Here is a 54,990-nt window from a genome sequence, read left to right as displayed (position 1 = left end):
CTCTCGGGGACGGCCTCGTGTACGAGCCTGATTTATCGCGTTTCGCGGTGCGCGGTGTGCGCGTTGCAACGCGGGCAGTGCTTCTTCATCTCCAGTCGGTCCGGGTTGTTACGCCGGTTCTTCTTGGTGATGTAGTTCCGCTCCTTGCACTCCACGCAGGCCAGCGTGATCTTCGGGCGGACGTCGGTGGCAGCCACAGGAGTGCTCCTTGACGAACGGATGGGACGATTAACGCATAGAAGAGTAGCCGATCGAAGGACCGACCCCACAATCGGCTACTGTCTGTAGCGGTGACCGGACTTGAACCGGTGACACAGCGATTATGAGCCGCTTGCTCTACCGACTGAGCTACACCGCTGTGATGCGGTTGGTCCCCGCCTCGCGACGGGAACCTTCCACACCAGAGCCCCAATACGGAATCGAACCGTAGACCTTCTCCTTACCATGGAGACGCTCTACCGACTGAGCTATTGGGGCGAGCGATGAAGACATTACACGCTCCGCCGCCGTTCGCCCAAATCCGTTTCGTGGCGCCTCGCATGCCTTGATCCACGGGCTTCCCTGAGGCCTCAAGTGCCTCTCCCGTACGGCGGACCACACCGGTACGACTATTGCGCTCCTCCCCGTGACGAGCGGATCACCGCCCTAGGCTCGACTCACTCTGCGTGATCTTGCGTCCCCTTGCGCGGTTCCGGCGGCTCCGGGCCCCGCACCCCCGAGCCCCCGAGCCCCCGAGCCCCTGGAGCGCGATGCCCGACAGCCAGCCGCAGCCGCCCCACTCCTCGTCCCCGTCGGGTGCCTCGTCGGCGGGCCGGCACGAGGGCGCGGATCTCCTGTTGTGCGGTGCTCGGCTCACCGACGGCAGAACCGTGGACGTACGGCTGGCCGGCGGGCGCATCGAGGCGGTCGGTACGGCCGGAAGCCTGGCCGCGGGCGGCACGCGCGCGTGCGGCGCGCGCGTGGACCTCGGCGGCTACCTGCTGCTGCCGGCCCCCGCCGAGCCGCACGCCCACGGCGACACCGCGCTGTCGGCCGACGCCGACGGGCCGCTCCCCTACGACCCGCGGGACGTCCAGCGCCGGGCCACGGAGGCCGCCCTGCTGCAGCTCGGACACGGGGCGACCGCGCTCCGGGCACACGTGCGCGTGGGTGACGTCCAGGGGCTGGGCGCGCTGGCCGCCGTACTGCAGGCGCGGCGGTCGCTGTGCGGGCTCACCGAGTTGACCACCGTGGCGATGCCCAGGGTGCTGACCGGGGTGGCGGGGGCGGAGGGGCTCGCCCTGTTGCGGGACGCGCTGAAGATGGGCGCCTCGGTGGTGGGTGGCTGTCCGGATCTCGACCCCGATCCGACCGGCTACGCGGAAGCGGTCCTGGAGGTCGCCTCGGAGCACGGCTGCCCCGTCGACCTGCACACCGACGCCACCGACCCGGCCCGGCTCGCCCGCCTCGCCGCCATGGCCGGGGGGCTGCGGCCCGGCGTCACCCTCGGCCCCTGCGCGGGCCTCGGCCGCCTCCCCGCCGAGGTGGTCTCCCGCACCGCCGACCAGCTCGCGGCGGCCGGAGTCGCGGTGGTGTGCCTGCCGCAGGGCGGCTGCGCGGGCGTGGACCGGAAGGGCACGGCGCCCGTACGACTGCTGCGCGCGGCCGGGGTCCGGGTCGCCGCCGGCAGCGGTGCGCTCAGGGACGCCTCCAACCCGGTGGGCCGCGGGGACCCGCTGGAGGCCGCGTATCTGCTCGCCTCCCGGTACGGGCTGCGGCCCGAGGACGCCTACGACACGGTCAGCGCCTCGGCTCGGGCCGTACTCGGACTGCCCGAAGTCCGCGTGGAGGCGGGTTTCCCCGCCGAGTTGCTCGCGGTACGCGGCGACCGCCTGGCCGGCGCGCTCTCCCTGGCGTACAGCCGGATCGTGGTGCACGGGGGGCGCGTGGTGGCACGGACCAGCGCGGTGCGCGAGTACTGCAACTCGGCCGCGGCGGAGGAGTTGGGGCTGCCTCGGCAGGGGCGGGGGAAGGTGCCGTAGGGGCGGGGTGTCGGCAGGGGGCTTGTGCCCTGCGTGGGCCCTGGGTGTTCCCTGCGTGTGCCCTGTGTTCCCTGCGCACTCCCCTGACGCGGCGTTCGCCGATGTTCCGGCGTACGGTCGAAGGCATGCGCATTGTCATCGCTGGTGGTCATGGTCAGATCGCGCTGCGGCTCGAGCGGCTGCTCGCCGCGCGCGGGGACGAGGTGGCGGGGATCATCCGCCGCGCGGAACAGGGCGACGACCTACGGGACGCCGGTGCCGAACCGGTCGTGCTGGACCTGGAGTCGGCCCCGGTCGAGGAGGTCGCGTCGGCTCTGCGGGGCGCGGACGCGGCCGTCTTCGCGGCGGGCGCGGGCCCCGGCAGCGGCGCGGCCCGGAAGGACACCGTGGACAAGGCGGCCGCGGTGCTGTTCGCGGACGCGGCGGTCCTGGCGGGCGCACGGCGCTTCGTGATCGTGTCGTCCATGGGCGCGGACCCACGGCACGAGGGCGACGAGGTCTTCGACGTGTACCTGCGCGCCAAGGGCGAGGCCGACGCCTACGTCAGCGGCCTGGACGCCCTGGAGTGGACGGTTCTGCGTCCCGGCGCCCTCACGGACGACGCCGGCAAGGGTCTCGTACGGCTGGAGGCGCACACCGGCCGCGGCCCGGTCCCGCGCGACGACGTGGCCGCCGTACTGGCGGAGTTGCTGGACACACCCGCGACGGCCGGGCTGACGCTGGAGCTGGTGAGCGGTTCCACGCCGGTGTCGGTGGCGGTGAAGTCGGTGGCGGGCAACTGAGAATGGCCACCGAGGGGGTGCCGGCCGCGCGGGAGGCCCTGCTGCGGCGGATGTACGAGGTCTTCGCGACGGACGAGCGGGACGCCTTCGTACCGCACTGTCTGGCCCCGGACGTGGACTGGCCGAACATGCTGGACGGCGGCCGGCTGCACGGACGTGAGCCGGTACGGGCGTACTGGGCACGGCAGTTCGCGGCGGGGCACCCCCTCGTACGGCTGGAGGGGCTGCGGTCGGGCGGGTCCGCCGAGGCGGTGGTGACCGTACGGCTCGGGGTGCGGGACGCGTCGGGTGAGCGGTGGGCCGAGGAGACGGTCGAGCACGTGTACCGGTTCGGGGAGGGCGGGCTGGTCGCGCGGATGGATGTGCAGGCTGGGCCCGCGGGCGCGTAGGTGCGTACGGGCGTACGGGCGTCAGAACAGGGGCAGCTGGCCGGACACGACGGGGACTGCGTACCCGTCCAACGACGGCTGGGCCGCTCCGAGTTCCGCCTGCCTGCGGGAACCCGGGCACGAGACGAGCTGGCCTCGCTCGCGCGCGCCGGGCGGGTCGTGCCGGGCGAAGCGGCCGGCGACGACGGCGATCTCGCGACGGCATTCCGGGCAGAGCCTGCGACGACTGGACATGCAGTCAGTGTGCCCCGAGCGGACGGGGTTTGTGTTGGTGGTTCGTGTTGGTGGCCCTCTGCACGGGCTGCGGCCGGCTGCTGTCGCGTTCCCGGCCGATAGGCGGCTCTGGTCTTTCTTCTGGTTGTGGGGGTCAACGCCTTGTTCCGTCAGTTCAGGCATCCGGTCCTGTGGGTGATTCAGGGGGCCTTCTACACCGCCATCAGCGTCGCGGTCCTGGCGGCGCAGCGTCGCCGGGCGAGTCGCGCGGCAGGCACCGACCCGCGCGGTCTCGCCGAGCTCAGCCGCAAGATCCGCCATCGCGAGGTGCCGAGCGATCCCGGGGAACGGGCGTCCATGCGAGCCCTGGTGGACGACCAGCTGGGCCGGCTGGAACGCAAGAGCCGTTGGCTGCCGTACTCGCTGGGGTTCATGGGCCTGGTCGCGGCCGCCCTGGTCGTCCTGGGGGCAGCCGCCGGATCACTGGCCCTCCCTCTCGTCATCGCGGCCGCCCTCATCGGCTTCTGCTGCTCGGCCGTCTGGATGCGAGGTCACGCCCTGGACCGCTACCGCTACATGCGGGCAGCACTGCAGGAGGAACGCGAACGCGTGTCCCGAACCCGCCGCGCCCACCGGCGTCCCGCATCACCCTGCACCGTCGCGTACCCCGGCCTCACGGCACACCAAGAGACCCCCTCTGAGCCGGCAGATTTGCAGCGGGCTCCGTTCACTCTCCTCATCAGAACGTGAGCTGCCAACCTGCGTCCGATACGCATACGAGATCACCGTGAGGTCTTCGTCTTCCACGCAACATCCAGTTCCACCAGTACCAATTGGAGGACGTGGACCGCTTCCGCATCCCAACGGTTTACGAGCTGGGGGACCGAGAGGTGACCCAGTCGGAGATCGGCAAAGGCTACGAGTACGCCCGGGACCTGGTCGTCGCCATCACCGACGCCGAACTGAACAACCTGCCACCGTCCGCAGTGCGAGTGCGTCTAATACTGCAATGCTAGTTTGGGGCCGGATCTCGTCCGTCCGCAGGAAAGTCCACGGTCAGGGCATCGGACGACGCTATTTGAGTCCGCGCCGGAGTGGTGGCATCGAACCACTCGAAGTCAAGGCGGAACTCGTACCGGTAGGGCTCTCGCGACACCAGTTTGACGATGAACGCCTCGGTCTCCCCCTGAGCGTAGGACAGCGGTTCTGCGGAGCGGCCGAACATGCGGGAGCGTATGTCGTACTCGTCCCGGTCAGGGCACAGCTCGACGCGATGCTTGTGCACGACTACTGGCGCGGCCGGCTCGGTCTGCCGCAGCGTCCGGCTCGGTTCACGGCTGAGCACGACAAGCCGGACAGCCCGGAGAACGACCGTGTTCTTGCCACTGTTGGACACCATGAACCGGAGCTCGCAGAACCGCGACCACGTCGCTACGTCGGTGAGCCACGGCTCGGAGAACACGAGCGCCGCCCGCAACTCGCGGCGGGCCCGGCGATCGGACAGGGTTGGTCGGACGACGCCCACCGTGGCCGCCACGAGTCCGACCAGGACGACCAGCGCCGAGACGACACCTGTCTTGTTCGTAAGGAAGTCGAGCACGTCAGCCACGGACTATCATCCTCTGTCCGATTTCGTTCTCGCCACCTAGGGCTTCGCCGTACTCCAGCAGGGTCCGGGCCACGGCTCTGTAGACGTCGTCGTCGATGATGTCAGTCGACACGGCGTCAGAGCCGTTCCCCTGCTCCATGCTTTGCCGCAGATTCTCGGCCAGCAAGGGTCCCGTTTCCACATGCGGCAGGGCCTGATAAGCGATTACCTCTTCCGGTGCGAGCTCACGCATAAACCCCTTGGTGAAATCGATGAGGAGTCCGCCGCCCGTAGTGTTGAACCGGACAAGGTTGAACACGTGGTCCTCGCCGATGGTCTCGCCGAAGTGGATCGCATAGAGGAACTCCGACCAACTCCACGCGATCAGCTCGCTGGCCTCCTCGAACCGCTTGGCGTCCTCGGTCGGCAGCCGGGCGAGGTAGCTCTCCTGCGACGCCGTGACGAACGACCCGAAAGTGGCGAGTGCGTCGTCTTCGGTCATGCCGCCCCACCTGGGAACGAAGTAGACGACCTGGGACCTCGACGGTGAGTAAAACAGCGCCGGTGAATTCAGAATCGCGCGATAGCCGCAGAACAGGCACGACTCCGTGTTCAGCCCCGCACGCACAAGGACCATCTTGGAGCCGAAGCTGCCAACGAAGTCGCAAGACTCATCTATGCAGGTCACGACGCGCGACGCGAAACTCATGGCGCACCTGGCACACGGACCGACCCCGGTCAACCAGTCACCCTCGTACTTGTCCAATGAACGATCTCGCGCCGCGAGCAGCGCCAACGCGTGGTCTGTGAGCCGCGCCAGTGGTTCAAGCTCTTCGTTGAGGGCTAGGTTCCGGATCTGGGCCAACCCGCTGGCCCAGTCGTTGCCGGGCGGGCTCTCCTCTGCTGGCGGGCGCCGGATCTCCAGGAGATACGCCTCCCCGCCGAGCCCACGCCAGCGCTGCGCGAAACGCCGAGCGGCTCGCCGGGTGGCCGGGTCGTCGAGCAGCACGAGCAGGGCGTTGGTCAGGTGCATGCCGACGAAGCGGAGGAGGGCGGCGGCATCGCAAGCCGACCGCACGGTCTGCGTCAGCGCTTCAACGATGGCCACCAGCCGGTCGGCTGTCCTGGGCGTCGCGCAATGGCGTTCCGCGACCAGGGCGTCCAGGTGGTCACCAAGTGCGAGGATCGTGTCCCGCTGGTTCACGGGTGTCCTCTGCGTGATCCAGTCGAACTCCGACAGCACGCTGCGATGGAACCACTCGACGACCTGGCCACTGGCCGCGTCGAAGGACACTTGGTCGTGGGCCTGGAACATGGCGTCCAGAAGGGCAATGTTCTGCTGCCGCGCTCGCGGTGGGTATTGCTCCGGTTCGTACACTATCTACTCCCCGATCTAGCGCCGCCTCACCGTGGGAGTGGCACGGTCTACAGGAGCCGGGCGCCGAACCGGCGCGGCTGCCGCACTAGGGTTCCGGCCAGTCAGGGCCATTCGCCCGCCTCATCCATTTATTGGACCGGAGCGTGGTAGGAGGCTGGGTGGCTGCTATGGCTGTGGTAGCACCTGCGGAAATGAGAAGCGCGCTACTGAGACAGTAAGCGCAGATAGATAGCCGAGGGAATCCGCTCCCAGGCCGTGGTAGTAATGATGACTGCATGAACGTGTGAACGTTGCCCTGAGGCGCGAATACGCATGACCCCTTAGGGACTCGGGTGCCGATCCTGCCGGGATTACAGCCCCAAGCCTTATGCCGCCTATTCTCCTCGTTTAATTTGATTCCCGCCACTTGACCGCCATGCCCCACTGCCGTGGGACGGCATCGCGGTCGGAGGGCGACTAGTGTGGTGCGCGGTGTGCCCTTGGCGCGTTGGAGCTGCTGTGGTGGGGGGGGGGGGGGGGGGGGCCCCCCCCCCCCCCCCCCCCCCACACCCCCCCCCCCCCCCCCGCCCCCCCCCCCCCCCCCCCACCCCCCCCCACCCCCCCCCCCCCACCCACCACGTNNGTACGGGGGGGGGGGGGGGGGGGGGGGGGGGGGGGGGGGGGGTGGGGGGGGGGGGGGGGGGGGGGGGGGCCCCCCCCCCCCCCCCCCCCCCACGGATCTGTCCTGCCTGCCTCGCCCGGTGCCCCCGGCACGGCTACTCCAGTCCGACGCCTGCGCCAGGTTCCGCCACCGCATCGCGCCACGACGCCGCAACTTGGATCTTGCTGTCGATCAACATTCCCCGGAAATTTATACGCGTCGGCGCGCTAGGCGCTGGTGTGAAAACTACTTCTGCCCCCTGCACACCGGGACCGTGATCCCGATCGACAACTGGCCGACTGAGCAGTCTTACTGCGGGTTCCGCTCACGATCGGTGACCTGCGGTTCTTCCCCCGCAGGCCGCTGCTGGGGGACGCCTGGGGGAACCAGGGGCGAATTCCTGACTTCCTCAGCAGGCTGTTGGCTGTCAACCCGCGTCCGGTACACGTACGAGATCACCGTGAGCTCTTCGTCTTCAACCACCCACGGTGAGGTGCAGTGGAGGACACCTCCAGATGCGGCAGGATCCTCTTGCGTGCGATCCAAGCCGATCGAATGCACGACGACCAACGCGTTGTCCGGGGTAGTACCTGCGCTGCTTCTCGACCTCAGCGCGCGTGAGAATCACTTCCTGCCCTCCCGAAGTCGTTCCCTTGACCTCAACGTGCAGCCGTCGTTCGCCCTGTGTGAGCAGAAGTTCAAAGGATTCCTTGTCGCCGACGTCCTTGACCTTCCCCCCTGTGCCACAAAGTGCTCAGTGGCCATGCGGACGCTGTGGCGCTCGATGGCTCGCCGCTCGCCCGCCGTAAGCAGAAAACCCTGCCCCGACCTACTCGGCCGGCGAACCGCTGCGGGTGCGCCGGCCAGCGGTCTTCGCCACGCTCTGCTCGGCCTCCACCACCTCCGGGGCGGGATCTCCGGGGATGTAGGGAGACAACCGCTCAGCCTTGTACAGGGCGCCGAGGAGCCCCGCCATGAAGTGCAGGTCGTCCAGCAGGGTCTCCTGCGCGGGCAGTTGATCGCGCTCGTACGCGATGGCCAGCGCGTTCCCTGGCTCGTAACCGCGGCCCAGCGGGGTCCTGGCTTCCAATTCGATCGTCCTGCGCAGGTCTGGTCGCCCGGTGGTGGCTTCTGCCAGCAGTGGCAGCGCCCAATCGACACGAGCCCGAAGATCTGCCAGCTTGCGCGGTTTGAACACCCCGCCCGTCCAGATCGTCGTCCCCTGGTTCAGAGACAGATACACGTGTCGGCCGGAGGCGCTGAACAGGTAGACGACGTACCACCCGATGGTCGAACTCGGAGACTCCTCGCGCCCGAACACGCGAACCCACGGGACCTCCGACTTGACCGTCACGGCCCTCGACAGCGAAGTCAGCGAGCGGAACGCCGAGCTCAGTCGACAGAGGGACCTCCTCTGCCCGCAAGAGGTCGGGGATCAACTGCCGGATGATGACGCCGCGTTCCTGCATCTCTTCCGTGTTGGCGGCCGTCCAGGACAATTGGAGCTCCAGGACCTTACCCAGGAGATCATTCACGCTCGCACGGTAGCGCCACGTACTGACAACGCCCGTAGTGTTAGCGGGTATCGGACATTTGGGTAGCACTCAGCAGTGGACTGGATATCACCGATCAGCAGTCTGGCAGGGGCCGTTGTGGGCGTCGGGGCGGCGTTGGGTGCCGAGCGCCTCCGCTGGAACCGCGAGCGAGAGCGTGAGGCTGTGCAGACGAGAAGGGTCGTGTACTCGGAGTTTCTGATGGCCCTGAGCCGCGGGCACTCCGACATGCGAGGCATCGTTCTACGGCCCGATCGCCCGTCAGGCGACGCGCTCTATGGCGAGCTTCACCGGGCCCTTGACGGTGCCGGTATCTGGCGCTTGAGACAGAGCCTGTCACTCGCTGCCTCAGCCGAGATCATTCGCCTGGCCGAGGCTGCGTGTGATGCCTTGGCTGCGATGCGTGACCGGCTCATAGAGGAACCGACCATCCGGGGCAACTCCTATGTGGTCTGTCGCGCGGATCTTTGGCGGGAGAACGCGCATCTGCGAGAAGCCATGCGGCGAGACCTCGGGATGGAGGGCCCTCAGGACCCGGAAGTGGGCCAGTACCGCCTCGCTGACACCCGCAGATCCGGCGCAGGCAGTTGACCGATATCTGGCTGAGCAGCCGCCACCTTGCGCCCCGATGGCCGGCTGCACAACGGATTTCAAGAGCGTCGTGATGTCGCGTTCGATTCCTGTTCTGACCTGCACCGATGCGTCAGCTGGTCCGATCTCCCGGCGCGTTGGCCCACACATGGCCCACAGACATCGCACTGCACTCGGCTCGAACGCGGTGACCTCCGAGCGGTGCTCCGCCCGCCAGCCGGGGCCTGTCCACAGATAATCCGCGGTGTGCTGACCACAGCATTAGGAGATCATCTGGCCGATCTGATGGCCAGGGATAAGGCCTCCCCGTCTGCTCGGACTGGTGCGAGGCTGGCTGTCCTGGTACGGCAACGTCGGCTGCCGTTGCCGTCAAAGAACGCCGTCAAAGCCGAGGCCTCGGAGCTGCGTTTTCGTCCGACACCTCGCACGCCCCACACCGCCTGATGGCTAACGCCTCACGGAGGGTTCGCTCGCGATTAGGGGACGGCGCCAGTCGTGAAGGGGCAGCGGCCAACGGTGCTGCGCCTGCTGACGTGGCCAGTCCAGGCAGACTTCACGGCCGGCCCTTGCGCACCGGATCTGCACCCTCGCGCCGAAGCGCGGTGATCAGCTTGCCGGACTGACGCGGGCTCAGTCCGCTGAACGGGGCTATCCAGGAAGAATCCGGCGCCGTGATCACACCAGTCACTGCGTGATCATTCCACTGCTTCAGGTTCTCCCTGCTCGAAGGCGATGCGGCAGCGTTCAACCTGCTCGGCCACGTGCTCCATGAACCAGCGCATGATCTCGTAGGGGATGACGTGCTCGTCGTGACTGTGGATGTGGACGGTCGGTTCCAGGTCCGGATCCTCGTCGGGTATCACCGCCACCAGGAAGGCCACTCCAGGCAAATGCGTTTCGGCGTGGGGGATCTCAGCCCATGCGGCCGGCGCCGGGACGGCCTCGCTCAGCTCCACACACCATGCGTCGTCCGGCAAGGCGTGGTGGAACTGGATGGTGTAGGGACGGCCCGCATGAACGCGCAGCTCTGGCATGTCGGCAGGCTGCCACAGCCTCGTGTCGGAGTCTCGCGAGTATCCCGCTCAGCACCTGGCGCGGGCGCCAGCCAGCCCTTGCGGGACAGCCTTAGGTAGTATCACTGGAGCGCGTCATTCGTCGTCCAGGCGTCCAACCGAATCCACCGGGCCCCTCCGCGCTTCGCCCGATCGCCCGCCCAGTCGAGCAATCGACCGCCGAGATTCTGCCCGGCGTACTCGCGGGCGACGGTGAGTTTGTTAATGAACATCGACGGTTCGGTCAGTTCGTCGTCACTCCAGAGGCCGTCTTCGGCGTCTGCGGTGAGCGTGATGGTGCCGGCGGTTGTGTGCCCGTCGCGAAGCATGAACACCGTGCCTGCTTCGATCGTCGCAAGGAGCTTGTCGGCCGGGTACGGACGGCTCCACTGGTCCGAGCCGAGACCGCGCAGCCAAGCGGCGGCGTCCTCGCGGAAGGCCAACAGCTTGGCTACATCAGGCGCACGTGGCGAGCACCTCGAAGGTTTCTTCGGGTGCCTGTACTACGCCGCCATGCGTCCCGCCGAAGCGGTTGGGCTGACGGCGTCCCAGTGCCATTTGCCGGAGACCGGGTAGGGCAAGCTCACACTTCGCGGCGGGATCGTCCACGCCGGGCGGAACTGGACGGACGACGGTCGGGCCCATCAGAACCGGCATCTCAAGGCGCGAGCAGAAAGGGAATCGCGCGTGGTCCCCATCCCTCCGCACTTCGTCGCGATGCTGCGTGGGCACCTCCAGCGCTACGGGACGGCTCCCGACGGCCGGCTGTTCCGTACGAGCCGCGGCGGTGTGATTCAAGACACGGGATATGGCGAGGTGTGGGAGTCAGCCCGAGAGAAGGTGCTGACGCCGGAGGAAGCGGCGTCACCGCTCGCGCGGCGGCCGTACGACCTCCGGTGCGCCGGGGTCTCGTTCTGGCTCTACAGCGGGGTTGACCCGATGGAGGTTGCGCGTCGAGCTGGCCACTCCGTGGCGGTGCTGTTGCGCGTGTACGCCAAGGTGTTGGCGCAGGCGCAGGAGCGAGCGAACCGCCAGATCGAAGCTGGCCTGCGGGAATGGGACGGAGCAGGCCCGTTCCCCGGGGGACATCTGGGGGACGCACGCTGATCAGGCTTCGGACTCGCCCGAGATACGGTGAGACAAGCACCTCGTTTCGATTCACGTTCGACTGATCGTGTTCGAATACGAAGAGACCCCCTCCGCTCTGCGTTTCCGCAGTTCGGAGGGGGTCTTTCTCAGCGTGGCGGCGCCAGGATTCGAACCTGGGAAGGCTGAGCCGGCAGATTTACAGTCTGCTCCCTTTGGCCGCTCGGGCACACCGCCGGGTTTTGCTGCCCTTCGAACCGTCTTTCGGCGGTGCTCCGTGGCAACGACGTAAACAATACCCGATGCCGAGGGGTGCTTCGCCACCCGATTGATCTGCGCCCGGAGCGCGGGGGGTGACTAGTCTTGGGCGGATGCGGGCCGGGTTCACGACGGGCTCGGCGCCCGCCCCCACGTACGCCGATACGCATCCGTACGCACGCCGATACGCACCCCGATACAAGGAGCCACAGGACATGGCCGACTCCAGTTTCGACATCGTCTCGAAGGTCGAGCGGCAGGAGGTCGACAACGCCCTCAACCAGGCCGCCAAGGAGATCTCCCAGCGCTACGACTTCAAGGGCGTGGGTGCCTCGATCTCGTGGTCCGGTGACAAGATCCTCATGGAGGCGAACTCCGAGGACCGGGTCAACGCCGTCCTCGACGTCTTCCAGTCCAAGCTGATCAAGCGTGGGATCTCGCTGAAGGCTCTCGACGCGGGCGAGCCGCAGCTCTCCGGCAAGGAGTACAAGATCTTCGCGTCGATCGAGGAGGGCATCTCCCAGGACAACGCCAAGAAGGTCGCGAAGATCATCCGTGACGAGGGTCCGAAGGGCGTGAAGGCCCAGGTCCAGGGGGACGAGCTGCGCGTCAGCTCGAAGAGCCGTGACGACCTGCAGTCCGTCATCGCCCTGCTGAAGGGCAAGGACTTCGACTTCGCGATCCAGTTCGTGAACTACCGGTGAGGCGCTGAATCACCGATCCACGAGGCCACGAGGCCGAGGAAGGGTGGGTACCTGGCCGGTGCCCACCCTTCTCGCCTGCTGGCTGCGGTTCGGGGGTCAGTCGCGCGAGTTGCCGAACAGGAGACGGTAGGCGATCAGGAGCACGAGGGAACCGCCGATCGCGGCGGCCCAGGTAGCCCCGTCGTAGAAGCTCTTGGTGACCGGGTGGTCCAGCCAGCGGGCCGATATCCAGCCGCCGATGAACGCGCCCGCGACACCGATGAGGGTCGTCCCGACGAAGCCGCCCGGGTCACGGCCCGGCAGCAGCAACTTGGCGATGGCTCCGGCCAACAGTCCCAGGATGATCCAGCCGATGATGCTCATGCCCTGAACCTGCCCTTCCGCACTGACGGGTCGTGCGTCGTGCTCGTGCGGCTCGTGTCTCGCGTTCGTCGAGCGCCTGTTCGCGTCTTGTTGCTGAAGAGGACGTCAGGGCCGCATCCCGCGGTTGCACGGGATCAGTAGGGTGCGGCCCATGACGCAATCCGGTGCCGAGCTGCGGCGCACGCTGGGAATAGGGGACGCCGTCGTCATCGGGCTCGGCTCGATGATCGGCGCGGGTATCTTCGCCGCCCTCGGACCGGCGGCGCGCGCGGCCGGATCCGGGCTGCTGCTCGGGCTCGCGGTCGCAGCCGTGGTCGCCTACTGCAACGCCACGTCCTCGGCGCGGCTGGCCGCCCTGTACCCGGCCTCCGGCGGCACCTATGTGTACGGGCGGGAACGGCTCGGACCGTTCTGGGGTTACCTCGCGGGCTGGTCGTTCGTGGTGGGCAAGACGGCCTCCTGTGCGGCGATGGCGCTGACGGTGGGGGCGTACGTCTGGCCGGGGCAGGCCCATGCCGTGGCCGTCGGGGCCGTGGTGGCGCTGACCGCGGTGAACTACGGCGGCATCCAGAAGTCGGCCTGGCTGACCCGGGCGATCGTGGCGGTGGTCCTGGCTGTCCTCGCTTCCGTGGTGGTCGTGTGTCTGGGGTCCGGGGCGTCGGAGGCCGGACGGCTGGATGCCGGGGTCTCCGGGGGCGTGGCCGGGGTGCTGCAGGCGGCCGGACTGCTGTTCTTCGCGTTCGCGGGGTACGCGCGTGTCGCGACCCTCGGTGAGGAGGTACGGGATCCCGCCCGCACCATCCCTCGCGCGATCCCCCTCGCGCTGGGCATCACGCTGGTGGTGTACGCGGGTGTGGCGGTGGCTGTCCTTTCCGTGCTGGGTGCCGATGCTCTGGGCCGTGCCGACGCACCGCTGGCCGAGGCGGTACGGGCGGCCGGGGTGCCGGGAATGGTGCCGGTCGTGCGGGTGGGCGCCGCCGTGGCCGCGCTGGGCTCGCTGCTCGCCCTGATTCTGGGTGTCTCACGGACGACGCTGGCCATGGCCCGGGACCGGCATCTGCCGGGCGCGCTGTCCGCGGTGCATCCCCGTTTCCAGGTGCCGCACCGGGCCGAGCTGGCCGTGGGCGCGGTGGTCGCGGTCCTCGCCGCCACGGTGGACGTACGGGGCGCGATCGGTTTCTCCTCCTTCGGTGTGCTCGCGTACTACGCGGTGGCCAACGCGTCGGCCTGGACGCTCGGTTCGGCCCCGGCCGCCCGGGTGGTGCCGGTGGTGGGACTGCTCGGGTGTGTGGTGCTGGCGTTCGCGCTGCCCGGGGTCTCGGTGGTGGTGGGCGCGGGGGTGCTGGCGGTCGGGGCGGTGGCGTACGGCGTACGGAAGCGGTGGGCAGGGCGGTAGTCGTGGTCGGGCGCCCCTGACGGGAGCGTCAGGTCGCGTGGGCCGGCGGTGCCGTGCGTATCCGGAACTCGGCCCAAGGAGTCATCTCCAGGTCCTCGTTCATCTCCTCGTACCAGCCCGTGCCGTCGACCCAGGCCTGCAACCAGTCCGCGAGGGTGGGGGCGTCGACGAACCAGGAGTGGTCGCGGTCTCCGCCGTTCGGCTCGAAGAGGAGGACGGGGGCCGCCGGGCTGTGGCAGTCCACGCACGCGTACATCGCACAGCCCCAGTGGGACATCGGCAGGACGCCCTCGGGCCAGGGCCAGTCGGGGTCCTTGCGGCCGCTCTTGCGGTTGGCCAGGTATTGGAGGACGGCTGCGGGTTCGCCGGCCGGAGCGCTGTCGAGCAGGGGCAACAGGCCGTATTCCGGGCCGAATCCGCCGTCCCCTATCTGCCGGTAGAGGTCGGCGAGCAGGGGAGGCAGGCGAAAGCCCAACGCGGCCTCGGCGCGGGCCAGGGTGGCCGCGTCCACCGGCTCGGGGAGGGAAGCCCAGCCCCACGGGCGGGTGTTGCGGGCCTTGTCCGCCACCCGTGCCAGCAACTGCTCGCTCTCGGTCATGCATTCATGATGCAGGGCGGCACCGACAGCCGGGCAGGCCTGTGGACAACCTCCGGGTTGTGGAAAACTTCGGGCCGGTCTCGGCGCCCCCACTCCCCTGCCTGTCCTTCAGGGGGCAGTACCTGTCCGTCAGCGGGCGGCGAACGGCTCGTTCGTGGGGACGATCTCGCGACCCAGGGGGAACAGGGACACGGGGATCAGCTTGAAGTTGGCGATGCCGAACGGGATGCCGATGATCGTGACGCAGAGGACGAGGCCCGTGGCGATGTGGCCCAGGGCCAGCCACCAGCCGGCGAGGACCAGCCACAGGACGTTGCCGACGCAGGAGGGCGCGCCCGCGTCGCGGCGCTCGACCGTGGTGTACCCGAAGGGCCACAGGGCGTAGACGCCGATACGGAATGCCGCTACGCCGAACGGGATGCCGATGATGGTGACGCAGAGCAGCGCGCCCGCGGCCAGATAGGCGAGGAAGAGCCAGAAGCCGCTCAGGACGAGCCAGATGACGTTCAGGATGGTTTTCACTGGGGGCGACCTGCCATTTTCTCGAGCCGGGCGATGCGGTCCGCCATCGGCGGGTGTGTCGAGAACACCTTGGACAGTCCCTGGCCAGGGCGGAACGGGTTCGCGATCATCATGTGGCTCGCGGTCTCGATGCGTGGCTCGGGGGGCAACGGCAGCTGCTTGGTGCCCGTCTCGAGCTTGCGCAGGGCGCTGGCGAGGGCGAGGGGATCGCCTGTGAGCTGGGCGCCGGACGCGTCCGCCTCGTACTCCCTGGAGCGGCTGATGGCCAGCTGGATGAGGCTGGCCGCCAGCGGTCCGAGGATCATGATCATCAGCATGCCGAGGAGGCCCGGGCCGTCATCGTCGTCGGAGCGGCCGATGGGGATCAGCCAGGCGAAGTTGACCAGGAACATGATCACGGAGGCGAGGGCGCCGGCGACCGACGAGATCAGGATGTCGCGGTTGTAGACATGGCTGAGTTCGTGGCCGATGACGCCGCGCAGTTCGCGCTCGTCCAGCATGCGCAGGATGCCGTCGGTGCAGCACACGGCGGCGTTGCGCGGGTTGCGGCCGGTCGCGAAGGCGTTGGGGGCCTCGGTCGGCGAGATGTACAGGCGCGGCATGGGCTGACGGGCCTGCGTGGAGAGTTCACGGACCATGCGGTACAGCGCCGGTGCCTCGAACTCGCTCACCGGGCGGGCACGCATCGCGCGTAGAGCCAGCTTGTCGCTGTTCCAGTACGCGTACGCGTTGGTGCCCAGCGCGATCAGGACGGCCACGACCAGCCCCATGCGGCCGAAGAAGCTGCCGATGACGATGATGAGTGCGGACAGTCCCCCGAGGAGGACTGCGGTCCTGAGCCCGTTGTGCCGGCGGTGCACGGTACTCCCTCCAAGTGGTGCAGCAGGGGAACCCTTTGCTTGCTGGTCTCCGATGTCGTCCGGGCCACCGTCCGTGGTGTCACGTCCAGTGGACCTTCCCGTCTTGCTCAACGCCAGGCGGCGGCCACTAGTTCCCTTGTGCGTACGGAGGCCCAGGTGGGCCGTCCGGGTGACGGTCCTGGAGCGGGCGTTCAGGTCCGGGCCGACGGGTTCAGAAGAGTCCGGTGTCGGTGAAGCGCAGCACCAGTTGGGGTGCGCCCGAGAGGGCGAGGCCGAGGACGCCGGTCAGGGCGAGCGCGGCGGTGAGGGGGGCCGGGACGCGGTGCGCGGCGGTTTCGCCTTCCGGGGCCTGGAACAGCAGGGTCGTCCACTGGAGGTAGTAGAACAGCGCGATCACGACGTTGACGGCCATGACCACGGCGAGCCAGCCGAGTCCGGCGTCCACGGCTGCCGAGAAGACGGTGACCTTGGCGAACAGGCCGATGATGCCTGGCGGCAGTCCTGCCAGGCAGAGCAGGAAGAAGGCCAGCAGGAGAGCGGCGAGAGGGTTGGCCGCGTAGAGGCCGCGGTAGTCGGCGATGCGGTTCGCGGCCTTCGTACGGCCCACCAGTGCGGCCACCGTGAAGGCGCCGAGGTTCACGCCGGCGTACATAAGGGCGTAGGCGACGGTGGAGCCCACGGACCGCTCGGCGTCGCCGGAGTACGCGGCGGCGGCGATCGGGACGAGGAGGTAGCCGGCCTGGCCGACGGAGGACCAGGCGAGCAGCCGAACGGCGCTGTACGCGCGCGTGGCCTGCTGTCGCAGGGCGCCGACGTTGCCGACGGTCATGGTGAGGGCGGCCAGAGCGGCGAGTGCCGGACCCCAGACGTCGGCGTACGAGGGCAGGGCGACGACGGTGATGAGGATCAGGCCGGAGAAGCCGACCGCCTTGCCGACGACGGACAGGTAGGCGGCGATCGGGAGGGGCGCGCCCACGTAGGTGTCGGGCACCCAGAAGTGGAAGGGGACGGCGGCGGTCTTGAAGGCGAAGCCGACGAGGGTGAGGACGACACCCGTCTGGGCGAGGGTGTGGAGCTGTCCGTCGACGTGCTGGATGCGGTCGGCGACCTGGGTGAGGTAGAGGGTGCCCGTGGAGGCGTACACGAAGCTGATGCCCATGAGGCTGACCGCGGTGGCGGTGACGGAGGAAAGGAAGAACTTCAGGGCCGCTTCGGAGGACTTCCGGTCGCCGTGCCGGATGCCGACGAGGGCGAAGGCGGGCAGGGAGGCGACTTCCAGGGCGACGATCAGGGTTGCCAGGTCGCGGGAGGCCGGCAGGAGTGCGGCGCCGGCTGCTGAGGAGAGCAGCAGGAACCAGTACTCCCCTTCGGGGAGTTTCCTGTCGGCGTCCTTGAGGGTGGTGACCGACAGGAGGGCCGCCAGGAGGGCGCCGCCGAGGACGAGGAACTGGATGACGAGTGTGAAGCGGTCGGCCGTGTAGCTGCAGATGTCGGCGTCGCCGGTCAGGCAGAAGGTGCTGCGGTCGCCGTCCAGGAGAGGCAGCAGGAGGAGCGCGGAGGCGGCCAGACCCGCGACGGAGACCCACCCGAGCAGGGCCTTCTTGTGCTCGCCGACGAACAGATCGGCGACGAGGACGACGAGTCCGAGGACCGCCGTGATGGTGGGCGGCGCGATGGCGAGCCAGTCGACGGACTGGACGAGGTTCGCGGCCGTCGTGGTGAGCGGCTGGGCCGAAGTGGCCAATGGCTGGGCCATGGCGGCCAGGGTGCTCATCGGTTGCCTCCTGCGAGGAGCTGCTGGACGGCCGGGTCGGTGAGGCCGAGAATGGCTTTCGGCCACAGGCCCGCCACGACGGTGAGGGCGACGAGCGGCGTCCAGGCCGCGAACTCGTATGTGTGGACGTCGGCGAGTCGGGGGGCGTCCTGGGGTACGGCGCCCATGCAGACGCGGCGGACCACGACGAGCATGTAGGCGGCTGTCAGGAGGGTGCCGAACGCGCCGATCGCCATGAAGGTGAGGAAGGCGGGGCGGCTGAGGTCGTCGGCCGGCTTGAAGGCTCCGAAGAGTGCCAGCATCTCGCCCCAGAATCCGGCGAGGCCGGGCAGGCCGAGCGAGGCGACCGCGCCGAAGGCCAGCAGGCCGCCGAGGCGCGGGGCCTTGCCGTACAGGGCGGCGCCGGTCTCCTCGGCCAGGCTGTCGAGGTCGGTGGTGCCGGTGCGGTCCTTCAGGGCGCCGACCAGGAAGAACAGCAGGCCGGTGATGAGGCCGTGGGCGATGTTGGCGAACAGGGCGCCGTTGACGCCGGTCGGGGTCATGGTGGCGATGCCGAGGAGGACGAAGCCCATGTGGCCGACGGAGGAGTAGGCGATGAGGCGCTTGAGGTCGCCCTTCGCGCCCCGCTTGGCGAGGGCGAGGCAGGCCAGGGATCCGTAGATGATCCCGACCACCGCGAAGGCGGCGAGGTAGGGCGCGAAGTCGCGGAAGCCGTCGGGGGCGATCGGCAGCAGAATCCGGACGAACCCGTACGTACCCATCTTCAGCAGGACGCCGGCCAGCAGGACCGAGCCGACGGTCGGCGCGGCGGTGTGGGCGTCGGGCAGCCAGCTGTGCAGGGGCCACATCGGAGTCTTGACCGCGAGCCCGATCCCGATCGCCAGAACGGCGATGACCTGCACGGATGTGGTCAGTGACCGGCCGTTGTCAGTGGCGAGTGCCACCATGTCGAATGTGCCCGCCTTGATCCCGATCAGGAGCAGGCCGAGCAGCATGACGACCGAACCGAGCAGGGTGTAGAGGATGAAGCGCCAGGCGGCGGCCTGGCGGTCCGCGCCGCCCCAGCGGGCGATGAGGAAGTACATCGGGATGAGCACCGTCTCGAACGCGAGGAAGAACAGCAGCAGATCGAGGACGGCGAAGGTCGCGAGGGTGCCGGACTCGAGGACGAGCAGCAGCGCGACGAAGGCCTTCGGGGACGGGCCCGAAGGCATCTTGAAGTAGGAGTAGAGCGCGCAGAGGAAGGTCAGCAGCGCGGTCAGGACCAGAAGGGGGAGGGAGATGCCGTCGATGCCGAGGTGGATGCGCACGTCGAGTGCGGGGATCCAGCTGATGTCGGTCGTGGCCTGCATCTTCGACGGGTGGTCGTGGTCGAAGCCGAGCGCGAGGACGATCGCGGCGATGAGGATCACGCCGGTGACGGTCACGCCGTGCCGCAGTACGGCCTGGTCGGGCGACTTCCCCTTCAGTCCGGGCGGGGCGGGCAGCAGAGCCGTGACGGCGCCGAGGAGCGGGCCGGCCACGACGAACGCCAGAAGGAACTGCATCACGGACTCGTTGATATCGATCACGCCTGCTCACGCTCCCGTGGCGACGAGGACGACGGCGACCGCGAGGACGACGGTGCCGGCGAGCAGCGCGCTCACATAGGTCTGGAGATTTCCGGTCTGGGCGCGCCGTACGGCGGTGCCGAGCCAGCGGGGCAGTGCTCCCGCGCCGCGTACGTAGGTCTCGACGACCTCGCGGTCCAGGAACCGGACGAGGCCGGCTCCGGCCTGGACCGGGCGGACGAACAGGGCGGTGTACAGGGCGTCCAGGTGGAAGCCGGCGGCCGCGTGGCGGTGCAGCGGGCCGAGCAGCAGCCGTCCGGGGTCGGCGGGGTCGGGCGCGTGGGCCACGTCTCCGTAGGCGGGCTCGTGGGTGGCGATGGCCTCGGCCTCGACGAGTCCGGCGTCGCCCCCGGGGTGGGCGGCGACCGCACCGAGGGGGACGCGGGCCGCGACCGCGCTGGTGTACCGCCAGGCGGCATAGGTGACGATGGCGCCGATCAGGGCCACGCCGGTGCCGACGACGGACGTGGTGAGGGTCGGGGTGAGGTCGCGGCCGTCGAACCAGTCGGGCAGCACACGGTAGGCGAACGCGCCGAGGGCGAGGGAGGGGGCCGCGAGGACCCACAGCACCACGGTCATCGTCAGCGGCTGGCGGCCGTGGTCGGGGGCCTCGGCGCCCCGCCCGTAGAAGGCCAGCAGCCACAGGCGGGTCGCGTACGCGGCGGTGAGCAGGGCGGTGAGCAGGCCTGCGACCAGGGTGATCCAGCCCGCGGCGCCGGGTGCGTGCTCGGTGTGGCCGGTGGCGACGTGCTCGGCGGCGCCGAGGACGGACTCCTTGGAGAAGAAGCCGCTGAAGGGCGGGATCGCGGCGAGCGCGAGGAGCGCCACGGTCATGGTCCAGTAGGCGTCGGGGATACGGGCGCGCAGGTCCTTCATACGGGACATGGCGGCCAGCGAGTTGGTGCCGGCGGCGTGGATGATCACACCCGCCGCGAGGAACAGCAGTGCCTTGAAGGCGCCGTGGGACAGGAGGTGGAAGACGGCGGCGCCGCGGTCGCCGACGGCGAGGGCACCGGTCATGTAGCCGAGCTGGCCGATCGTCGAGTAGGCGAGGACGCGCTTGATGTCGTCCTGGGCGAGCGCGGCTACACCGGAACCGAGCATCGTGACGGCGGCCATGACGGCGAGGACCACCATCGCGGCCTGGGAGGCCTCGAAGACCGGGAGGAGACGGGCGATGAAGTAGACACCGGCGGCGACCATCGTCGCGGCGTGGATCAGCGCGGAGACGGGTGTGGGGCCCGCCATCGCGTCGGGGAGCCAGGTGTGCAGCGGGAACTGCGCCGACTTGCCCGCCACGCCCGCGAGGAGGAGCAGGGCGATCAGGGTCGGGTGGTCGAGTCCGCCGTGCGCGACGGCGTCGAGGACCTTCGTGATCCGGAAGGAGCCGGCGTCGGTGGCCAGCGCGAACAGGCCGATCAGGAAGGGGACGTCACCGAGCTTGGTCACCAGGAAGGCCTTGAGGGAGGCGGCGCGGGCCTCCGGGGTCTCCCAGTAGTGGCCGACCAGGAAGTACGAGCAGATGCCCATGATCTCCCAGCCGACCAGCAGCACGATCAGGTCGCCTGAGTAGACGACGAGCAGCATCGCGGAGGTGAAGAGGGAGACGAGGGCGGCGTACGAGGCATAGCGCGGGTCGTCGCGCAGATAGCCCGTCGAGTAGATCTGCACGCAGGTGGCGACGAAGGCGACCAGGACGGCGACGAGGGCGGCGAAGCCGTCGATGTGCAGGGCGAGTTCGATCGGGACCGAGCCGGTCGGGGTGAGTTCCGTGGCGGCGTTCACCGCCTCGTCGCCGCCCTGGCGTACGGCGACCACCGCGGCGAGCGCGAGGGCGGCCAGAGGCGGAAGGACGGCGAGCGGGCGGGCGAAGCCGGGGGCCGTGCGGCCCAGGAGCAGGCCCGCCGCAGCGCCCAGGAAGGGAAGGAGGGGGACAAGGACGGCGAGGGTGGTCGTGGTCACGCGGTGGCCTCAGCCTTCCCGGTCCGCCCGGACCGTGCGTCCTCGTCGTCCGTGGGGACGTCGCCGGCGAAGTCGTCGGAGTCGTGGCCCTCGGCCGTGTCGCGGAGCTTGTCGATGTCGGCCGTGCCGCGGTTGCGGTGGACGGCGAGGACGATCGCCAGGCCGATACCGATCTCGGCGGCGGCGATGGCGATGGTGAACAGGGTCAGGGCCTGGCCGGAGTGCAGGGTCTCCTCGGCGGTCCTGCTGAGCCAGACGTCGAAGGCGACCAGGTTCAGGTTGACGGCGTTGAGCATCAGCTCGACCGACATCAGGACGAGGATCGCGTTGCGGCGGGCGAGGACGCCGTAGAGGCCGGTGCAGAAGAGGAGCGCGGAGAGCACCGCGGGATAGGCGAGGTGCATCAGCGGGCGCCTTCCTGCTCGGCGGACTCGGTTTCCCCTGCCGGCTCGGACTTGTCGGTTCCCTTGGCCGAGTCGCTCCCGTCGGTTCCCTTGGCCGGATCGGTTCCCGCAATCGGCTCATTTCGCCTGATCGGGTGATTACGGGAATTCGGGGCGGATGGGGAACTGCCGGTCGCGGCTCGGGAGTTCACAGGGGGAGAGCTCGACTCCGCCTTCGCCTTGCGGGACAGGACGATCGCGCCGACCAGTGCCGCGAGGAGCAGGACGGAGAGGGCCTCGAAGGGCAGGACCCAGTTCTGGAAGAGGCTCGCGCCGGTGGCCTCGGTGGAGCCGGCGGCGGGGCCGTCCAGGTCGACCCAGGTGGTGCGGAAGGCATCGGCGACCACCCAGACCAGAGCGGCCGCTGCGGCGAGGGCCACGACAAGGGCGGCCCACCGGTTGCCGGAGTCGGCGTCCGGGGAGCGGCCGATGGGAGCCCTGGTGAGCATCAGACCGAACAGAAGGAGGACGACGACGGAGCCCACATAGATGAGGACCTGCACCCACGCGATGAACTCGGCGGTGAGCAGGAGGTATTCGACGGCGAGGCCGCCGAGGGCCACCACCAGCCACAGGGCGGCGTGCACCAGCTGCTTGGTGGTGACAGTGATGATCGCTGCTCCGAAGGTGACCAGGCCGACGAGCAGGAAGGCGATCTCGACGCCGGTCGGGGAGAGGAAGCCGTGCGCCTCCTGAGCGAGGGTCACGACTCCTCCCCCTGAGGATCGGCCGGCGTGACCGGCTCCGCCTGGGCCGCCGCCAGCTTCTCGGCGGACTTGCGGGCGGCGGCGATCTCCTTCGGTTCCTCCGCGCCGGGGTCGAGGGCCGGTGGGGCCGGGACGGTCCACATCCACTCGCGGAGCTTGTCCCGCTCGTGGGTGAGGTCGCGGATGTCGGTCTCGGCGTACTCGAACTCAGGGGACCAGAACAGCGCGTCGAAAGGACACACCTCGATGCAGATACCGCAGTACATGCAGAGGGAGAAGTCGATGGCGAAGCGGTCGAGGACGTTACGGCTGCGTTCGCGGCCACCGGGGGCCGCGGCCGGGACCGTCTCCTTGTGGGAGTCGATGTAGATGCACCAGTCGGGGCACTCACGGGCGCACAGCATGCAGACCGTGCAGTTCTCCTCGAACAGGCCGATCACCCCGCGGGTGCGGGGCGGGAGGTCGGGCTGGGCGTCGGGGTACTGCTCGGTGACGGTCTTCTTCGTCATCGTGCGCAGGGTGACGGCCAGGCCCTTGGCCAGGCCCGAGCCAGGAAAGCGGGGTCGGGCGGACGGAAGAGGCTCAGCCATGGTTACTGGATCACCACCTTGACGATGCCGGTGAGGGCGATCTGGGCGAGGGAGAGGGGGACGAGGAGGGTCCAGGAGAGCTTCTGGAGCTGGTCCTCGCGCAGGCGGGGGTAGGTCACGCGGAGCCAGATGACGACGAAGGCGAGCAGGGCCGTCTTGAGCAGGGTCCAGACCCAGCCGAGACCGTCGGCGCCCCAGGGGCCGTGCCAGCCGCCCAGGAAGAGGACGGTGGTCAGACCGCACAGGACGACGATTCCGGCGTACTCGGCGAGGAGGAACAGGGCGAAGCGGAGGCCGGTGTACTCGGTGTAGGCGCCGAAGATGATCTCCGAGTCGGCGACCGGCATGTCGAAGGGGGGTCGCTGGAGTTCGGCGAGGCCGGCGACGAAGAAGACGATCGCACCGACGATCTGCCAGGGCAGCCACCACCACTGGAAGGCGTCGAGGATGCCGGGGAGGGAGACGGTTCCGGCAGCCATCGCCACCGAGGCGGCGGTGAGGAGCATCGGGAGTTCGTAGGCGAGGAGCTGAGCGGCGGTGCGCAGGCCGCCGAGGAGGGAGAACTTGTTGGCGGAGGCCCAGCCGGCCATGAGGGAGCCGAGGACGCCCACGCCCATCACGGCGAGCACGAAGAACACGCCGGCGTCGACGACCTCGCCGACGGCGCCGTCGCCGGGGCCGATGGGGATGGCGAGGAGGACGATGAGGTAGGGCAGGAGGGCTACGGCGGGGGCGAGTTGGAAGACACGGCGGTCCGCGCCCGCCGGTACGACGTCTTCCTTCTGGGCGAACTTCACGCCGTCCGCGACGAGTTGGGCCCAGCCGTGGAAACCGCCGGCGTACATGGGGCCCAGGCGGCCCTGCATGTGGGCCATCACCTTGTGCTCGGTCTGACCGATGATCAGGGGGAAGGTGAGGAAGACGACGAAGACGATCAGGAGTCGCAGGGCGACGTCGAGAGCGTCGTTCACTGCGGGCCTCCTGCGGGCTTGTCGGGGGTGGGGGTGTCGGGGGTTTCGGGGGTGTCGGGGGAGGACTCGGCCGGGTGCGCCCTGGACTCCTCACGGGCCGGGGCGTCTTCGGAGGTCGCGGAGTCCTCGGAGGGCGTGGGCTCCTCGGGCTCCTCAGGGCGTTCGGAGACTTCGGTGTCCTCGGTTGTCGGCGGCCGCTTCGGTTCCGGGTCGTCGAAGGCCGGGCGGGCGTGGTGCCACGGCGCGTCCGGGCTGCGAGGGGTGGTGGGGGGCTTCGGCGGCGCGGGGCTCGCGTTCGCGTCGCTGGTCGACGGCTCGGAGTCGGCCGGGGTGCCACGCTGACTCGCGGAACCGCCGGAAGCGGTACGTGCCCGACGAGGTTCCTTCGGGGCACCGCTCGCCACCCCACCCGGACGCTGAGGCGCGGGCGCATCCGAGGCCGGGGTGTCCGACTCGGGTGCGGACGATCCCGTCAACGGGGCATCCGACGCGGGTGCGGGTGCTTCCGAGGCCCGGGCCTCCGACTCGGGTGCGGGCGATCCCGTGACCGGGGCATCCGACGCGGGTGTTAGCGCATCCGAGGCCCGGGCCTTCGACTCAGGTGCGGGCGATCCCGTCAGCGGGGCATCCGACGCGGGTGCGGGTGCTTCCGAGGCCCGGGCCTCCGACTCGGGTGCGGACGATCCCGTGACCGGGGCATCCGACGCCGACGGAGCTGAGCTCGTCCCCGGAGCCTCCGACTCGGGCGCGCCGTCGGCCGGGGCCGCCGAACCGGCTCCGGTGCCGTCGGCTCCCGATGCCGTCTCCGGTGCCGTCTGGCTGGCCGAGCCCTGTGCAGCAGTACGGGCACGCCGGGGCACGCCCGCCGGCGGGGCAGCGGGAGCCCCCTCTGCCGCCCCGGGGACGGCCTGGCTCGCCGAGCCCTCCGCCGCCGAACGCGCACGACGCGGACCAACCCCCGCCGCACCCGCAGCCCCGGATGCACCCGAGCCCCCAGATACCTCCGCACCCGCAGCCCCAAGCGCACCCGAGCCCCCAGATGCCCCCGCACCCGCAGCCCCAAGCGCACCCGAGCCCCCAGATGCCCCCGCACCCGCAGCCCCAGCCGCACCCGAGCGTCCAGGCGCCCCCGACTGACTGGCCGACCCCTCCCCCGCCGAACGCGCGCGACGAACGGGGCGGTCGGCTGCGGCTCGCGCCGGCCGTTCTCCTGGTGTGCGGGAGGGGCGGGCAGGGGCCGGGGGGAGTTGGCCCTTCAGGGGGCCCCATTCGTTGGGGTCGGGGACTCCGGGGGGAAGCATCTGGCGGCGTTTGGGGCCGCCGTGTTCGGACTCGCCCGGTTCCTTCGCGCCGGGCCAGGCCTTGGCGACGCGGGCGGCCAGGACGAAGTCCTTGCGGAGGGGGTGGCCCTCGAAGGTTTCCGGCAGGAGGAGGTGGTCCAGGGAGGGGTGGCCCTCGAAGGTGACGCCGAACATCTCGTGGGTCTCGCGCTCGTGCCAGGCGGCGCCGGCGTAGATGTCGACGGCGGTGGGCAGCACCGGGGTCTCGTGGGAGACCGTCGTGCGCAGGAGCAGGCGCCGGACCGGGGAGAGGGCTGCGACGTGGGCGGCCACGCGGAAGCCGGTGCCGGGTTCGTCGACGGCGCTGAGCCAGTCGAAGTAGGTGCAGCCCAGTTCGTCGCGGGCGACCCGCAGTGCGGCGAGCCAGGTCTGGGGCGGGACGTCGACCGTCAGGATCTGGTAGGACTCCTCGGCGGTGGCCTCGGGGCCGAAGAGTTCGCCTGCGGGGGCGGGGAGCCAGCCGACGGCGGTCACCGTGCGTCCCCCTCGCCCGAAGCCGAAGCCGAAGCCGAGGTCGAGGTCGAGGTCGAGGTCGGCGCCGGAACCGGCGGGTTCACCAGCCCGCTCTGGAGTGCGGCCGCCGACGGGCGTGCCGCGGATGTCCCGTACCGCTCCCCCAGCGACTCCCGCGCGATCTTCTCCTGGAGTTTCAGGATGCCCTGGAGGAGCGCCTCGGGGCGGGGCGGGCAGCCGGGGACGTACACGTCGACGGGGATGATCTGGTCGACGCCCTTGGTGACGGAGTACGAGTCCCAGTACGGGCCTCCGCAGTTGCTGCACGCGCCGAAGGAGATGACGTACTTCGGCTCCGGCATCTGTTCGTACAGGCGCTTCACGGCCGGTGCCATCTTGTCGGTGACCGTGCCGGAGACGACCATCAGGTCGGCCTGGCGCGGGCCCGGGGCGAAGGGGATGACGCCGAGGCGGATGAAGTCGTGGCGGGCCATGGAGGCGGCGATGAACTCGATGGCGCAGCAGGCGAGACCGAAGTTGAAGACCCAGAGGGAGTACCGGCGGCCCCAGTTGAGGATCACCTTCATCGGCTCGGGGGCGAGGCGGGCGAGGGCGCCCAGCCGTTTCGGCTCCGGGAGCAGCACGGGCTCCTGGGCAGCGGAACTCGCACCGAGACCCGGAGCGGAATGCGCAGCGGAGTCGGCACCGGGGCCGGCCGTGGCGTTCACGTCCATGCCAGGACACCCTTCTTGTACGCGTACAGCAACCCCACGGCGAGGAAGCCGAGGAAGATGAACATCTCGACGAGAGTCGTCGCGCCGTAGCCGGGGGCGGCGAAGATCGTTGCCCAGGGGAACAGGAAGATCGAGTCGACGGCGAAGATGACGTACAGGAAGGCGTAGACGTAGTAGCGGACCTGGGTGTGGGCCCAGCCCTCGCCGACGGGGTCGACTCCGCACTCGTACGTCAGGAGCTTCTCGGGCGTGGGGACCACGGGTCGCAGCAGCCGTCCGGCGCCGAAGGCGACCGCGACGAACAGCACGCCGACGACGGCGAGCAGTCCGACGACCGAGTACGACTGGAAGTAGTCCGCCGCGACGACGGTCGGATCGACGACGGTTGCATCGACGACGGTCGGTTCCGGCACGTCCGCCCCTCGCTCCCTGTGAAGACGCTGAACATGTTGAAGACGCTGAACACCATGGCCACGCTGAACATCGCTGTTCGACGATCTGTACGCACGGGAGTCTAGGCCCTGATAAAGGGACGGTAAGCAGCCCGTCACCCGGGGAAAGCCATCCGGGAGCGCGGGGTGGGGTTTTCCCCAGCAAGCCGCGGCGGTCCGCCTCATGGCGCGCGGCCGTTTCGCGCGGCACGCTGGCCCATATGACCGAACGCCACTCGTCCCCGAGCCGTGCCGTGATCATCGGCAGAGACGGCGGAACCGACGACGGCCGGCCGCCGCCGGCGCGTTTCGCCTACGACGCGCACACCTGGAAGGAGATCGCGCATCTCCTGGCGAATCTCCCCATGTCGATCATCGGCTTCACCTACGTCGTGACGGTGCTGTTCACCGGCTTCTGGCTGACCGTCACGGTGATCGGGTTGCCGTTGCTCGCCGCGGGTCTGCTGGGCGCGCGACAACTGGGGAAACTGGAGCGGGCGCGGGCCCGGGCGCTGCTCGGGGTGCGGGTGGACGAACCGAGCCGCCTGCCGTGGCGCACCAGGAACGGCGGCAACGGCTTCTTCGCCCAGCTGTGGATGGGGGTGAAGGACCCCGTGGGCTGGCGGACGGTGCTGTACGACTTCATCCGGCTGCCCTGGGGTGTGCTCACCTTCACCATCACGCTGACCTCGTTGTTCGTGCTGTGGCCGGTGTTGCCGTTCATCGCGCGGGGCCTCGCCAACGTCGACCGGGCGATGGTGCGCGGTCTGCTGTCGCCCTCCGACGAGCTGGAACGCCGTATCGCCGAACTGGAGTCGGACCGGGGGGTCGTGGTGGACGCGGCCGCGTCCGACCTGCGGCGCATCGAGCGGGATCTGCACGACGGGGCGCAGGCCCGGCTCGTCAACCTGGCCATGGGGCTCGGCCTCGCGAAGGAGAAGCTCCTGGAGGACCCGGAGTACGCGCAGGCGATGGTCGCGGAGGCGCACGGCGAGGTGAAGCTGGCGCTCCAGGAGCTGCGGGATCTGGCGCGGGGCATCCATCCCGCCGTGCTGACCGACCGCGGGCTCGACGCCGCCCTCTCCTCGGTGGCCTCGCGGTGCACGGTGCCGGTGAAGGTGACCGCCGACCTGGACGCGCGGCCGGTCGCGGCGATCGAGGGGATCGCGTACTTCACCGTCTCCGAGCTGCTCCAGAACATCAGCAAGCACAGTGGGGCCCGGTCGGCGTCGGTCGACGTGTGGCGTTCGGAGAACCGGCTGCTCATCCAGGTGTGGGACGACGGCCGCGGCGGCGCCCGGCTCGACGGCGGCACGGGTATGCGCGGGCTCGCGGAGCGGCTCGACGCCGTGGACGGACTGTTCGTCATCGACTCGCCGCCGGGCGGCCCGACGGTCGTCACGGCGGAGCTGCCGTGGCGGGACCGGGTTCCGGGAAGGCCGTAGCGACAGGGAAGAGGGTGGGGAAAACCCCCCTTCCAAGACGCCGACGGCCTCCATGGTCCGTGGACCTGCGGCGCAGCAGGGTGGAGGTACGACACGACACCGGTACGACATCACAGGCGCGGGACGAGAGAAGAAGGACGACGTCGATGGCCACGGACTACGGGTACGACAGTGGGCTCGGGTTCCCCGGGACGGTACGGCGGCACCGGGTGCCGGCCGGGCTGCGGGCGCCGTTCGAGGGGCGGACCTGGCGGGAGTTCGGCTATGTGCTGCTGAGCCTGCCGATCAGCATCGTGATGTTCACGTACGCCGTCACGATGATCTCGCTCGGCGCGGGCCTCCTCGTCACCTTCCTCGGCATCCCGGTCTTCGCGGCCGGGCTCGCCGGGTGCCGTGGCCTCGGGGCGCTGGAGCGGGCGCGGGCCCGAGGACTGCTGGGTCTCGAGGTCGGCGATCCGGAGCCGCTGAGCGGGCGCGGGTCCGGGTTCATGGCGTGGATGGGGGCGGTCCTCAAGAGCGGGACGTCGTGGCGGACCCTGCTGTACTCGGTGATCCAGCTGCCGTGGGCGACGTTCTCGTTCGTCGTCGCGGTGAACTTCTGGGTGTACGGCTGGGCGCTGCTGACGTATCCGCTGTGGTTCTGGGTCTTCCCGGCGTACGTCGGTCAGGACGGGCTTCAGCTCTACGGCGACCAGGGCCACCACATCTATCTGGACAACCCGTTCGAGATCGGCGTGACGGCACTGGTGGGGCTGTTGTTCACGCTGGCCACGCCGTGGATCGTGCGGGCGCTGACGACGGTGGACCGGGTCATGGTGCACGGCCTGCTGGGGCCGACCCGGCTGTCGGCGCGGGTGGTGGAGCTGGAGTCGGACCGGGGGGTCGTGGTGGACACGGCGGCGGCGGATCTGCGCCGGATCGAGCGGGATCTGCACGACGGGGCGCAGGCCCGGCTGGTGGCGCTGGCCATGGATCTGGGGCTGGCGAAGGAGAAGCTGACGGAGGATCCCGCCGCGGCGGCGCGGATGGTGGACGAGGCGCACGGTGAGGTGAAGACGGCGCTTCAGGAGCTGCGGGATCTGGCGCGCGGGATTCATCCGGCGGTGCTGACGGACCGGGGACTGGACGCGGCGCTGTCCTCCGTCGCCTCGCGCTGCACGGTGCCGGTGCAGGTCGAGGTGGATCTGGCGGAGCGGCCGGCGCCGGCGATCGAGGGGATCGCGTACTTCACGGTGTCGGAGCTGCTCCAGAACATCAGCAAGCACTCCCGGGCGACATTCGCCGCGGTGGATGTGTGGCGGGTGGAGAACCGGCTCATGCTCCAGGTCGTGGACAACGGGGTGGGCGGCGCCGACGTGTCCTCCGGGTCCGGGCTCACGGGGCTGGCGGAACGGCTGGACGCGGTCGACGGGATTCTGGTGGTGGATTCGCCGGCGGGGGGACCTACCCGGGTGACCGCGGAGCTGCCGTGGCGGGGGGATCGGGTGTGACGGGGCCCGGGTGACGGGGCGGTGGGGGTTTCGCCCCCGCCGCCCTCACCCGTCCCCAGCCCGTGGCCGGATTCCGCACCTGACCCCCCGTTCTCGGGCCTTTGTTCGTATCTACGGCCCCCTAATCCCGTTGCCCGCACCCCTCAGCATCCGAATGCTGGAATGCTGGACTTGTCCAGCAAGTGGGCAGGCAGTGGGCTGGGGGGCCGAGAGTCGTGGAGGACAGGGTGCGGGTGGTCATCGCCGAGGATTCAGTGCTGCTGAGGGAGGGCCTGACCCGGTTGCTGACCGACCGCGGGCACGACGTCGTGGCCGGTGTGGGCGACGGGGAGGCACTGGTCAAGACCATCGGGGAGCTGGACGCGCAGGGCGAGCTGCCCGACGTCGTCGTGGCCGACGTACGGATGCCTCCGACGCACACGGACGAGGGCGTGCGAGCCGCCGTGCAACTGCGCAAGGAACATCCCGGACTCGGGGTACTCGTACTGTCGCAGTACGTGGAGGAGCGGTACGCCACCGAGCTGCTGGCCGGGTCCAGTCGCGGGGTGGGGTACCTGCTCAAGGACCGGGTCGCGGAGGTGCGTGAGTTCGTGGACGCGGTGGTGCGGGTGGCGGAGGGCGGTACCGCTCTCGACCCCGAGGTGGTCGCTCAGCTGCTGGGCCGCAGCCGTAAGCAGGACGTGCTCGCCCATCTCACGCCCCGGGAGCGGGAGGTCCTGGGGCTGATGGCCGAGGGGCGGACCAATTCGGCGATCGCGCGGCAGCTCGTCGTCAGCGACGGAGCGGTGGAGAAGCACGTCAGCAACATCTTCCTGAAGCTCGGGCTGTCCCCGAGCGACGGGGACCACCGTCGGGTGCTGGCGGTGCTGACCTACCTGAACTCCTGACCGTCCGGCACCGTGCCGGATCGTCAGGGCGGCGGCCGTCGGCGAGGCAGAGGGGCCGCCTGGGAGCGAGAACCGGAGAACGACGAGCGAGCGTCTTCAAGGAGAGCGCCGGGGGCGAGCAAATGGTGACAAGTCAGGGCGTCGTACCGTCTCAAATCCACGTCCATCATGCGAATGGCCGAGGGAAGGCGACCCTTGCGGTCGTAGGGTTGATCCTGGGAAGGCCTGCGGGAAGGCCGCTCCCGAACAGCCGCCCAGAGGGAGGTCCAGTTCAGTGACCAGTCAGGTCAGCAGCCCAGCGGAGCAGGCCGACGAAGCCGTCGTGGGAGAGCAGCGCAACGAGGCCGGCGCGAAGGACGTCCGCCGCCTCGACCGGGTGATCATTCGTTTCGCGGGCGACTCCGGTGACGGGATGCAGCTCACCGGTGACCGTTTCACCTCGGAGACCGCGTCCTTCGGCAACGACCTGTCCACCCTTCCCAACTTCCCCGCCGAGATCCGGGCCCCTGCCGGAACCCTGCCCGGTGTCTCCTCCTTCCAGCTCCACTTCGCCGACCACGACATCCTCACGCCGGGTGACGCGCCGAACGTGCTCGTGGCCATGAACCCGGCCGCCCTGAAGGCCAACATCGCCGATCTGCCGCGCGGGGCGGAGATCATCGTCAACACGGACGAGTTCACCAAACGGGCGATGCAGAAAGTGGGGTACGCGGCCTCGCCGCTGGAGGATGGATCGCTCGACGGGTACAGCCTTCATCCGGTCCCCCTGACCACGCTGACCGTCGAGGCCCTCAAGGATTTCGACCTCAGCCGCAAAGAGGCCGAGCGCAGCAAGAACATGTTCGCGCTCGGCCTCTTGTCGTGGATGTACCACCGGCCCACCGAGGGCACGGAGAGGTTCCTGCGGACCAAGTTCGCGAAGAAGCCGGAGATCGCCGAGGCGAACCTGGCGGCCTACCGCGCGGGCTGGAACTTCGGCGAGACGACCGAGGACTTCGCCGTCTCCTACGAGATCGCCCCGGCCACGAAGGCCTTCCCGGTCGGCACCTACCGCAACATCTCCGGGAACCTGGCGCTGTCCTACGGACTGGTCGCCGCGTCCCGCCAGGCGGACCTGCCGCTGTTCCTGGGCTCGTACCCGATCACCCCGGCCTCGGACATCCTGCACGAGCTGAGCAAGCACAAGAACTTCGGTGTACGGACCTTCCAGGCCGAGGACGAGATCGCGGGCATCGGCGCGGCGCTGGGCGCGGCCTTCGGCGGGTCCCTGGCCGTCACCACGACCTCGGGGCCGGGCGTGGCCCTGAAGTCGGAGACGATCGGGCTGGCGGTCTCCCTGGAGCTGCCGCTCCTCGTGATCGACATCCAGAGAGGCGGGCCGTCGACCGGTCTGCCGACCAAGACCGAGCAGGCCGACCTGCTCCAGGCGATGTTCGGGCGCAACGGCGAGGCGCCGGTGCCGATCGTCGCCCCCCGCACCCCGGCCGACTGCTTCGACGCGGCACTGGAGGCGGCCCGGATCGCGCTGACGTACCGCACGCCGGTGATGCTGCTCTCGGACGGGTACCTCGCCAACGGCTCCGAGCCCTGGCGCATCCCCGAGCTCGACGAACTCCCGGACCTGACCGTGCAGTTCACGCAGGGCCCGAACCACACCCTGGACGACGGCACCGAGGTCTTCTGGCCGTACAAGCGCGATCCGCAGACCCTCGCCCGCCCCTGGGCCGTCCCCGGCACACCCGGCCTCGAACACCGCATCGGCGGCATCGAGAAGGAGGACGGGACCGGGAACATCTCGTACTCCCCGGCCAACCACGACTTCATGGTCCGTACCCGCCAGGCCAAGGTCGACGGGATCGACGTACCGGATCTGGAGGTCGACGATCCGCACGGGGCGCGCACGCTGGTGCTGGGCTGGGGATCGACGTACGGCCCGATCACGGCGGCGGTACGGCGGCTGCGGACGGCCGGCGAGTCGATCGCGCAGGCGCACCTGCGCCACCTCAACCCCTTCCCGCGCAACCTGGGCGCGGTGCTGAAGGCGTACGACAAGGTCGTCATCCCGGAGATGAACCTCGGGCAGCTCGCGACGCTGGTCCGGGCGAGGTACCTGGTCGACGCGCACAGCTACAACCAGGTCAACGGCATGCCGTTCAAGGCCGAACAGCTCGCCACGGCTCTCAAGGAGGCCATCGATGGCTGAGACGTCCACGGAAGGCACGGACACGATCGAGGCGCTCACGCTCGTCCCCAAGGCCGAGGGCCGCCAGAGCATGAAGGACTTCAAGAGCGACCAGGAAGTCCGCTGGTGCCCCGGCTGCGGTGACTACGCGATCCTGGCGGCCGTCCAGGGCTTCATGCCGGAGCTGGGGCTGGCCAAGGAGAACATCGTCTTCGTCTCGGGCATCGGCTGCTCGTCGCGGTTCCCGTACTACATGAACACGTACGGTATGCACTCCATCCACGGGCGGGCGCCGGCGATCGCGACGGGGCTGGCGGCGTCGCGCCGGGACCTGAGCGTGTGGGTGGTCACCGGTGACGGTGACGCGCTGTCGATCGGCGGCAATCACCTGATCCACGCCCTGCGCCGCAACGTGAACCTCAAGATCCTGCTGTTCAACAACCGGATCTACGGCCTGACGAAGGGCCAGTACTCCCCGACCTCGGAGGTCGGCAAGATCACGAAGTCGACGCCGATGGGCTCGCTGGACGCGCCCTTCAACCCGGTGTCGCTGGCGATCGGCGCGGAGGCGTCCTTCGTGGCACGGACGGTGGACTCGGACCGCAAGCACCTGACCTCGGTACTGCGGGAGGCCGCCGCGCACCCGGGCACCGCCCTGATCGAGATCTACCAGAACTGCAACATCTTCAACGACGGCGCCTTCGAGGCCCTCAAGGACAAGCAGCAGGCGGAGGAGGCGGTGATCCGCCTCGAACACGGCCGGCCGATCCGCTTCGGCGCGGACCTGTCCAAGGGGGTCGTGCGGGATGCGGCGACGGGTGACCTGAAGGTGGTGCCGGTGACGCCGGAGAACGAGTCGCAGATCCTCGTCCACGACGCCCACTCCGCCTCCCCGACGACCGCTTTCGCCCTGTCCCGCCTGGCCGACCCGGACACGCTCCACCACACCCCGATCGGGGTGTTCCGGTCGGTGGACCGGCCTGTGTACGACACGCAGATGGCGGACCAGCTGGACGCGGCGATCGAGCAGAACGGCAAGGGGGATCTGGGGGCGTTGCTCGCCGGAGGGGACACCTGGACGGTGGTCGGATAACCGATCGCGAAGTGCGACCGACGGAGGGCCGGGAGCGTCACCGCTCCCGGCCCTCCGTCCTGTCCGCCTCAGGCGTCAGGGATATCCCTTTTCGCTCGAACGAGAGTTTCGCGCGTAATGACAACAATGCGCTCGTAGGTGGCCCTGGCCGCATCATCCGGAAGCAATGCATCCAATTCTTCCGTACGATCCGTACCGATGACCGCAAAACTTCCGTCGCTCAATTCGAAAAGATCGGGGCATGTCTCGCCCGTGACACTCCCTCGTTTCCGGGGAGAGTCTCCGAGGCGGCGGACAATGCTGGCGACAGGGAGTTCGCTGTACACGCGGGCTCTCTTCTATTGGCAGGCACAGGAGGTGTGCATGCCGTAGGACTGGGAATGGACTGACGGAACGCCCGGCCCAACCTACCAGCGCCGAGTAAAGCAACGGGACGAAATGAAATTACGCCCGACGGAGCAGTCGCGGCGCGTCACTTTGTCGATTAATTCTCGGCGATCAGGTGTCGGGGGAGCCCACTTCCGGTCCGACGACCCACCACTCGTCAGGGTCTTCCGCCAGGTCCTCCATAATCACATCGACCGTTTTCCCCACCCGTGACTCAAGGGTCTCCTCCGGCAGACTCCGCCGGTGCTCGACGGTCATCTCCCAGTACTCCTTGAAGACCTGGTTCCTGCACAGCACCCGGAGATGACCGATCAGAGCACTCCAGTCGTAGACGCCGACGCGGTGCCCCAGCAGGATCGCGCTGTACTCCCGGTTGACGAAGATCACCTGACGGCGCTTCTGGTCCGAGACCCCGTCCAGGGTGCTCATGGCCGACGCCAGTGCGGGATCCGCGAGGGCATGGTCCACCTGTGCCGCGATGATGCGGTGGTGCTGGATCAGGTTGGCGTACCTGATCTCATCGGCCAGGCGTGTCAGCTCATGCAGTAACTCCAGCGCGATCTCCTCCTGGCGCCGGCGCCAGAACTGGCGCGGAAAGGGGGTGCGCACCCGACCGCTCCTCACTCTGGCGGCGGAGCCGATCCTCCGCGCGTTCGGATCCTGTGTGGCCAATGCGAACCCCCGGTCAGGCGTCCGGCTGCCGGTCAGTGGTCTCGTGGGCGGCACGAGGACCGGCGCGCGGGGCGGGCACAGTGCCCCGCCCCCAGGATGCCCGGCGATTCAAGTCGGCGCGGGAGGCGGAGAGGGGGCGCATGGGTTCATGTCAGCCAACGCCCTGACATGTATGTGCCCAGCGCGCGCCGTCCGCATTCGTCCAGTGAGCCCGCTGCACCCGCATCAGTCCTGCTCAGAGCCTTTCTTCCGCGCGTCGTACCCCTCCCGCGCCTCCTGCACCGCCCCCATCCGCCGCGCGGTCCACTCCGCGAGCCCCCGTACCTGTTCCGCCGCCTCGCGGCCGAGGCCGGTCAGGGAGTAGTCGACGCGGGGCGGGATCACCGGCTGGGCGTCCCGGTGGACGAGGCCGTCGCGCTCCAGGGTCTGGAGGGTCTGCGTCAGCATCTTCTCGCTGACCCGCCCGATCGCCCGGCGGAGCTCGCTGAAGCGGTGCGGGCGGTCGAGGAGGTGGATCAGGACCAGGACGCCCCAGCGGCTCGTCACGTGTTCCAGGACGAGGCGGTGGGGGCACATCGCCTCGCCCGCCTGCGCCTGCGCCTGGGCCTGGCGGGCCTGCGCGAGGGACTGCTCAGAACTTACCGACATGCCAGTACCTTACTTCAAAGTGGGTACTTTCGCAGAGTTAGCGCATCCCCTATGGTTAGTACCACCGCACCCCACAAGGAGATCGCACATCATGAGCATCGTCGTCACCGGAGCCACCGGACACCTTGGCCGTCACGTCGTCGAGCAGCTGCTCGAGAAGGTTCCGGCCGAGCAGATCACCGCTGTCGTCCGCACTCCGGAGAAGGCCGCCGACTTCGCGGCGAAGGGCGTGCAGATAGCCGTCGCCGACTACAACAGCCCCGAGACCTTCGACAAGGTCTTCGCGGCCGGCGACAAGGTGCTGCTGATCTCCGGCAACGAGTTCGACAAGGGCCGCCCCGCCCAGCACCAGGTCGTCATCGACGCCGCCAAGGCCGCGGGCGTGGCGCTCCTCGCCTACACCAGCGCCCCCGGCACCCTCACCGCCGCGCTCGCCGACGACCACCGGGCCACCGAGAAGGCGCTGCTCGCCTCCGGCCTGCCCTACTCGCTGCTGCGCAACGGCTGGTACAACGAGAACTACACCGAGAACCTCGCCCCCGTCCTCGAGTACAACGCGGTCGTCCAGGCCGCCGGTGACGGTCGCGTCTCCACCGCCTCGCGTGCCGACTACGCGGCCGCCGCCGTCGCCGTGCTGACCGGTGAGGGCCACGAGAACACGACGTACGAGCTCGGTGGCGACGAGCCCTGGGGCTTCGCCGAGTACGCGGCCGAGCTGAGCCGGCAGACCGGCAAGGAGATCGTCTACAACGCCGTCCCCGTCGAGGCCTACATCGAGATCCTGACCGGTGCCGGGCTGCCCGCGCCCTTCGCCGGGATCCTCGCCGGTGTCGACGCCTCCATCGAGAAGGGCGAGCTGGTCGTCACCTCCGGTGACCTGGCCCGGCTGACCGGCCGTCCGGCCACCCCGATCGCCGCGTCGATCGAGGCCGCGCTCAAGGGCTGACTCTCCGCCGACACTCCCCCGGCGTGCCCTCGGGCGCCGCACCCCCGGCTGTCATGACCGTATAGCGATACGGGCATGACAGCCGGGGGTGCTCGGCGTTACCTTCGTGCGGGCGAGGACGGTGCGAGGAGGAGAGTCCGTGAAGTCGAGGGGAGAGCGGCACATAGGTCTGCTGAACGGCTTCGCCGCGTACGGCATGTGGGGACTCGTCCCGCTGTTCTGGCCGCTGCTCAAGCCCGCCGGGGCCGGGGAGATCCTGGCCCACCGGATGGTGTGGTCGCTCCTCTTCGTCGTCGTCGCGCTCGTCGTCGTACGGCGCTGGGCCTGGGCCGGTGAGCTGCTGCGGCAGCCGCGCAGGCTGGCGCTCGTCACCGTGGCCGCCACCGTCATCACCGTGAACTGGGGCGTCTACATCTGGGCGGTGAACGCCGGCCATGTCGTCGAGGCCTCGCTCGGGTACTTCATCAATCCCCTCGTCACCATCGCCATGGGCGTGCTGCTGCTGAAGGAACGGCTGCGGCGCGCGCAATGGCTCGCGGTCGGGATCGGCGCCGCCGCGGTGGTGGTGCTCACCGTCGGCTACGGGCGTCCGCCGTGGATCTCCCTCACGCTCGCCTTCTCCTTCGCCACGTACGGCCTGGTCAAGAAGAAGGTGAACCTCGGCGGGGTCGAGTCGCTGGCCGCCGAGACCGCGATCCAGTTCCTGCCCGCGCTCGGCTATCTGCTGTGGCTGAGCTCGCACGGCGACCTCAGCTTCGCCTCCGGGGGACCGGGGCACGCGGCGCTGCTCGCCTCGACCGGCGTCGTCACCGCGCTCCCCCTGGTCTGCTTCGGCGCCGCGGCGATCCGGGTGCCGCTGTCCACGCTGGGGCTGCTGCAGTACCTCGCTCCGGTCTTCCAGTTCCTGCTCGGCATCTTCTACTTCCACGAGGCCATGCCGCCCGAGCGCTGGGCCGGGTTCGCGCTGGTCTGGGTGGCGTTGACGCTGCTCACCTGGGACGCCCTGCGCACCGCGCGGACGCTCAGGAGGGAGATCGCGAGGCCCGGCACCACCATGACGACGGGCACCGTCAGCGCCGTACGGAAGGCGGAGAGCCGGGCCCCGGGCCCTGAGCCGCTGGACTCGCCCGCCGCCAGGCCGTAGACGGCGGTCACCGCCCGGATCCCGATCGCCGAACCGAACTGTGTCGCGACCTCACCCCGCTCGGCGGCGCGGGCGGCCTACGACCGGCGGGCGGCCGAGGCGGTGTGGGAGGGGCCGCTGTCAGTGGGCACCGCTATAAGTGACGGTATGACACCCGTGCACTGGAAAGTCGTGATCGACGCCGAGGACCCGCACACCCAGGCGGACTTCTGGGCCGCCGCTCTGCATTACGAGGCCGAGGACAACGACGCCCTGATCCAGCGGCTGCTGGAGCTCGGCGCGCTGCCGCGCGAGGCGACCGTCGAGTACCACGCGCGGCTCGCCTTCCGGGACCTGGTGGCCGTACGGCATCCCGACGATCCGTACGACAAGGACACCGGCACCGGTCTGGGGCGGCGCCTGCTCTTCCAGCGCGTACCGGAGCCGAAGACCGTCAAGAACCGGCTCCATCTCGACCTGCATCCCGGGGAGGGCCGGCGGGCGGCCGAGGTGGAGCGGCTGACGGGACTCGGGGCGAGCGTGCTGCGGGAGGTCAGCGAACCGTCGGGGGCCTGGGTGGTCATGACGGATCCGGAAGGGAACGAATTCTGCGTCCACTGAGCGCACGCGGTCCGCTATGCGAACTCCCCTGACCGGATCGCGCCCTTGACGGTGCGTCAACCCTAGCTTCACCATCCAGGCACCCATTCGCTGTGGAATTCCTGTGACTCCAGGGATTCCCACGGAATTCGGAGCCCCCCACATGAAGTTCTCGGTTCCCGGACGCGTCACGGCCACCGCCGTCGTCGCCACCGTCTCCCTCCTGGCCGGCGGATCCATAGCCGGCGCGGCCCCCGCGGGACAGCCCGCAGTGGCCGCGGCCCCGGACATCCCGGTGGCCAACGTGAAGGCGCATCTGACCCAGCTCCAGTCCATCGCCACCGCCAACGGCGGCAACCGCGCACACGGCCGCACCGGCTACAAGGCCTCGCTCGACTATGTGAAGGCCAAGCTGGACGCCGCCGGATTCACCACGACCGTCCAGCAGTTCACGTCCTCGGGGCGCACCGGCTACAACCTCGTCGCGGACTGGCCGGGCGGCGACACCAACCAGGTGGTCATGTCCGGCTCGCACCTCGACAGCGTGACCGCGGGCGCCGGCATCAACGACAACGGTTCCGGCTCGGCCGCCGTCCTGGAGACCGCGCTCGCCGTGTCCCGGGCCGGCTACCACCCCACCAAGCACCTGAGATTCGCGTGGTGGGGCGCGGAGGAGCTGGGCATGGTCGGATCGAAGTACTACGTCAACAGCCTGTCCACGGCGAACCGTTCACAGATCAGCGGCTACCTCAACTTCGACATGATCGGTTCGCCGAACCCCGGCTACTTCGTCTACGACGACGACCCGGCCATCGAGAAGACCTTCAAGGAGTACTACGCCGGCCTCGGCGTCCCGACCGAGATCGAGACCGAGGGCGACGGCCGCTCCGACCACGCGCCGTTCAAGAACGCGGGCGTCCCGGTCGGCGGGCTGTTCAGCGGGGCGGACTACACCAAGACCTCGGCGCAGGCCGCCAAGTGGGGCGGCACCGCGGGGCTGGCCTTCGACCGCTGCTACCACTCCTCGTGCGACACCACGGCCAACATCGACGACACGGCCCTGGACCGCAACAGCGACGCGGTGGCGTACGCGGTGTGGGAGCTGTCGCGGTAACGGTCCCTCCCCGGGCTACTGATCGGCGTTCCGGGCGCGTTCCGCGAGGCGGAGCATCCTGGAGCGGGCCGACTCCAGCCGGTCCGGTTCCTCGGCCGCCGGGCCCTGTCCGGCGGCCAACTCCGTCCACAGCGTGAGCAGTTCACGCCCGAGGGCCAGGCCGTGCAGGGGATCCCGTACGGCCTTCCACGCGGTGGCCGCGCTCTGCACGTTGCCGTAGGCCGACTCGGCGTCCCCGGCGCGGTGGTGGATGCCGGCCAGGTCGAGGGAGATCTCCGCGGCCTGGACCGGCTCACCGCCCAAGTAGGCGATGTAGGCGGCGAGTTCACGCACGCGCAGCACGTCGGGATGTTCGGCGCCCAGGGTCCCGGACGCCTCGTCGACCACCCGCTCCGCCAGCTCCGCGGCCACGTCCGTCCGCCCCTCCCGCACGGCCTCACTGATCCGCCCGACCGGCTCCGCGAGCACCGCCGTCTCGTCGACCACCAGCCCCTCCCCCATCACGGCTTCGGCCACGGCGTCGAACCCCCGCACGGGGACGGGCTTCGGGCCGGGATCGTCCAGCAGCGGGACCGGATCGATCAGAGGGGCGGCGGCTGCGGGACGGGGGGTGGGCGAGGCCGTGGGAAGCGGCTGGGGCGCGAGGCGGACACCGGCCGACGGAAGGGGCTTGGGGTCCGGCGTGGGCGCGGGGGGCGGTGGCGGGGTCGGTACGGCGTCCTCCGGCGGCGCCTCGGGGGCCGGGGCGGGGGCGGGCTGCGGGAAGGGGCTGCCGGTGTACGCGAAGTCCATCGGGGAGGCCTGGCCGGCGGGCGGGCTCGTGTCCATCACCGGTGGCGGCCCGAACGCGCCCGTCGGGGGTACGACCGTCCCGGGTGCCTGCACCGGAGCCGGGCCGGTGGGACGAGAGTCCGGCAGCTGTCGCAGGACCTGGGTGGGGGGCGCTTCGGCGTCCGTCGGCTGCGGGGCGGCGGGCGGGGACGGCCAGGGCTTCTCCGTGGACGCCTCGCTCGCGCCGGACGGCATCGGACGTTCCCCTTCTCCGGAGGGTGTCACCTCGGGCGCCGGCGCCCCCGCCCCCTCCGGCGGAGCCATCCGTACCGGCTCCGCGGTGAAACGGCTGGAGCCGTCCGTCGTGACCTCCAGGGGGACCACGTAGCCGATGCGGGCGTCGTGGATCGTGGCGTGGACGGGGCGGCCGCCGGCGAGGGCGAGGTGGTGGAGGTGGGTCAGGACGGTCCGGTGGAGTTCCTCGCCGGGCGGCGCGGTCACCGGCGTTCCGGCCACCGTCGCGGACTCACCCGTCAGGGGGACGCGGACGTCGATCGGGGCGGCCCCCCGCTGCTGGTCCCGCTTCTTGTCGCGGCTGAGTCGAGACATCTCATCCCTCACGGTCGTGCACGTACTGTCGAGTCTCTCCGCTCGCCCCCGGTACTCACGTCACCGTGATGTCACAGGCCTGTTCCAGGCGGCGGCGACCGGGTGGGATGACGGAGTCGGAGCATGGGCATGCGCACTGACGTGCGGCGAGAGGCGGAGAGCGTGCAGCAGGGGCCGGAGATCTGGATCCGCGGGCCGGTGGCCCCGGCCGGGAGGTGGTTCGCGTGGGTCGGCACGCACGGCGGCGCCGGCGTCTCCACCCTGGCGGCCGTCTACGGCGGTCACGACAGCGGACGCCACTGGCCCGGCCCCGGCGCCCCGGCCTCCGTCCTGCTCGTCGCCCGGACGCACGCCTCGGGCCTGCTCGCCGCCCGCCGCGCCCTGGAGTTCTTCCGGCGCGGGGAGCACCCGGCGGGGCTCGACCTCGACGCCGTCGTCCTCGTCGCGGACGCTCCCGGCCGGCTCCCCCGCCCGCTCGCCCAGCAGGTCAAGGAGATCGAGGCCGCGGTCGACGTGTACCGGGTGCCCTGGGTCCCCGCGTGGCGCCTCGGCGACCTCGGCGGGAACCCGCCCCGCGGCACCGAGGCACTGGTCCGGCTCACCCGGCCGACCACGCCGTGACGGCCGGGGCCTTCGACCCCACCTCCCCCTCGGCCATGGACATCGCCGCCGTGGACATCGCCGCCGCGGTGCGGTCCCGCTCGCTGCGGGCCGTCGACGTCCTCACCCGCGTCCTGGAGCGGATCCGGCGCGTGGATCCGCGGTTGGGCGCCTTCGCCGAGGTGTGGGAGGAGGAGGGGCTGCGGCGGGCACGCGAGATCGATCTCCGCGTCGACGCGGGTGAGCGGCCGCCGCTGGCCGGGGTGCCGATCGGGGTGAAGGGTCGGCACGGGCTGCGCGGTGCGGCACCGCTCCTCGAGGCCGGGTGCGTGCCCGTCGGCGCGACCTCGGTACCCGGTCCGGGAACTCCCTGGCAGACCTGGGGACTCGGCGCCCACGGCCGTACCGTGAACCCCTGGCGCTCCGACCGCACCCCGGGCGGCTCCTCGGCGGGCTCCGCGGCCGCGGTCGCCGCGGGACTCGTCCCGATGGCGACGGGCAGCGACGGGGCGGGGTCGGTGCGGATCCCGGCGGCCTGGTGCGGGGTGATCGGCCTGAAGACCACGAACTCCGGGCGCGGGAGCGCGGGCGGGGGCGGGAACGGGGGCGGGAACGGGGGCGGGGGCGCTGAGCAGATGGACAGCCACGCCGATCACGGCCGCACCGGCACCCCGGCCGGGCCCGGCTCCGCCTCCCGGGCCCCCGCCCACCGTCCCGGCCTCACCGCCCCCGGCGTCCTCGTCCGCCACGCCGGTGACGCGGCCGCCTACTGGCGGGCGGTCTCCGGCGACGGGCACGGGGACGCGGATCCAGAGGAAGCCCTCGGGTCACCCCCCGCCCTCCCCCGCACCGCCACCTGGTCCCCCGATCTCGGCTTCGCCGACCCCGACCCCGACATCGTCCGGATCGCCCGCGCCGCGGTCGCGCGGCTGGTCGACGCCCGTGTCGTACGGCCGGCTCCGCCCCGTCCCCCGCTGCGCCTGCACGATCCCGCCCCCGCCTGGCTCGCCCTGCGCACCCCCGGCGCGGACCTGCGGGACGCGGACCGGATCCGGGTCGCCAACGACCGTCTCCTCGAGGAGGCCTTCGCCGGCGCCGATCTGCTGCTGACCCCGACGACCCCCAACCCACCGCACGGCCACCAAGGCCCGGGTGACCGCTACTCCACCGCTCTCACCTGGGCGTTCAACCTCAGCGGGCATCCCGCGCTCAGCCTCCCGGCCGGTCTCGGCCCCGACTGCTGTCCGGTCGGACTCCAGATCGTGGCCCGGCACGGCGGCGAGGCGCTGCTGCTGGAGGTGGCGCGGGCGGCACAGGCGTACACCTGAGACACCGGGCCGGGCGCACCCCTGGACAGATACTTGCGCACGCATATGATGCATGTGCGAGTATTTACCGTACGCCGATCAGCCGGGAGAACTCCATGACGCGCCGCTTCCTGTTCGTGCTCGGCAGCAGCCGCAGCGACGGCAACACCGAACTGCTGGCCCGCCGGGCCGCCGAGCAACTGCCCCCCGAGATCGAGCAGCAATGGATCCACCTCGCGGAGCATCCGCTGCCCGACTTCGAGGACCTCCGGCACGACACGGACCACACCCGTCCGACCATCGGCAACACGGCACTGCTCTTCGACGCGACGCTCGCGGCGACGGACATCGTGATCGCCTCCCCGCTGTACTGGTACTCGGTCTCCGCGCACGTCAAGCGCTACCTCGACCACTGGTCGGGCTGGCTGCGCACGCCGGGCGTCGAGTTCAAGGCGTCCATGGCGGGGCGCACCCTGTGGGGTGTCACCGCGCTGGCGCACGAGGAGTTCGAGGTCGCCGAGCCGCTGATCGGCACCCTCAACAACTCGGCCGCGTACCTGGGGATGCGCTTCGGCGGGGTGCTCCTCGGCAACGGCAGCAAGCCCGGTGACGTCCTGCGGGACACCGACGCCCTCGCCCGGGCGAAGACGTTCTTCGACCAGGAGGCCCCGCTCGCGCGGTTCCCCTACGAGCGGGTCACGCCGTGATGTCCTTCGCCATGAACCTCGCCCACGCCGCCGAACCGAACACGGCCGCGTACAGCGCCTGGAGGCCGAGGTTCTTCACCAGGTCGTCCCAGTAGACCGGCTCGCGCATGAGGTCGGCGAAGGACAGCCAGTAGTGGGAGAAGAAGTACGGCTGGAGCGCGTGCAGTTGGGGGATCTGGTCGAGGATCTGGACCGTGATCAGCAGGCCGACCGTCGTGGCCATCGCCGCGATGCCGCTGTTCGTGAGGGTCGAGACGAACAGGCCGAGGGCCGCCACTCCGGTCAGTGAAGCGGCCACCACCAGGGCGATGAGCAGGGCTCTTCCCAGGCCCTCGGCGAAGGTGATCTGCGTGCCGGAGATCGTCGTCAGGTCGCCGAGCGGGAAGAGGACCGCGCCCACCGTCAGCGCCGAGAGGGCGACCACGAGGGTGGCGACCAGGCAGAACGCCATCACCGTCGCGTACTTGGTGAGGAGCAGCCGGGTGCGGCCCGCCGGGGCGACCAGCAGATAGCGCAGGGTGCCGGCGTCGGCCTCGCCCGCGATCGCGTCGCCCGCGATGACACCGATGGACATCGGGAGGAAGAAGGGGAGGGTCGCGGCGAGGGCCGTGAACACCAGGAACAGGCCGTTGTTGGTGATCTGGGAGATGAACGCGGGGCCGCCTCCCCCTCCGGGGCCGAACGAGGAGCCGTCACTGGTCTCGATCTTGACTGCGATGCCGACGAGCACGGGGACGGCCGCCAGCACACAGAGCAGTGCCAGGGTGCGCCAGCGGCGGAAGGTGGTGTGGAGTTCGTTGCGGAAGAGGGTGGCCCGGAAGGTCGTGCGGCGGCCGCGGGCCGTCCGGGGCTGGTCGCGCGGTTCCCCGCGCCCCTGAGGGGCGATCTCCTCAGCCTGCGACATCGAAGCCCTCCCCCGTCAGCGCCACGAAGGCGTCCTCCAGCGAGGCCCGCTCCACCACGAAGCCCCGCACCCGTACCCCCGCCGTCACCAACGCGGCGTTGATGTCGGCCAGTTCGCTGTCCGGAGGGTCGGAGGTGACCCGGTCGTCGGCCACCACCACATCGCCGACGCCCTGTTCCTTCAGGATCCTCGCCGCGTCCGCGGTGTCCGGGGTCGTCACCACGAGCCGCCCCCTGGCCCCCGCCGCCAGGTCCGCCACCGGGCCCTGGGTGATCAGGCGCCCCTGGGCCATCACCGCCGCGTGGGTGCAGACCTGTTCGATCTCGTCCAGGAGGTGGGAGGAGAGGAAGACGGTGGTGCCGTCCGAGGCCAGCTCCCGGACCAGGGTGCGGATCTCGCGCATGCCCTGCGGGTCCAGGCCGTTGGTCGGTTCGTCGAGGACCAGGAGTCTGCGGGGCTGGAGGAGGGCCGCGGCCAGGCCGAGGCGCTGTTTCATGCCCAGCGAGTACGCCTTCGCCTTCTTCCCGGCGGCGGCCGCCAGGCCCACCCGGTCCAGTGCGGCCGCCACCCGGGTGCCCCGGGTGCGGGGGTCGGCGGTCGGGTCGGCGGCGTCGTAGCGGACGAGGTTGTCGCGGCCGGAGAGGAAGCCGTAGAGGGCCGGGCCCTCGATGAGCGCGCCGACGTGCGGGAGTACGGTCCGGGAGGCGCGCGGCATCGGGCGGCCCAGGACGCGCGCGGAGCCGGAGGTCGGTTCGATGAGGCCCATCAGCATGCGGATGGTGGTGGTCTTGCCGGAGCCGTTCGGCCCGAGGAAGCCGAAGACGCTGCCCGCCGGGACGGTCAGGTCGAGACCGTCCACGGCGAGCTGTCCGCCGCGGTAGCGCTTGGTGAGGGCGCGGGTGACGATGACACCGGCACCCGCTCCTTCGGGAGCGCTGTCACCCGACCCCTCCGGATCCGGCTCCGTGGCGGACCGCTCGCCCATCGGCTTCCTCGATTCGTCGTGCCCGTGGGGGACTTACTTCCCCGCGTCGGCCGCCTTCACCAGCGCGTCCTTGGTGACCGCGCCGACGTAGACCTTGCCGTCGTCCGTGATCAGGGCGTTGATCAGGCGGGTCTTGAAGACGGTGCCCTGGCCGAACTTGCCGGTGACCTTGTCGCCGAGCGAGTCCAGGAAGCCGCCGAGTTCGCCGCCGGCCGCGGAGCCGGACGGGACGCCCTGGCCGCCGGTGTCGAAAGTGGCGATGGAATCCCAGCCGTCCCCGATGACGTTGAGCCCCTCGGGGCCGCCCTTGCCGAACTCGCCGGCCGGGCCCTTGCCGAGGTCCTTGCCCAGGTCCTCGCGCTGCTCCTTGCCGAAGTCCTCCCGGTGCCCGGGCGCCTTCGACGCGTCGCCCTCCTCGACCTTCGCGCCCTTCGGCGGGGTGAAGTCGAAGGTGGAGGCGGCCGGCTCGGCGAAGCTGACCTGGGTGAAGCCCGCGTCCACGACGGCCGCGCCACCGCTCGCCGGGGTGAGGGTGAACTTCAGCGGCAGCCCGGTCTTCGAGTCCACCGCCACGGTGATCTGGCCGACCGTGGAGCCCTCGTCCTTGGGCTTGACGACCAGGCGGTAGGCGTCCCGCCCGGCGACCTGCGCGGTGCCCTCGACCGTGACCGAGGTGGTCTTGTCGGCGGCCTTGAGAGCCTCCTCGGCGAGGTCCTTCGGCGTGGCCGGGAGCTCTTCCTTCTGCTTGCCGTCGTGCTCGGCGGCCGTGGTGTGGAAGACCGAGTTGGACTTGCTGTCGTAGCCCCAGACGTCCTTGCCGTTGTGGATGAGGCTGTACTCGGCCGCGTCCTCGAGGAGCGAGACCTTCTGCTTGTCCTCGCCGTCGGCCGCGACGCGCAGTGTGTGCGTGCCGGAGGCGAGCTCGGTGAGCTTGGCGGACGGGTCGGCGGACGCGCCGTCGCCCGAGCCGGAGGGCCCGGCGGCGGAACCGAGCGAGCTCTCCAGTCCGCCGAGGTCCGGCAGACCGAGATCCGTGGTGATCTTCACCGTGCCGGACAGCTGCTGTACGTCCGAGGCGGCGATCTTCTCGATGAGTTCCTGTGCGCTGATCTTCGGCAGGTCGGGGTCGCCGGAGTCGGCGAGCGCCGGGACGAGCCCGATGGTCGCCGCCGCGAGCCCCACCACCGTGGCCGGCACGACGTATCGCGCGGCCTTGCGCCGGCGCGCCGCGCGCAGCTCCTCGGCGTCAGCGGCGGTCGCGCTGTCGTCGGATTCGTACGGTGCCATGTGTGCCTTACCTCCGTCGTCGGCGGCGGCTGTCAACTCCCGTGCGTCCACCCCGTAGCCGCCATTCTCACCCGAATCGGTGAGGAGTGGTGTTTTCCGTGATGTCCATCTGACCAAATCGGCCATGAGCATGCGTCAGCCCTCGGGGCCAACTCCATGTACACCTGGGGTATGACACGACATGCCGGCGCCCCCTACGACCCGTAGGGGGCGCCGCCGTGCAGGTCGGTGAAGTCGACCTTGATGAACTCCAGCGCGGCGCCGCCCTTGCCGCCGACGGCGACGCCCCCTGCGTCGGCTTCGCGCAGGCAATTCGGAAGAGATCTCGGCTTGGATTCAGTCCAGACTAGTGACGTACATCACTATCCCGCCCGGTGGACCACCGCGTCGCACAGCTCCATCAGCGCCGCCTTCGCGTCGCACTCCCGCAGCGGGGCCAGGGCCGCGCGCGCGTCCTCCGCGTAGCGCACGGTGTCCCGGCGGGCCTGCTCCAGCGCGGGGTGCGTGCGCAGGGCGGCCAGCGCCTCCGCGTGCCGGGCGTCGTCGGTGAGGTCGGAGTCGAGCAGCTCGCACAGGGCGACGTCCTCGGCCAGGCCCAGCCGGGCGGCCCGCTCCCGCAGCCGCAGCACCGGCATCGTGGGGATGCCCTCGCGCAGGTCGGTGCCCGGTGTCTTGCCGGACTCGTGGGAGTCGGAGGCGATGTCCAGGACGTCGTCGGCGAGCTGGAAGGCGACGCCGAGACGCTCGCCGTACTGGGTCAGGACGTCCACGACCGTCTCGTCGGCGCCCGACATCATCGCCCCGAACCGGCACGAGACCGCGACCAGCGAGCCCGTCTTGCCGCCGAGCACATCGAGGTAGTGCTCGACCGGGTCCCGGCCGTCCTGCGGCCCCGCCGTCTCCAGGATCTGGCCCGTGACCAGGCGTTCGAACGCCTCCGCCTGGACCCGGACCGCCTCGGGCCCGAGGTCGGCCAGGATGTGCGAGGCGCGGGCGAACAGGAAGTCGCCGGTCAGCACGGCCACCGAGTTGCCCCAGCGGGTGTTGGCGCTGTCGACGCCGCGGCGGACCTCGGCCTCGTCCATGACGTCGTCGTGGTACAGCGTCGCGAGGTGGGTCAGCTCCACCACCACGGCCGACGGCACCACGCCCGGCGCGTAGGGGTCACCGAACCGGGCGGCGAGCATCACGAGCAGCGGCCGGAACCGCTTGCCGCCCGCTCGCACCAGATGCTGGGCGGCCTCCGTGATGAAGGGAACCTCGCTCTTGGTGGCCTCGAGCAGTCCCTCCTCGACAGCCGCCAATCCGGCCTGGACATCGGCTTCCAGAGCCTGGTCCCGCACGCTCAGCCCGAACGGCCCGACGACGGTCACGAGGGGTCTCCTGTCTGCTGGTGTCTTCTGCGGTTACGCGGAATGTCGATAGGTCGCTGCCATCACTCAAGTCAGCGTATCCGGTCACCTTTGGATCACCGATAGCGCCCGCCCCGTCCATGCCAGGCGGTATCGGATCACGACCGGTATGTTTTTGATCACCTGAAAAGAACGGATATCTATCGACTTGTAGGGAATTAGCCGCGCGTGTCCGGATGAGACACCCCCGCACGCACGCGCGTGGCGACCCCTCACACCCGAACCGGTACCCGCGATCCGCGAATACCTGCGGCACCGGGCTCGGCGACGGGACCGCGGAGCCGGCGGGGCCGGAGGGGCCGGCGGGGCCGGAGGGGTCGAGGTCGCCCGGGCGGCTCCGAGTCCCCTCCGTTTCGCGCGTCGACCCGTTCACCCACATCTGACTCGACCACCAAGACCCGCGACGACCGCCGGCGGCACGGCCGCCTCCGCGTCTCCGGCTCGTCGGGCGCCGGGCGTCGGACCCGACGCCACGGGCGGTCATTTGGCTCCGAGTTGAGCTTCTTGCCCGTTTTACACCTCTTGCGATCACCTGTGACTTGGCCCACTCGGGCGGGTGGGCCGACGCACAACCGGAACGCATCGATCCACCTTTTGCCGTGCGCGAGTTGAGGCTTGGCTACAGCAAAGGATCAAGTACCCCAAATGGCTCCTACCAAGGTCAATAGGCACCTCATGTGAATTCGCCACTTGTTCCGGACATGTGCTCTCGCATACGTTCCCGGCCTGTCGGGCGGCCGCCGAATCCTGCCACCGCCCGTACACCCACCGAGAATCAGGGCAGGAGCGGGGGAACCAGGTAAGTCGCCGCGCCGGACGTCTTCGGACATACCGGCACGGCTTGGGGTGAAGTCACGCCTTTCGCAAGGGTGACCGGGCATCTCCCGCCCGAACCCGACAGCTCACCTCGCAGGCGACGGAGAGGAACTTCGCCATGTCTGCTGCCGCTCAGCACCGCCGTACCCGCACCAGCCGTCTCGCCCGCAAACTCGCCGTCGCCGGCACCGGAGTCGCCGTCCTCGCGCTGCCGCTCATCGGCGCGAGCAGCGCGTCCGCGGCCACTCCGACCGTGCAGACCGCGACCACGCTCGGCTACCCCAACACCCTCGACGGCTGGATCCGGGCCTCCCTCGCCGTCATGGCGGAGCACGGGATTCCGGGCTCCTACGACGGCATCTACCGCAACGTCATCCGTGAGTCCTCCGGCAACCCCTACGCCATCAACCTCTGGGACTCCAACGCGGCCGCCGGCACGCCCTCCAAGGGCCTGCTCCAGGTGATCGACCCGACCTTCAACGCGTACCACGTGGACAACACCTCGTGGGACCCCTACGACCCGGTGGCCAACATCACCGCGGCCTGCAACTACGCGGCCCAGCGGTACGGGTCCATCGACAACGTGTTCGGCGCGTACTAGGAACTACGCCCGCGGGAAGAGTCTTTCGAGGACGACGGCGATGCCGTCGTCCTCGTTCGACAGGGTGACCTCGTCGGCCACGGCCTTGAGTTCGGGGTGGGCGTTGGCCATCGCCACGCCGCGGGCCGCCCAGTCGAACATCGGGATGTCGTTGGGCATGTCCCCGAAGGCGATCGTCACCTCGGGCCCCAGTCCCAGGTGTTCGGCGGCCAGCGCGAGGCCGGTCGCCTTGGTGATGCCGCATGGCTGGAGTTCGACGGTCCCGGGGCCCGACATGGTGACCGTCGCCAGCGAACCCACCACCGAGCGGGCGGTGAGCGCCAACTCGTCGTCGGACAGGTAGGGATGGCGCAGCAGCACCTTGCTGATCGGCTCGCACCACAGGTCGTCGCGGCGGCCGACCCGCACGGCGGGCAGGGTCGGATGCGGCATCAGATAGCCGGGCTCGATGAGCGTGAGCCCGTCGACACCGTCCTGGTCGACGGCCGCGTACACCTGCCCGACCTCGGCCTCGATCTTGCCGAGCGCGGTCTCGGCCAGTTCCCGGTCCAGGGTCACCGACCAGAGCAGACGGTCCGCGCCGGCGTCGTAGACCTGTGCGCCCTGTCCGCACACCGCGAGCCCCGTGCTGCCCAGGTCGTCGAGGAGCGGCCGCACTCTGGGGGCGGGCCGTCCGGTCACGACGAGGTGCCGGGCCCCACTCGCCGCCACCCGCGCGAGCGCGGCCAACGACCGGTCGGAGAGCGTGTCGTCGGCGCGAAGCAGCGTGCCGTCCAGGTCGGTGGCGATGAGTGAATATGCGGGGGAGGGGGCCATGATCAGAGAATACGGATGGTTGGCCCCCGCGACTCGACGCGAACCGGACGGCTCCTGCTTTCACATCCGTTGACGGCAGTTCCGGTTCCGGGGCGGGACGGCGGGGCCAGGCAGGGTCGGCGGACCTTGCGGGGCGCGGCCCGAACACCCCGGCGGGTCACAGGCCTTGCCCGAGGGCGCCGGCACGATCCGTCGCCCGGGACGGGCCGGGCCTGGGGCCCCCGAGCGCGCCCACTGAGCGGTCACGCCGCAGGCCCCGCGGGCGCGGCCCGAACACCCCGGCGGGCCACCGGCCTTGCCCGAGGGCGCCGGCACGATCCGTCGCCCGGGACGGGCCGGGCCTGGGCTCCCCGAGCGCGCCCACTGAGCGGTCACGCCGCAGGCCCCGCGGGCGCGGCCCGAACACCCCGGCGGGCCACCGGCCTTGGCCGAGGGCGCCGGCACGATCCGTCGCCCGGGACGGGCCGGGCCTGGGGCCCCCGAGCGCGCCCCACTGAGCGGTCACGCCGCAGGCCCCGCGGGCGCGGCCCGGGCACCCTGGCGGGTCACCGGCCTTGGCCGAGGGCGCCGGCACGATCCATGGTCCGACACGGGCCGGTTCAAGAGCTCCTCGGCTGTTTCCGCGAAGCGGTTACCCCACGGACCGAGCGGGCGCGGCCCGAACACCCCAGCGGATCACCGGCCTTGGCCGAGGGCGGCGGCACGATCCGTCGTCCGGGACGGGCCGGGACAGGCCAGGAGGAGCGATGCCGCGGGCGCGGCCCCGGCGCCCGGGCGGGTCACCGGCCTTGGCCGAGGGCGCCGGCACGATCCGTCGTCCGGGACGGGCCGGGACAGGGAGCCCCGAGTGCGCCCCGCGGAGTGGTCACGCCGAGGATCGGATCACCAGTTCCGTCGGGAGGATGACGCCCGCCGTGTCCTCGCCCGCGATCTGGGCGAGGAGCATGCGGACCATCTCGGCGCTGATGCGGTCGAAGGGCTGGCGCATGGTGGTGAGGGCGGGGGCGATGGCGGTGGCCGCCGGGGAGTCGTCGAAGCCGCCCACGGCGATGTCGTCCGGGACCGAGCGCCCGGCCTGCTGGAGGACGCCCACGACCCCGAGGGCCATGAGGTCCGAGGCGACGAACACCGCGTCCATGTCCGGGGCCTGGGCCAGCAGGCGGCGGGCCGCCCGTTCGCCGCCGCTGCGCCGGAAGTCGCCCTCGACGACGAGCGCCGGATCGTACGGCAGGCCCGCCTCGGCGAGCACGTCCCGGTAGCCGGCCAGCCGGTCGGGCCCGCCCGGCATGTCCAGCGGCCCGGTGACCATGCCGACCCGGCGGCGGCCGCCGGCGAGGAGATGGCGGACCATGTCCTGGGCGCCCTCCCGGTCGGCGGCGGCCACGTAGCTCACCTTGGTGCCCCGCCCTATCGGCTTGCCGCAGACCACCAACGGGATCCCGGCGTCGTGGAGTTCGGCCGCGACCGGGTCACCGCTGTGGTTGGAGAGCAGCAGGACGCCGTCGACGTGACCGGAGGTGATGTACCGGGTCAGCCGGCGCCGGTCGTCGTCGCTCTCGGCGAGCATCAGCAGCAGCGGGATGTCGTGCTGGGCGAGCCGCTCGGTGCAACCCCGCAGCAGGACGTTGAAGTTGGGGTCCTCGAAGAACTTCTCCTGCGGCTCGGTCAGCAGGAACGCCACCGAGTCCGACCGGCCGGTGCTCAGGCTGCGCGCATGCCGGTTGACCACGTAGCCGGTCTTCTTGATGGCGGCCTCCACGGCCCGCCGCGCGGCGGGCGAGACGTAGTGGCCGCCGTTCAGGAAGCGGGAGACGGTGCCCCGCGACACGCCCGCCTCCCGGGCCACGTCGTGGATGGTGGGAGGCCTGCGGCGGCCGTTCGCGCTGGTGGTCATGTTCCTCGTCGGCTAGAGACGTCAGCAGGAGAAGGGGTGTTCAGGCCTTGACCGAGCCGCTGAGCAGGTCCAGGGACCAGAACCGCTGGATCACCAGGAAGAGCGCGATCAGCGGGAGGATCGCGAGCAGGCATCCGGTGATGACCAGGGTGTAGAGGGCCGGCTGCGAGGCGCCCTGGGCGAGCAGGGTGTAGAGGCCGAGAGTGATCGGGAACTTCTCGTCGTCGGCGAGCATGACGTAGGGCAGCAGGAAGTTGTTCCAGATGCCGACGAACTGGAAGAGGAACACCGTGATCAGGCCCGGCATCATCATCGGTACGGCGATCCGCGAGAAGATCCGCCACTCGCTCGCGCCGTCCATGCGGGCCGCCTCCATCAGCTCGGCGGGCACGGACGCCGCCGCGTAGATGCGGACCAGGTAGACGCCGTACGGCGACAGGATCGACGGCAGCAGCATCGACCAGTACGAGTCGGCCATGCCGAGCTTCGACAGCAGCAGGTACTGCGGTACGGCCAGCACGATGGACGGCACCAGCACGCCGGCCAGGATCATCTTGAAGACGGCCTCGCGGCCCCGGAAGGCGAACCGGCCCAGCGCGTAGCCGCCGGCGGCGGAGACCGCGGCCGAGAGAAGGGCGCCGAAACCGGCGTAGAAGGCCGAGTTGGCCATCCACTTCCAGAAGATGCCGTCCCGGTAGGCGGTCAGGTCGCTCAGGTTCTGGAAGAAGCCGCTGCCGGGGGCGAAGGTGAAGGTGGAGAAGAGCTCCGAGCGGTCCTTGGTCGCCGCGACGACCACCCAGGCGATGGGGATCAGGCAGTACAGGGCGCCGAGGATCAGCACGATCGTGGGCACCCAGGCGGTGCGGCGCGCCTTCGCGGTGGTGTCGGCGGTGAGGGTGAGGGGGGTCATGCCCGGTCCTCCCGGGTGTAGCGGTCGGAGATGCGCAGCAGGGTGAAGGAGAGGACGAACGTGGCCAGGGCCAGGACGACCGCGGTGGCGGAGGCGCCGTAGATGTCGGACTGCAGGAAGGCCTTGTCGTAGATGGCCATCAGGGGGCTCCACGAGCTGGGCAGGCCGTTGGTGAGCGGCTTGAGGGCCATCGGCTCGGTGAAGACCTGGAGGGTGGCGATCACCGAGAAGAAGAAGGTGAGCACCAGGGAGGGCATCACGATCGGGATCTTGATCCTCAGGGCGATCTTCAGGTCGGACGCGCCGTCGATCCTGGCCGCCTCGTAGATGTCCGGCGGGATGGCCCGCAGGGCGGTGTAGATGACGATCATGTTGAAGCCGGTGCCGCCCCAGACCGCGATGTTCGCGAAGGAGAGGTAGAGGTTGCCGCCGTCGAACAGGTCGGGCTGCGGGAGGCCGAACTTGTCCAGCAGGTAGTAGAAGGGGCTGACGTCCGGCAGGTAGAGGAAGCCCCACATGAGGGCGGCGATGATGCCCGGCACCGCGTACGGCAGGAAGATCATCAGCCGGGCGAAGGGCGCGCTGCGGGCCTTCGGGGTGTCCAGCATCAGCGCGAACAGCAGCGCGAGGCCCAGCATGGTCGGGATGACGATGAGACCGTAGCCGAAGGCGCGCAGGACGCTGTGGCCGAACTCGGAGTCCCCCAGGACGTCGGTGTAGTTGCCGATGCCGTTCCAGACCTGCCGCCGCGCGCCCTTGCCGAGGCCGATGCCCTTGACCTGGACCTTGTGCAGGCTCAGCCAGATCGCGTACCCGATGGGCACCACGGTGAAGGCGGCGAAGAGGGTGAGGGTGGGCACCAGGAACCAGTACGGTGCGCTGCGGCCACGGCGGCGGGGGCGGCTGGGGCGGACGGACTGGGCGGTGCCGGTGCCGTCCGCCAAGGGGCCGGCCTCGGCGAGGTCGGCGCCCTTGAGCGGAGCGCTGGTCATGCCTCGGTCACCTCGAAGCCCTGCTTCTTCATGTCGCCGAAGGTCTTCGCCTGCATGGTGGCGAGGGCGGAGTCGAACTGGGACTCCTTCTTCGCCTTGCTGGCCTTGCCGAAGGCGTCCTGGAAGGTGGTGTACGCCGTGTTGACGTTGGGACCCCAGGCCGCGGCTGCCGTGGTCGCGGCGATCTCGCCGGCGGTGGTGTAGAAGTCCGCCTGGTTCGAGAAGAACTCCGGCGTGGTCAGGATGTCGCCGGACTGGCCCTTCGTGGCGGCCGGGTAGATCGCGACCTCCTTGACCAGGGCGGCAAGCGCCTCCGGGTCGGTGTTCAGCCAGGTGGCGAACTTGGCGGCGGCCTCCGCGTGCTTGGAGTCGGTGGAGACACCGGTGGAGGAACCGCCCCAGCTGCCGGTGACGTTCTCGCCGGCCTTCCACTGCGGCAGCGGGGCCATGCGCCACTTGCCCTTGGTGTCGGGGGCGGAGGAGACCAGCACCCCGGGCGCCCAGACGGCCGAGACCCAGGCGAGGTGGGTGCCCTTGTTGAGGGCGTTGTTCCAGGCCGGGGTGTACATCGGCTGATTGTCGATGACACCCTCCTGGACCAGCCCGCCCCAGAACTCGGCGACCTTCTTGGTGGCCGCGTCGTCGATGCCGACGGTCCACTTGCCGCCCGAGTCGACGGTCCACCACTTGCCGCCGGCCTGCTGGGCGAGGCCCGCGAAGAGACCGGGGTCGTTGGCGGAGAAGGTGGTCAAGTAGGCGTCCGGGACGGCCTTCTTGGCGGCG

At 70.2% G+C, this 54,990-nt stretch carries 54 protein-coding genes, 3 tRNA genes, 3 pseudogenes and 1 riboswitch (1 of these 61 cut by a window edge); of the genes and pseudogenes, 21 read left to right on the top strand and 39 right to left on the bottom strand.

What is annotated here, in order from left to right:
• Window positions 1-32 precede the first annotated feature (32 nt).
• The 3 genes from rpmG to ACFYZ8_RS41335 form a co-directional block, all read right to left on the bottom strand.
• Window positions 33-197: a 50S ribosomal protein L33 gene (gene rpmG / locus ACFYZ8_RS41345; RefSeq protein ID WP_003948671.1), complete on the bottom strand. Its 165-nt coding sequence runs from the start codon at window positions 195-197 to the stop codon at window positions 33-35.
• An 88-nt stretch (window positions 198-285) separates the two neighbouring features.
• Window positions 286-358 (bottom strand) — tRNA-Met (locus tag ACFYZ8_RS41340).
• 46 nt (window positions 359-404) lie between these two features.
• Window positions 405-477, bottom strand: a tRNA-Thr gene (locus ACFYZ8_RS41335).
• A 272-nt stretch (window positions 478-749) separates the two neighbouring features.
• Between ACFYZ8_RS41335 and ACFYZ8_RS41330 the strand changes: the two genes are divergently transcribed.
• From ACFYZ8_RS41330 to ACFYZ8_RS41320, 3 genes are all read left to right on the top strand, one after another.
• Window positions 750-2,021, top strand: a complete 1,272-nt coding sequence (locus ACFYZ8_RS41330; RefSeq protein ID WP_388542523.1) for an amidohydrolase family protein — start codon at window positions 750-752, stop codon at window positions 2,019-2,021.
• Window positions 2,022-2,146: 125 nt separating this feature from the next.
• Window positions 2,147-2,803 (top strand): NAD(P)H-binding protein, encoded by a 657-nt coding sequence (locus ACFYZ8_RS41325; RefSeq protein ID WP_388542525.1) that lies wholly within the window; start codon window positions 2,147-2,149, stop codon window positions 2,801-2,803.
• Window positions 2,804-2,805: 2 nt separating this feature from the next.
• The gene (locus tag ACFYZ8_RS41320) at window positions 2,806-3,192 is read left to right on the top strand and encodes a nuclear transport factor 2 family protein (protein WP_388542526.1); all 387 of its coding nucleotides are present in this window, start codon (window positions 2,806-2,808) and stop codon (window positions 3,190-3,192) included.
• Window positions 3,193-3,213: 21 nt separating this feature from the next.
• On the opposite strand, the gene ACFYZ8_RS41315 is transcribed toward ACFYZ8_RS41320, so the two are convergent.
• Window positions 3,214-3,426, bottom strand: a complete 213-nt coding sequence (locus ACFYZ8_RS41315; RefSeq protein WP_352390602.1) for a hypothetical protein — start codon at window positions 3,424-3,426, stop codon at window positions 3,214-3,216.
• Between the two features lie 174 nt (window positions 3,427-3,600).
• On the opposite strand from ACFYZ8_RS41315, the gene ACFYZ8_RS41310 reads away from it, so the two are divergent.
• Window positions 3,601-4,155, top strand: coding sequence for a hypothetical protein (locus ACFYZ8_RS41310; RefSeq protein WP_388542528.1), 555 nt, complete (start codon window positions 3,601-3,603; stop codon window positions 4,153-4,155).
• A 92-nt stretch (window positions 4,156-4,247) separates the two neighbouring features.
• Window positions 4,248-4,421: a hypothetical protein gene (locus ACFYZ8_RS41305; RefSeq protein ID WP_388542533.1), complete on the top strand. Its 174-nt coding sequence runs from the start codon at window positions 4,248-4,250 to the stop codon at window positions 4,419-4,421.
• Here the strand turns inward: ACFYZ8_RS41305 and ACFYZ8_RS41300 are convergent.
• From ACFYZ8_RS41300 to ACFYZ8_RS41270, 7 genes and pseudogenes are all read right to left on the bottom strand, one after another.
• Window positions 4,418-5,014: a hypothetical protein gene (locus ACFYZ8_RS41300; RefSeq protein WP_388542530.1), complete on the bottom strand. Its 597-nt coding sequence runs from the start codon at window positions 5,012-5,014 to the stop codon at window positions 4,418-4,420. The genes ACFYZ8_RS41305 and ACFYZ8_RS41300 overlap by 4 nt on opposite strands.
• A complete protein-coding gene (locus ACFYZ8_RS41295; protein WP_388542531.1) occupies window positions 5,007-6,371 on the bottom strand; it encodes a hypothetical protein in 1,365 nt (454 codons plus the stop codon). Before ACFYZ8_RS41295 ends, ACFYZ8_RS41300 begins: the two co-directional genes overlap by 8 nt.
• Window positions 6,372-7,486: 1,115 nt before the next feature.
• Window positions 7,487-7,681, bottom strand: a complete 195-nt coding sequence (locus ACFYZ8_RS41290) for a hypothetical protein (protein WP_388541535.1) — start codon at window positions 7,679-7,681, stop codon at window positions 7,487-7,489.
• A 159-nt stretch (window positions 7,682-7,840) separates the two neighbouring features.
• A complete protein-coding gene (locus tag ACFYZ8_RS41285) occupies window positions 7,841-8,365 on the bottom strand; it encodes an MrcB family domain-containing protein (protein WP_388541511.1) in 525 nt (174 codons plus the stop codon).
• Between the two features lie 1,346 nt (window positions 8,366-9,711).
• Window positions 9,712-9,843 (bottom strand): annotated as a pseudogene (locus tag ACFYZ8_RS41280) (IS5/IS1182 family transposase); the annotation flags it as partial.
• Window positions 9,844-9,850: 7 nt separating this feature from the next.
• Window positions 9,851-10,189: a hypothetical protein gene (locus tag ACFYZ8_RS41275; RefSeq protein WP_388541508.1), complete on the bottom strand. Its 339-nt coding sequence runs from the start codon at window positions 10,187-10,189 to the stop codon at window positions 9,851-9,853.
• A 104-nt stretch (window positions 10,190-10,293) separates the two neighbouring features.
• Window positions 10,294-10,653: pseudogene (locus ACFYZ8_RS41270) on the bottom strand (GNAT family N-acetyltransferase); the annotation flags it as partial.
• Window positions 10,654-10,666: 13 nt separating this feature from the next.
• Here ACFYZ8_RS41270 and ACFYZ8_RS41265 point away from each other — a divergent pair.
• Window positions 10,667-11,314: pseudogene (locus ACFYZ8_RS41265) on the top strand (site-specific integrase); the annotation flags it as partial.
• Window positions 11,315-11,448: 134 nt separating this feature from the next.
• Here ACFYZ8_RS41265 and ACFYZ8_RS41260 read toward each other — a convergent pair.
• Window positions 11,449-11,530 (bottom strand) — tRNA-Tyr (locus ACFYZ8_RS41260).
• Window positions 11,531-11,766: 236 nt separating this feature from the next.
• Between ACFYZ8_RS41260 and ACFYZ8_RS41255 the strand changes: the two genes are divergently transcribed.
• Window positions 11,767-12,255, top strand: a complete 489-nt coding sequence (locus ACFYZ8_RS41255; RefSeq protein ID WP_007384029.1) for a YajQ family cyclic di-GMP-binding protein — start codon at window positions 11,767-11,769, stop codon at window positions 12,253-12,255.
• A gap of 96 nt (window positions 12,256-12,351) precedes the next feature.
• Here ACFYZ8_RS41255 and ACFYZ8_RS41250 read toward each other — a convergent pair whose 3' ends face one another.
• Entirely contained in the window at window positions 12,352-12,618 is a 267-nt protein-coding gene (locus ACFYZ8_RS41250; RefSeq protein WP_359032264.1) for a GlsB/YeaQ/YmgE family stress response membrane protein, read from the bottom strand.
• Between the two features lie 151 nt (window positions 12,619-12,769).
• Between ACFYZ8_RS41250 and ACFYZ8_RS41245 the strand changes: the two genes are divergently transcribed.
• Window positions 12,770-14,014, top strand: coding sequence for an APC family permease (locus tag ACFYZ8_RS41245; protein ID WP_388541504.1), 1,245 nt, complete (start codon window positions 12,770-12,772; stop codon window positions 14,012-14,014).
• A 28-nt stretch (window positions 14,015-14,042) separates the two neighbouring features.
• On the opposite strand, the gene ACFYZ8_RS41240 is transcribed toward ACFYZ8_RS41245, so the two are convergent.
• From ACFYZ8_RS41240 to ACFYZ8_RS41180, 13 genes are all read right to left on the bottom strand, one after another.
• Entirely contained in the window at window positions 14,043-14,612 is a 570-nt protein-coding gene (locus ACFYZ8_RS41240) for an SMI1/KNR4 family protein (RefSeq protein WP_388541501.1), read from the bottom strand.
• A gap of 129 nt (window positions 14,613-14,741) precedes the next feature.
• Complete coding sequence (locus tag ACFYZ8_RS41235; RefSeq protein ID WP_359032267.1) at window positions 14,742-15,134, bottom strand: YccF domain-containing protein; 393 nt, start codon at window positions 15,132-15,134, stop codon at window positions 14,742-14,744.
• The gene (gene htpX / locus ACFYZ8_RS41230) at window positions 15,131-15,994 is read right to left on the bottom strand and encodes a zinc metalloprotease HtpX (protein WP_359032268.1); all 864 of its coding nucleotides are present in this window, start codon (window positions 15,992-15,994) and stop codon (window positions 15,131-15,133) included. Before htpX ends, ACFYZ8_RS41235 begins: the two co-directional genes overlap by 4 nt.
• 211 nt (window positions 15,995-16,205) lie before the next feature.
• Window positions 16,206-17,750: an NADH-quinone oxidoreductase subunit N gene (locus ACFYZ8_RS41225; RefSeq protein WP_388541532.1), complete on the bottom strand. Its 1,545-nt coding sequence runs from the start codon at window positions 17,748-17,750 to the stop codon at window positions 16,206-16,208.
• Between the two features lie 14 nt (window positions 17,751-17,764).
• Window positions 17,765-19,339 carry an NADH-quinone oxidoreductase subunit M gene (locus ACFYZ8_RS41220; RefSeq protein ID WP_388541497.1) on the bottom strand — a complete coding sequence of 525 codons (1,575 nt, stop codon included), beginning with the start codon at window positions 19,337-19,339 and terminating at the stop codon, window positions 17,765-17,767.
• A gap of 6 nt (window positions 19,340-19,345) precedes the next feature.
• Window positions 19,346-21,340, bottom strand: a complete 1,995-nt coding sequence (locus ACFYZ8_RS41215) for an NADH-quinone oxidoreductase subunit L (RefSeq protein ID WP_388541494.1) — start codon at window positions 21,338-21,340, stop codon at window positions 19,346-19,348.
• The gene (nuoK, locus tag ACFYZ8_RS41210) at window positions 21,337-21,744 is read right to left on the bottom strand and encodes an NADH-quinone oxidoreductase subunit NuoK (RefSeq protein ID WP_359032271.1); all 408 of its coding nucleotides are present in this window, start codon (window positions 21,742-21,744) and stop codon (window positions 21,337-21,339) included. The genes ACFYZ8_RS41215 and nuoK overlap by 4 nt, the downstream gene beginning before the upstream one ends.
• A complete protein-coding gene (locus ACFYZ8_RS41205) occupies window positions 21,744-22,490 on the bottom strand; it encodes an NADH-quinone oxidoreductase subunit J (RefSeq protein WP_388541492.1) in 747 nt (248 codons plus the stop codon). Before ACFYZ8_RS41205 ends, nuoK begins: the two co-directional genes overlap by 1 nt.
• A complete protein-coding gene (locus tag ACFYZ8_RS41200) occupies window positions 22,487-23,080 on the bottom strand; it encodes an NADH-quinone oxidoreductase subunit I (RefSeq protein ID WP_359032273.1) in 594 nt (197 codons plus the stop codon). Before ACFYZ8_RS41200 ends, ACFYZ8_RS41205 begins: the two co-directional genes overlap by 4 nt.
• A 2-nt stretch (window positions 23,081-23,082) precedes the next feature.
• Window positions 23,083-24,051 carry a complex I subunit 1 family protein gene (locus ACFYZ8_RS41195; RefSeq protein ID WP_359032274.1) on the bottom strand — a complete coding sequence of 323 codons (969 nt, stop codon included), beginning with the start codon at window positions 24,049-24,051 and terminating at the stop codon, window positions 23,083-23,085.
• On the bottom strand, window positions 24,048-25,865 hold the full coding sequence (locus ACFYZ8_RS41190) for an NADH-quinone oxidoreductase subunit C (protein WP_388541488.1): 1,818 nt from the start codon (window positions 25,863-25,865) through the stop codon (window positions 24,048-24,050). Before ACFYZ8_RS41190 ends, ACFYZ8_RS41195 begins: the two co-directional genes overlap by 4 nt.
• Window positions 25,862-26,578: an NADH-quinone oxidoreductase subunit B gene (locus ACFYZ8_RS41185; protein WP_388541485.1), complete on the bottom strand. Its 717-nt coding sequence runs from the start codon at window positions 26,576-26,578 to the stop codon at window positions 25,862-25,864. Before ACFYZ8_RS41185 ends, ACFYZ8_RS41190 begins: the two co-directional genes overlap by 4 nt.
• Window positions 26,569-26,991, bottom strand: coding sequence for an NADH-quinone oxidoreductase subunit A (locus ACFYZ8_RS41180; RefSeq protein WP_037720639.1), 423 nt, complete (start codon window positions 26,989-26,991; stop codon window positions 26,569-26,571). Before ACFYZ8_RS41180 ends, ACFYZ8_RS41185 begins: the two co-directional genes overlap by 10 nt.
• Before the next feature lie 239 nt (window positions 26,992-27,230).
• Between ACFYZ8_RS41180 and ACFYZ8_RS41175 the strand changes: the two genes are divergently transcribed.
• The 5 genes from ACFYZ8_RS41175 (at window position 27,231) to ACFYZ8_RS41155 (ending at window position 34,106) form a co-directional block, all read left to right on the top strand.
• Window positions 27,231-28,454: a sensor histidine kinase gene (locus ACFYZ8_RS41175; RefSeq protein ID WP_388541483.1), complete on the top strand. Its 1,224-nt coding sequence runs from the start codon at window positions 27,231-27,233 to the stop codon at window positions 28,452-28,454.
• Between the two features lie 146 nt (window positions 28,455-28,600).
• Window positions 28,601-29,944 (top strand): sensor histidine kinase, encoded by a 1,344-nt coding sequence (locus tag ACFYZ8_RS41170; protein ID WP_388541481.1) that lies wholly within the window; start codon window positions 28,601-28,603, stop codon window positions 29,942-29,944.
• A gap of 227 nt (window positions 29,945-30,171) precedes the next feature.
• Entirely contained in the window at window positions 30,172-30,831 is a 660-nt protein-coding gene (locus tag ACFYZ8_RS41165) for a response regulator transcription factor (RefSeq protein ID WP_359032391.1), read from the top strand.
• 274 nt (window positions 30,832-31,105) lie between these two features.
• Window positions 31,106-33,034 carry a 2-oxoacid:acceptor oxidoreductase subunit alpha gene (locus tag ACFYZ8_RS41160; protein WP_388541478.1) on the top strand — a complete coding sequence of 643 codons (1,929 nt, stop codon included), beginning with the start codon at window positions 31,106-31,108 and terminating at the stop codon, window positions 33,032-33,034.
• Window positions 33,027-34,106: a 2-oxoacid:ferredoxin oxidoreductase subunit beta gene (locus tag ACFYZ8_RS41155; RefSeq protein ID WP_388541475.1), complete on the top strand. Its 1,080-nt coding sequence runs from the start codon at window positions 33,027-33,029 to the stop codon at window positions 34,104-34,106. The genes ACFYZ8_RS41160 and ACFYZ8_RS41155 overlap by 8 nt, the downstream gene beginning before the upstream one ends.
• A 68-nt stretch (window positions 34,107-34,174) precedes the next feature.
• Here the strand turns inward: ACFYZ8_RS41155 and ACFYZ8_RS41150 are convergent, their stop codons facing one another.
• From ACFYZ8_RS41150 to ACFYZ8_RS41140, 3 genes are all read right to left on the bottom strand, one after another.
• On the bottom strand, window positions 34,175-34,432 hold the full coding sequence (locus tag ACFYZ8_RS41150) for a hypothetical protein (protein ID WP_388541473.1): 258 nt from the start codon (window positions 34,430-34,432) through the stop codon (window positions 34,175-34,177).
• 172 nt (window positions 34,433-34,604) lie between these two features.
• Window positions 34,605-35,102: a DUF6082 family protein gene (locus tag ACFYZ8_RS41145; RefSeq protein WP_388541471.1), complete on the bottom strand. Its 498-nt coding sequence runs from the start codon at window positions 35,100-35,102 to the stop codon at window positions 34,605-34,607.
• Between the two features lie 288 nt (window positions 35,103-35,390).
• Window positions 35,391-35,813: a helix-turn-helix domain-containing protein gene (locus ACFYZ8_RS41140; RefSeq protein ID WP_359032283.1), complete on the bottom strand. Its 423-nt coding sequence runs from the start codon at window positions 35,811-35,813 to the stop codon at window positions 35,391-35,393.
• Between the two features lie 91 nt (window positions 35,814-35,904).
• On the opposite strand from ACFYZ8_RS41140, the gene ACFYZ8_RS41135 reads away from it, so the two are divergent.
• The 4 genes from ACFYZ8_RS41135 to ACFYZ8_RS41120 all read left to right on the top strand — a co-directional run bounded on the left by ACFYZ8_RS41135 (window position 35,905) and on the right by ACFYZ8_RS41120 (window position 39,596).
• Window positions 35,905-36,759: an SDR family oxidoreductase gene (locus ACFYZ8_RS41135; RefSeq protein WP_359032284.1), complete on the top strand. Its 855-nt coding sequence runs from the start codon at window positions 35,905-35,907 to the stop codon at window positions 36,757-36,759.
• 139 nt (window positions 36,760-36,898) lie between these two features.
• Window positions 36,899-37,903, top strand: a complete 1,005-nt coding sequence (rarD, locus tag ACFYZ8_RS41130; RefSeq protein ID WP_388541467.1) for an EamA family transporter RarD — start codon at window positions 36,899-36,901, stop codon at window positions 37,901-37,903.
• A 147-nt stretch (window positions 37,904-38,050) separates the two neighbouring features.
• Window positions 38,051-38,503 carry a VOC family protein gene (locus ACFYZ8_RS41125; RefSeq protein ID WP_388541466.1) on the top strand — a complete coding sequence of 151 codons (453 nt, stop codon included), beginning with the start codon at window positions 38,051-38,053 and terminating at the stop codon, window positions 38,501-38,503.
• 142 nt (window positions 38,504-38,645) lie between these two features.
• Window positions 38,646-39,596: a M28 family metallopeptidase gene (locus tag ACFYZ8_RS41120; protein ID WP_388541463.1), complete on the top strand. Its 951-nt coding sequence runs from the start codon at window positions 38,646-38,648 to the stop codon at window positions 39,594-39,596.
• Window positions 39,597-39,611: 15 nt separating this feature from the next.
• Here the strand turns inward: ACFYZ8_RS41120 and ACFYZ8_RS41115 are convergent, their stop codons facing one another.
• Entirely contained in the window at window positions 39,612-40,976 is a 1,365-nt protein-coding gene (locus ACFYZ8_RS41115) for a hypothetical protein (protein WP_388541461.1), read from the bottom strand.
• Between the two features lie 129 nt (window positions 40,977-41,105).
• On the opposite strand from ACFYZ8_RS41115, the gene ACFYZ8_RS41110 reads away from it, so the two are divergent.
• The 3 genes from ACFYZ8_RS41110 to ACFYZ8_RS41100 all read left to right on the top strand — a co-directional run bounded on the left by ACFYZ8_RS41110 (window position 41,106) and on the right by ACFYZ8_RS41100 (window position 43,590).
• Window positions 41,106-41,597: a DUF6668 family protein gene (locus ACFYZ8_RS41110; protein ID WP_388541529.1), complete on the top strand. Its 492-nt coding sequence runs from the start codon at window positions 41,106-41,108 to the stop codon at window positions 41,595-41,597.
• A gap of 35 nt (window positions 41,598-41,632) precedes the next feature.
• Window positions 41,633-42,904: an amidase family protein gene (locus tag ACFYZ8_RS41105; protein WP_388541526.1), complete on the top strand. Its 1,272-nt coding sequence runs from the start codon at window positions 41,633-41,635 to the stop codon at window positions 42,902-42,904.
• Between the two features lie 95 nt (window positions 42,905-42,999).
• Window positions 43,000-43,590, top strand: a complete 591-nt coding sequence (locus tag ACFYZ8_RS41100) for an NAD(P)H-dependent oxidoreductase (RefSeq protein WP_359032288.1) — start codon at window positions 43,000-43,002, stop codon at window positions 43,588-43,590.
• On the opposite strand, the gene ACFYZ8_RS41095 is transcribed toward ACFYZ8_RS41100, so the two are convergent.
• From ACFYZ8_RS41095 to ACFYZ8_RS41080, 4 genes are all read right to left on the bottom strand, one after another.
• Window positions 43,580-44,494: an ABC transporter permease gene (locus ACFYZ8_RS41095; protein ID WP_388541458.1), complete on the bottom strand. Its 915-nt coding sequence runs from the start codon at window positions 44,492-44,494 to the stop codon at window positions 43,580-43,582. The two genes, ACFYZ8_RS41100 and ACFYZ8_RS41095, sit on opposite strands and share 11 nt — an antisense overlap.
• A complete protein-coding gene (locus ACFYZ8_RS41090; RefSeq protein WP_388541456.1) occupies window positions 44,481-45,479 on the bottom strand; it encodes an ABC transporter ATP-binding protein in 999 nt (332 codons plus the stop codon). Before ACFYZ8_RS41090 ends, ACFYZ8_RS41095 begins: the two co-directional genes overlap by 14 nt.
• Window positions 45,480-45,512: 33 nt before the next feature.
• Complete coding sequence (locus ACFYZ8_RS41085; RefSeq protein WP_359032291.1) at window positions 45,513-46,766, bottom strand: sigma-E factor regulatory protein RseB domain-containing protein; 1,254 nt, start codon at window positions 46,764-46,766, stop codon at window positions 45,513-45,515.
• Window positions 46,767-47,128: 362 nt separating this feature from the next.
• Complete coding sequence (locus tag ACFYZ8_RS41080; RefSeq protein WP_359032292.1) at window positions 47,129-48,139, bottom strand: polyprenyl synthetase family protein; 1,011 nt, start codon at window positions 48,137-48,139, stop codon at window positions 47,129-47,131.
• A gap of 795 nt (window positions 48,140-48,934) precedes the next feature.
• Window positions 48,935-49,107: riboswitch (cyclic di-AMP (ydaO/yuaA leader) on the top strand.
• Window positions 49,108-49,112: 5 nt separating this feature from the next.
• Between ACFYZ8_RS41080 and ACFYZ8_RS41075 the strand changes: the two genes are divergently transcribed.
• Window positions 49,113-49,595, top strand: a complete 483-nt coding sequence (locus ACFYZ8_RS41075; protein WP_359032293.1) for a transglycosylase SLT domain-containing protein — start codon at window positions 49,113-49,115, stop codon at window positions 49,593-49,595.
• Between the two features lie 3 nt (window positions 49,596-49,598).
• Here ACFYZ8_RS41075 and ACFYZ8_RS41070 read toward each other — a convergent pair whose 3' ends face one another.
• The 5 genes from ACFYZ8_RS41070 to ACFYZ8_RS41050 all read right to left on the bottom strand — a co-directional run.
• Window positions 49,599-50,411: an HAD family hydrolase gene (locus ACFYZ8_RS41070; protein ID WP_359032294.1), complete on the bottom strand. Its 813-nt coding sequence runs from the start codon at window positions 50,409-50,411 to the stop codon at window positions 49,599-49,601.
• An 865-nt stretch (window positions 50,412-51,276) separates the two neighbouring features.
• Complete coding sequence (locus tag ACFYZ8_RS41065; protein WP_359032295.1) at window positions 51,277-52,305, bottom strand: LacI family DNA-binding transcriptional regulator; 1,029 nt, start codon at window positions 52,303-52,305, stop codon at window positions 51,277-51,279.
• A 40-nt stretch (window positions 52,306-52,345) separates the two neighbouring features.
• On the bottom strand, window positions 52,346-53,215 hold the full coding sequence (locus ACFYZ8_RS41060; protein ID WP_388541451.1) for a carbohydrate ABC transporter permease: 870 nt from the start codon (window positions 53,213-53,215) through the stop codon (window positions 52,346-52,348).
• Window positions 53,212-54,207 (bottom strand): sugar ABC transporter permease, encoded by a 996-nt coding sequence (locus tag ACFYZ8_RS41055; RefSeq protein WP_359032297.1) that lies wholly within the window; start codon window positions 54,205-54,207, stop codon window positions 53,212-53,214. Before ACFYZ8_RS41055 ends, ACFYZ8_RS41060 begins: the two co-directional genes overlap by 4 nt.
• A protein-coding gene (locus ACFYZ8_RS41050) for a sugar ABC transporter substrate-binding protein (RefSeq protein WP_359032298.1) crosses the window boundary here: on the bottom strand, window positions 54,204-54,990 show its 3' portion. Its footprint extends 551 nt past the window's final position; 787 of the gene's 1,338 nt are visible here — the last part of the coding sequence; the start codon falls outside the window, past its right edge; the stop codon is at window positions 54,204-54,206. Before ACFYZ8_RS41050 ends, ACFYZ8_RS41055 begins: the two co-directional genes overlap by 4 nt.

This window comes from Streptomyces sp. NPDC001668 (genome assembly GCF_042893155.1).
In the GTDB taxonomy this organism is placed as follows: domain Bacteria; phylum Actinomycetota; class Actinomycetes; order Streptomycetales; family Streptomycetaceae; genus Streptomyces.
Note: the sequence above shows the minus strand (reverse complement) of the source record. Positions and strands in the feature narration are given on the sequence as shown.

Excerpts from the sequence above, each read along its gene's own strand:
- ACFYZ8_RS41330 (WP_388542523.1), top strand. The coding sequence starts at position 750 with ATGCCCGACAGCCAGCCGCAGCCGCCCCACTCCTCGTCCCCGTCGGGT.
- ACFYZ8_RS41325 (WP_388542525.1), top strand. The coding sequence starts at position 2,147 with ATGCGCATTGTCATCGCTGGTGGTCATGGTCAGATCGCGCTGCGGCTC.
- ACFYZ8_RS41320 (WP_388542526.1), top strand. The coding sequence starts at position 2,806 with ATGGCCACCGAGGGGGTGCCGGCCGCGCGGGAGGCCCTGCTGCGGCGG.
- ACFYZ8_RS41315 (WP_352390602.1), bottom strand. The coding sequence starts at position 3,426 with ATGTCCAGTCGTCGCAGGCTCTGCCCGGAATGCCGTCGCGAGATCGCC.
- ACFYZ8_RS41275 (WP_388541508.1), bottom strand. The coding sequence starts at position 10,189 with ATGCCAGAGCTGCGCGTTCATGCGGGCCGTCCCTACACCATCCAGTTC.
- ACFYZ8_RS41255 (WP_007384029.1), top strand. The coding sequence starts at position 11,767 with ATGGCCGACTCCAGTTTCGACATCGTCTCGAAGGTCGAGCGGCAGGAG.
- ACFYZ8_RS41250 (WP_359032264.1), bottom strand. The coding sequence starts at position 12,618 with ATGAGCATCATCGGCTGGATCATCCTGGGACTGTTGGCCGGAGCCATC.
- ACFYZ8_RS41245 (WP_388541504.1), top strand. The coding sequence starts at position 12,770 with ATGACGCAATCCGGTGCCGAGCTGCGGCGCACGCTGGGAATAGGGGAC.
- ACFYZ8_RS41240 (WP_388541501.1), bottom strand. The coding sequence starts at position 14,612 with ATGACCGAGAGCGAGCAGTTGCTGGCACGGGTGGCGGACAAGGCCCGC.
- ACFYZ8_RS41225 (WP_388541532.1), bottom strand. The coding sequence starts at position 17,750 with ATGGCCCAGCCATTGGCCACTTCGGCCCAGCCGCTCACCACGACGGCC.
- nuoK (WP_359032271.1), bottom strand. The coding sequence starts at position 21,744 with ATGCACCTCGCCTATCCCGCGGTGCTCTCCGCGCTCCTCTTCTGCACC.
- ACFYZ8_RS41200 (WP_359032273.1), bottom strand. The coding sequence starts at position 23,080 with ATGGCTGAGCCTCTTCCGTCCGCCCGACCCCGCTTTCCTGGCTCGGGC.
- ACFYZ8_RS41185 (WP_388541485.1), bottom strand. The coding sequence starts at position 26,578 with ATGGACGTGAACGCCACGGCCGGCCCCGGTGCCGACTCCGCTGCGCAT.
- ACFYZ8_RS41175 (WP_388541483.1), top strand. The coding sequence starts at position 27,231 with ATGACCGAACGCCACTCGTCCCCGAGCCGTGCCGTGATCATCGGCAGA.
- ACFYZ8_RS41170 (WP_388541481.1), top strand. The coding sequence starts at position 28,601 with ATGGCCACGGACTACGGGTACGACAGTGGGCTCGGGTTCCCCGGGACG.
- ACFYZ8_RS41155 (WP_388541475.1), top strand. The coding sequence starts at position 33,027 with ATGGCTGAGACGTCCACGGAAGGCACGGACACGATCGAGGCGCTCACG.
- ACFYZ8_RS41140 (WP_359032283.1), bottom strand. The coding sequence starts at position 35,813 with ATGTCGGTAAGTTCTGAGCAGTCCCTCGCGCAGGCCCGCCAGGCCCAG.
- ACFYZ8_RS41135 (WP_359032284.1), top strand. The coding sequence starts at position 35,905 with ATGAGCATCGTCGTCACCGGAGCCACCGGACACCTTGGCCGTCACGTC.
- ACFYZ8_RS41125 (WP_388541466.1), top strand. The coding sequence starts at position 38,051 with ATGACACCCGTGCACTGGAAAGTCGTGATCGACGCCGAGGACCCGCAC.
- ACFYZ8_RS41120 (WP_388541463.1), top strand. The coding sequence starts at position 38,646 with ATGAAGTTCTCGGTTCCCGGACGCGTCACGGCCACCGCCGTCGTCGCC.
- ACFYZ8_RS41115 (WP_388541461.1), bottom strand. The coding sequence starts at position 40,976 with ATGTCTCGACTCAGCCGCGACAAGAAGCGGGACCAGCAGCGGGGGGCC.
- ACFYZ8_RS41110 (WP_388541529.1), top strand. The coding sequence starts at position 41,106 with ATGCGCACTGACGTGCGGCGAGAGGCGGAGAGCGTGCAGCAGGGGCCG.
- ACFYZ8_RS41105 (WP_388541526.1), top strand. The coding sequence starts at position 41,633 with ATGGACATCGCCGCCGTGGACATCGCCGCCGCGGTGCGGTCCCGCTCG.
- ACFYZ8_RS41100 (WP_359032288.1), top strand. The coding sequence starts at position 43,000 with ATGACGCGCCGCTTCCTGTTCGTGCTCGGCAGCAGCCGCAGCGACGGC.
- ACFYZ8_RS41095 (WP_388541458.1), bottom strand. The coding sequence starts at position 44,494 with ATGTCGCAGGCTGAGGAGATCGCCCCTCAGGGGCGCGGGGAACCGCGC.
- ACFYZ8_RS41090 (WP_388541456.1), bottom strand. The coding sequence starts at position 45,479 with ATGGGCGAGCGGTCCGCCACGGAGCCGGATCCGGAGGGGTCGGGTGAC.
- ACFYZ8_RS41085 (WP_359032291.1), bottom strand. The coding sequence starts at position 46,766 with ATGGCACCGTACGAATCCGACGACAGCGCGACCGCCGCTGACGCCGAG.
- ACFYZ8_RS41075 (WP_359032293.1), top strand. The coding sequence starts at position 49,113 with ATGTCTGCTGCCGCTCAGCACCGCCGTACCCGCACCAGCCGTCTCGCC.
- ACFYZ8_RS41070 (WP_359032294.1), bottom strand. The coding sequence starts at position 50,411 with ATGGCCCCCTCCCCCGCATATTCACTCATCGCCACCGACCTGGACGGC.
- ACFYZ8_RS41065 (WP_359032295.1), bottom strand. The coding sequence starts at position 52,305 with ATGACCACCAGCGCGAACGGCCGCCGCAGGCCTCCCACCATCCACGAC.
- ACFYZ8_RS41060 (WP_388541451.1), bottom strand. The coding sequence starts at position 53,215 with ATGACCCCCCTCACCCTCACCGCCGACACCACCGCGAAGGCGCGCCGC.
- ACFYZ8_RS41055 (WP_359032297.1), bottom strand. The coding sequence starts at position 54,207 with ATGACCAGCGCTCCGCTCAAGGGCGCCGACCTCGCCGAGGCCGGCCCC.